This window comes from Serratia sp. TMDUHS_CL, assembly GCF_037137105.1.
GTDB lineage: Bacteria > Pseudomonadota > Gammaproteobacteria > Enterobacterales > Enterobacteriaceae > Serratia > Serratia nevei.
Genome location: NZ_JBBBDV010000002.1, coordinates 628852 through 686522 on the forward strand (window position 1 = coordinate 628852; position 57671 = coordinate 686522).

The following is a 57671-nucleotide window of genomic DNA, read 5'->3' on the forward strand; positions in this document are numbered from 1 at the left end:
CCGCGCTGGAAGAGTCGGTGAAAAGCCACCTGATGTCCGACGTGCCTTACGGCGTGCTGCTGTCGGGCGGGCTGGATTCCTCAGTCATCTCGGCGATCACCAAGAAGTACGCCGCGCGCCGCGTGGAAGATCAGGAACGCAGCGAAGCCTGGTGGCCGCAGCTGCACTCCTTCGCCGTCGGCCTGGAAGGCTCGCCGGATCTGCGCGCCGCGCAGGAGGTCGCCAACCATCTGGGCACCGTGCACCATGAGATCCACTTCACCGTCCAGGAAGGCCTGGACGCCATCCGCGACGTGATTTACCACATCGAAACCTATGACGTCACCACCATTCGCGCCTCGACGCCAATGTACCTGATGTCGCGCAAAATCAAGGCGATGGGCATCAAGATGGTGCTCTCCGGCGAAGGCGCGGACGAAGTGTTCGGCGGCTACCTTTACTTCCATAAGGCGCCGGACGCCCGCGAATTCCACGAAGAGACCGTGCGCAAGCTGCTGGCGCTGCATATGTTCGACTGCGCGCGCGCCAACAAGGCGATGTCCGCCTGGGGCGTTGAGGCCCGCGTGCCGTTCCTGGACAAGAAATTCCTCGACGTGGCGATGCGCATCAACCCGAAAGATAAAATGTGCGGCAACGGCAAAATGGAAAAACACATCGTCCGCGAATGTTTCGAGTCCTATTTGCCGGCCAGCGTGGCCTGGCGCCAAAAAGAGCAGTTCTCCGACGGCGTCGGCTACAGCTGGATCGACACGCTAAAAGAGGTCGCTGCGCAGCAAATCAGCGATCAACAGCTCGAAACCGCGCGTTTCCGCTTCCCGTACAACACGCCGACCTCGAAAGAAGGCTACCTGTACCGCGAGATCTTCGAGGAGCTGTTCCCGCTGCCGAGCGCCGCCGAATGCGTGCCGGGCGGCCCGTCCGTCGCCTGTTCGTCCGCCAAGGCCATCGAATGGGACGAATCGTTCAAGAAGATGGACGATCCTTCCGGCCGCGCCGTCGGCGTGCACCAGGCCGCCTATAAATAATCGCGCGGCGTTTTCCCCAAGGCGGGCCTTTTGGCCCGCCTTTTTGTTGCCTTTTCCCCCCGCCAACTGCCTGAATTGCCGATTTTATCGCCATAATGTTCACAACCCAGACAAACGGCGCTTCCCGGCACTTTTTCGGGAAAAAACTTGTTGACGCAAATCGGTCATATACGCATAATGCGCCCCGCAACGCCGATGAAGGCAAAGCAAAAAAAGAGGGCTACGTAGCTCAGCTGGTTAGAGCACATCACTCATAATGATGGGGTCACAGGTTCGAATCCCGTCGTAGCCACCATCTCTTTTTTGCATTGCGGGAGTGGCGAAATTGGTAGACGCACCAGATTTAGGTTCTGGCGCCGCAAGGTGTGCGAGTTCAAGTCTCGCCTCCCGCACCATTTCTCTTCATCGTCGGCGCAGTATGTTGATGGGGTATCGCCAAGCGGTAAGGCACCGGTTTTTGATACCGGCATTCCCTGGTTCGAATCCAGGTACCCCAGCCATATTCTTTCGGGAATGGGGTTTCAACATAAGATTTGTTTGCAGGTGGGGTATCGCCAAGCGGTAAGGCACCGGTTTTTGATACCGGCATTCCCTGGTTCGAATCCAGGTACCCCAGCCATAACAAACTGCTTGCAAATCAAAGAAGTAAAAAGTAACATCGGCTACGTAGCTCAGCTGGTTAGAGCACATCACTCATAATGATGGGGTCACAGGTTCAAATCCCGTCGTAGCCACCATAATTGGGGTGTCGCCAAGCGGTAAGGCTCTGGTTTCTGATACCAGCATACCCAGGTTCGAATCCTGGCACCCCAGCCATATTTAGAAAAGCCCGCTTCGGCGGGCTTTTTGCTGTCTGGCGTTCAGCCAATCCTAACGGGCCCAGCCGCAGCTGAGCCCTGTCGGTTACAATCCCAACGCGTACTTCAACGCATGCTCTTTCAGCTTGCCCGCCCGCTGCGCGGCCATCAGCGCCAGATTGCGCGCCACGTTCAGCGGCGCCAGGTTATTGCTGAAAGCCGTATAGAACAGATCCATCCCGCTCTGCATCAGCAGATTGTCGGTACGGCGGCGGCGCTGATAACGCAGCAGTACCGCCTCGCTGCTCCAGTCCTCTCCCTGCTCCCGCGCATCGCTCAATACGTTCAGCAAGGCATCCACGTCGCGATACCCCAGATTGACGCCCTGCCCCGCCAGCGGGTTGATGGTATGCGCCGCATCCCCCAGCAGTGCCAGCCCCGGCAGCACGTAGCGCTGCGCATGACGCCGCGTCAGCGGGAACGAACCGGCGGCGTGCACCTTGACCGGGCCCAGTCGCGCCGGGAAAGCGGCGGCGATCTCACGCTCCAGCTGCGCCGGCGGCATCGCCTGCAGCTGGCGAATGCGCTGCGGGCTGTCATACCACACCAGCGACGCCCAGCTGTCGTACAGCGGCAGGAAGGCGCGCGGCCCGGACGGGAAGAAACGCTGCCAGGTCACATCCTGCTGCGGCGCGCCGGTATCGACGGTGATCAACATGCACGCCTGACGATACTGCCAGCCGTTGGTGCCGATCGCCGCCAGCTTGCGCACCTGCGAGTTGGCGCCGTCGGCGCCGACAACCAGGCGCGCCTGCAGCGTCTCGCCGCCGTCCAGCGTCAGCTGCCAGGCATTGTCCGCCCGCTGCAGCGATTGCAGCCTGGCGGGGCACAGCAGCGTCAGATTGGCGCACTGCGCGAACTGCTGCCACAGCGCCAGCTGCAGAATGCGGTTTTCCACCATAAAGCCCAGCTCGGGCAACCCCAGGGACACCGCGTCGAACGCCACGCGCGACGACGCCCATTCCCAGGTCTCCAGCCGGCGATACGGCGCCGTGCGCATCGCCGTCACGGCCTGCCAGGCGCCGAGCTGTTTCAGCAGCCCCACCGAGGTGCAGCCGATCGCGGAAATGCGCAGATCCGGCGGGCTTTGCGCCTCGAACGCCTGCGGCGCCTGATGTTCCAGCAACGCCACCGACCAGCCCGCCTGCGCCAGCCCCAGGGCCGCCGCAGCGCCGACCATGCCGCCGCCCACCACCACCGCGTCATACCGATTTTGAGATGTCTTCATATTGGCTATGTTTTCTGTGTGAATGCTCGCCATCCCACCCGGCATGGCGTTTTGCGCAGTGTACCGGATTTTCGCTCCGGCTTCAGGTCGCGTGCCATTTTCCCCCGCGCTGGTCACAACGGCGGCAAATGATTACAATACGCGCCCTGCATGTCGCGTAACGCAACTTTCGCTCCGCACTGAGTAATGGCAAGTCAATGACGAAAAAACTACATATCAAAACCTGGGGCTGCCAGATGAATGAGTATGATTCATCGAAAATGGCCGACCTGTTGAACAGCACGCACGGCTTCGAGTGGACCGAAAACGCCGAAGAGGCGGACGTGCTGCTGCTGAACACCTGCTCGATCCGTGAAAAAGCGCAGGAGAAAGTTTTCGCCATGCTGGGGCGCTGGCGCTTGCTGAAAGAAAAGAACCCGTCTGTCATCATCGGCGTCGGCGGTTGCGTGGCCTCGCAAGAAGGCGAACTGATCCGCAGCCGCGCGCCCTGCGTCGACGTGGTCTTCGGCCCGCAGACCCTGCACCGCCTGCCGGAAATGATCAATCACGTTCAGGGCACCCGCAGCCCGGTGGTCGACATCAGCTTCCCGGAGATCGAAAAATTCGACCGTCTGCCGGAACCGCGCGCCGAAGGCCCGACCGCATTCGTGTCGATCATGGAAGGCTGCAACAAATACTGCACCTTCTGCGTGGTGCCTTACACCCGCGGCGAAGAGGTGAGCCGCCCGAGCGACGACGTGCTGTTCGAAATCGCCCAACTGGCGGCGCAGGGCGTGCGCGAGGTCAACCTGCTCGGCCAAAACGTCAACGCTTACCGCGGCGCCACGCATGACGGCGAGATCTGTTCGTTCGCCGAACTGCTGCGCCTGGTGGCGGCCATCGACGGCATCGATCGCATTCGCTTCACCACCAGCCACCCTATCGAGTTCACCGATGACATCATCGCGGTGTACGAAGACACGCCGGAGCTGGTCAGCTTCCTGCATCTGCCGGTGCAAAGCGGTTCGGATCGCATCCTGACCATGATGAAACGCGCGCACACCGCGCTGGAGTACAAGGCGATTATCCGCAAGCTGCGCAAGGCGCGGCCGGCCATTCAGCTCAGCTCCGATTTCATCGTCGGTTTCCCGGGCGAAAGCCAGGCCGACTTCGAACAGACCATGAACCTGATCGCCGACGTCAATTTCGACGTCAGCTTCAGCTTCATCTATTCGTCGCGCCCGGGCACCCCGGCGGCGGACATGGTCGACGACGTCAGCGAAGAAGAGAAAAAACAGCGGCTGTATATTCTGCAGGATCGCATCAACCAGCAGGCGCTGCAGTTCAGCCGCCGCATGCTCGGCACCGTCCAGCGCATTCTGGTGGAGGGCACCTCGCGCAAAAGCGTGATGGAACTGGCCGGGCGCACGGAGTGCAACCGTGTGGTAAACTTCGAGGGCACGCCCGACATGATCGGCCAGTTCGTCGACGTGGAAATTACCGAGGTGCTGACCAACACCCTGCGTGGCGCAGTGGTGCGCACCGAACAGCAGATGGATCTGCGCGTACATGAATCCCCGCAGTCGGTGATCGCCCGTACCCGCAAAGAAAACGCGCTGGGCGTCGGCATTTACCAGCCCTGACGCCGCGGCGGCCGCCTTATCGCCGCCCATTCGCGCTACTCCTTACCGTTTCTCCGCCGGGCGCCCGCGCCCGGTGATTTTCTTTTTTATTTTTTTATTGTTGAAGAGGCGACATAACATGCAACTCCCACACTGCCCGAAGTGCAATTCCGAATACACCTACCAGGACAATGCCCTGTTCATCTGCCCTGAGTGCGCCCACGAGTGGAGCGACAGCGCCCCGGCGGAAGATCAGGACGCGCTGATCGTCAAAGACGCCAACGGCAATCTGCTGGCGGACGGCGATGCGGTCACCGTGATCAAAGACCTGAAGGTCAAAGGCAGCTCCACGATGCTGAAGATCGGCACCAAGGTGAAAAACATTCGCCTGGTCGAAGGCGATCACAACATCGACTGCAAAATCGACGGCTTCGGCCCGATGAAGCTGAAATCCGAGTTCGTGAAAAAGAACTGATTCACGCCGGCCTTGTTCAGTGATGACGCGGCGGGCTTTTGCCCCGCCGCGTTTTTTCCTTATCTTCCCTTGAATTCCGCCGATGGCGCACAGATAGATCAGCGGTAAACTTGCGCCGTTGCGGCGCACCATGAATAATTCAAGAAAGAGAGTATTCAGGCTCGTCCTGAACGCGCGCGTCCCGAACGCGCTATGTGACATCAACCAGGCCCGATGTGACCTAGAGGAATAGTTTGAACGTCGCAACACAAGAAATTTTGTTAGAGCCCGCAGACAATAAGCGTTTGCTCAGCCTGTGCGGCCCGTTTGATGACAACATCAAGCAACTCGAGCGCCGATTGGGCATTGAAATCAATCGCCGCGACAACCGTTTCAAGCTGGTCGGCAAAAACCTGTGCGTGGTTGCCGCCGCCGATATCCTGCGCCATCTTTACGTGGATACCGCGCCGATTCGCGGCGTGATCCCGGATATCGACCCAGAGCAAATCCACCTGGCTATCAAAGAGAGCCGGGTGTTGGAACAGGTGGCCGACAGCGTGCCGGATTATGGCAAGGCGGTCACCATTAAAACCAAGCGCGGCATGGTGAAACCGCGTACGCCTAACCAGGCGCAGTACATCGCCAACATTCTCGATCACGACATCACCTTCGGCATCGGCCCGGCGGGCACCGGCAAAACCTACCTGGCGGTCGCCGCCGCGGTGGATGCGCTGGAGCGCCAGGAAATTCGCCGCATTTTGCTGACACGCCCTGCGGTCGAAGCCGGCGAAAAACTGGGCTTCCTGCCCGGCGATCTGAGCCAGAAGGTCGATCCTTACCTGCGCCCGCTGTACGACGCCCTGTTCGAGATGCTGGGCTTCGAGCGCGTGGAGAAGCTCATCGAACGCAACGTGATCGAAGTCGCGCCGCTGGCCTATATGCGCGGCCGTACGCTGAACGACGCCTTTATCATTCTGGATGAGAGCCAGAACACCACCATCGAACAGATGAAGATGTTCCTGACGCGCATCGGCTTCAACTCGAAGGCGGTCATCACCGGCGACGTCACCCAGATCGACCTGCCGCGCAACCAGAAATCCGGCCTGCGCCACGCGGTGGAAGTGCTGTCGGACGTGGAAGAACTGAGCTTCAACTTCTTCCACAGCGAAGACGTGGTGCGCCATCCGGTGGTGGCCCGCGTAGTCATCGCCTATGAGGCCTGGGAAGCGGCCGAACAGAAACGCAAAGACGCGATTGCCGAACAACGTAAGCGCGAGGCGCTCGCCGCCTCCGAGCAGGAGACACCATGAGTCAGGTGATTTTGGATCTGCAGATTGCCTGTGAAAGCGGCGACGGTCTGCCGGATGAGGCCACCTTCCAGCGCTGGCTGGAAGGCGTGCTGCCGCAATTTCAGGAAGAAGCCGAGGTGACCGTGCGTCTGGTGGACGAAGCGGAAAGCCACGAGCTGAACCTGACCTACCGCGGCAAAGACAAGCCGACCAACGTGCTCTCTTTCCCGTTCGAGGCCCCGCCGGGCATCGAGCTACCGCTGCTCGGCGACCTGATTATCTGCCGCCAGGTGGTTGAACAGGAAGCGATTGAGCAAGGCAAGGCGCTGGAGGCCCACTGGGCGCATATGGTTGTCCATGGCAGTCTTCATCTGCTAGGGTATGACCACATCGAAGACGATGAAGCCGAAGAAATGGAGTCTTTGGAAACCGAAATCATGCACGGACTGGGTTATCCTGATCCGTACCTGGCGGAAAAAGACCCCGTCTGACGTCAGCCGTTTACCCTACAGCCCCCATGCGGGGCTGTCGCTGACGCCCCTTAACTCTGACATGAGTGACAGTAACGAAAACGCCATGAGCGACGACCATTCACAAAGCAATGACAGCCCCAGTCCCAAGAAGGGGTTCTTTACTCTTATCCTTAACCAGCTGTTCCACGGCGAACCCAAAAACCGTGGCGATCTGGTCGAGCTGATCCGTGATTCCGAACAAAACGACCTGATCGATCCCGATACCCGCGACATGCTGGAAGGCGTGATGGATATCGCCGAACAGCGCGTGCGCGACATCATGATCCCCCGCTCCCAGATGGTGACGCTCAAGCGCAACCAGACGCTGGAAGAGTGCCTGGACGTGATTATCGACTCCGCCCACTCGCGCTTCCCGGTGATCAGCGAAGACAAAGATCACATCGAAGGCATCCTGATGGCCAAGGATCTGCTGCCGTTCATGCGCGCAGACTCCGAGCCGTTCAGCATCGACAAGGTGCTGCGCACCGCGGTGGTGGTGCCGGAAAGCAAGCGCGTCGACCGGATGCTGAAAGAGTTCCGCTCCCAGCGCTATCACATGGCGATTGTCATTGACGAATTTGGCGGCGTATCCGGCCTGGTCACCATCGAAGACATTCTGGAACTGATCGTCGGCGAGATCGAAGACGAATACGACGACGAAGACGATCTGGATATCCGCCAGCTCAGCCGCCACATGTACACCGTGCGCGCGCTGGCCCCGATCGAAGACTTCAACGACGCCTTCGGCACCCATTTCAGCGACGACGAGGTCGATACCATCGGCGGTCTGGTGATGCAGGCCTTCGGTCACCTGCCGGCGCGCGGGGAAACCATTGAAATCGAAGGTTACCTATTTAAAGTTGCCATGGCCGACAGTCGACGTATTATCCAGGTTCATGTAAAAATTCCGGACGATTCTCCACCACCGAAACTGGAAGATTAAATCCAACATGGCTAAAGCCTCATTACTTGAACGCCAGCGGGTTCGCGCCCTGCTGGCGCTGTTGTCAGGTGCCGGCGGGACGCTGGCGTTCTCGCCCTACGACTTCTGGCCCGCGGCCATCGTCTCCCTGTTCGGCCTGCTGGCCGTTACCCTCAATCGCACCACCAAACAGTCTGCCCTGCTCGGCTTTGTCTGGGGCTTCGGGCTGTTCGGCAGCGGCATCAACTGGGTGTATGTCAGCATCGCCGATTTCGGCGGCATGCCTTTCGCCGTCAACGTCTTCCTGGTGGTGCTGCTCGCCGCTTACCTGTCGCTGTATACCGGGCTGTTCGCCGGGCTGCTGACGCGCCTGTGGCCGGCCACCCGCTGGTGGCGGCTGGCCATCGCCGCGCCGGCGCTGTGGCAGGTGACCGAATTCCTGCGCGGCTGGGTGCTGACCGGCTTCCCGTGGCTGCAGTTCGGCTATAGCCAGATCAACGGCCCGCTGAAGGGCATCGCGCCGCTGCTGGGCGTCGACGCCATCACCTTTGTGCTGATGGCCATCGCCGGCCTGCTGGTGTACGCCGTCAATCAGCGCCGCCTGTCGGCTGCGGTCATCGCTGCCGCGCTGCTGCTGTTGCCGTGGCCGCTGCGCCAGCTGCAGTGGTTTACACCGCAGCCGGAGAAAGCGGTGAACGTCGCCATGGTGCAAGGCAACATCGCCCAGTCGATGAAATGGGATCCGAAAGCGCTGGTCAGCACGCTGCAAACCTATCTGGACGAAACCCGTCCGTACGTGGGCAAGGCGCCGATCGTCATCTGGCCGGAGTCCGCCATCCCGGATTATGAAGCCAACCAGAACGGCTTCCTGACCATGATGGACGACCTGATGCGGGCGAAGAACAGCAGCCTGATCACCGGCATCGTCGACGTGCGCGCCACGCCACAGGGCCAGCAGATCTACAACAGCGCCATCGTGCTCGGCGAACCGACGCCGTACAGCTACCCGGCCAAGGATCGCTACAACAAGCACCACCTGGTGCCGTTCGGCGAGTTCGTGCCGCTGGAAACCCTGCTGCGGCCGCTGGCGCCGTTCTTCGATCTGCCGATGTCCTCCTTCAGCCGCGGCGACTACGTGCAGCCGCAGCTCAGCGTACGCGGGTACAACCTGACGGCGGCCATCTGCTACGAAATCGTCCTGGGCCAGCAGGTACGCGATAACTTCCGCCCGGACACCAACTTCCTGCTGACCATCTCCAACGATGCCTGGTTCGGCCACTCCATCGGCCCGTGGCAGCACTTCCAGATGGCGCGCATGCGGGCGCTGGAGCTCGGCCGGCCGCTGCTGCGCAGCACCAATAACGGCGTTACCGCCGCGGTGGATGCGAACGGCGAGGTGATCGCCGAGATCCCGCAGTTTACCCGTCAGGTGCTCGAAGTGAAGGTCACGCCGACCACCGGCGTCACGCCTTACGCACGCTTCGGCGCCATGCCGCTGTGGGTGATAACCCTGCTGCTGGGTGGTTGGGCGCTGATGTTGGGCCTGCGCCGCAAATAGTCCTTCTCGCCGGGGCGCGCCCGCCGCGCCCCGCGTTCTCGTCACTGTCCCCTCCTTGGTCAGAAAACGCCGTTAAATCAACGCGGCTGGCACACTCCTTGCTTTAACTATGGTGACATCGCGCGCCGATTTACTTTTGCTGACGTTTTGTCGCACCTGTGCACATTTTGGGTGCATTGAGCGCACCACGCGGGGGCGCCAGGGTTTCGTTGCATTGATTTGGTGCGCGCGGCGTCTCAAAAAATGAAACATTTTAGTTTCAAGGTATTCACAATCGGTTATTTTTTAACGGCTATCCGTTCTAAGACTATCTTTATAACTTGAGCAATAAATAGTCGATTTAACCTGACGCTCTTTAGTCAGAGCCACCACAACAGCAAAGGAGTTGGACCATGCAAATGCGTAAATTGGCGTTATCGTTACTGCTGCTCGGTATGGCAGGTAGCGTGGCGCATGCGGAAGACCTGTCCGGTACGCTGAAGAAAATCAAAGACAACGGCGTGATCGTTGTCGGCCACCGCGAATCGTCAGTGCCCTTTTCCTACTACGACAACCAACAAAAAGTTGTGGGCTACTCTCAGGACTACTCCAACCAAATCGTTGAAGCTGTTAAGAAAAAACTTAATGCACCGAATCTGCAGGTGAAAATGCTGCCGATTACCTCGCAGAACCGCATCCCGCTGCTGCAAAACGGCACCTATGACTTCGAGTGCGGCTCCACCACCAATAACCTCGAGCGCCAAAAGCAGGCCGCCTTCTCCGACACCATTTTCGTGGTCGGCACCCGTCTGCTGGTGAAAAAAGGCTCCGACATCAAAGACTTTAAAGACCTGGCCGGTAAACCGGTGGTGGTCACCTCCGGCACCACCTCCGAAGTGCTGCTGAACAAGCTGAACGACAGCGACAAAATGAACATGCGCATCATCAGCGCCAAAGACCACGGTGACTCCTTCCGCACCCTGGAAAGCGGCCGCGCGGTGGCCTTCATGATGGACGATGCCCTGCTGGCGGGCGAGCGCGCCAAGGCCAAGAAGCCGGATCAGTGGGAAATCATCGGCACGCCGCAGTCGAAAGAAGCCTACGGCTGCATGCTGCGCAAAGACGATCCTGAGTTCAAAAAGCTGGTCGATGACACCATCGCCCAGGCGCAAACCTCCGGTGAAGCGGCCAAGTGGTTTGACAAATGGTTCAAGCAGCCTATTCCACCGAAAAACCTCAACATGAACTTCGAACTCTCGGACGACATGAAGCAGCTGTTCAAAGAGCCTAACGACAAAGCGTTGAACTAAATAGAACAAGAGCCGGGGCGGCCGCAGGCCAAACCGGCCCAGTTGATGACTGGGACAGACAGGTATGAGGGGGGCCGTTCCCCTCCCTCATTTTCCCCAACGCGCATCACCGATCTCCGCACACAACAAGCCAGCCAGACTGGCCGCACGGCGATCGGCGCTCATCAAGTCATCAATCTTCGGCGCCCTGCGCCCGTTTACCGGAGTTTGTTATGTCAATAGATTGGAACTGGGGTATCTTCCTGCAGCAGGCCCCGTTTGGGAACACCACTTACCTCGGCTGGATTTGGTCCGGCTTTCAGGTCACGGTGGCCCTCTCCGTCTGTGCATGGATTATCGCTTTCTTCGTCGGTTCGCTGTTCGGTATCTTGCGTACCGTGCCCAACCGCTTTCTTTCCGCCCTCGGCACCTGTTACGTCGAACTGTTCCGCAACGTGCCGCTGATCGTGCAATTCTTTACCTGGTATCTGGTGATCCCCGAGCTGTTGCCGGCCAATATCGGCACCTGGTTTAAAAGCGAGCTGGATCCCAACGTGCAGTTCTTCGTCTCCTCCATGCTCTGCCTGGGGCTGTTTACCGCCGCCCGCGTATGCGAGCAGGTGCGCGCCGCCATTCAGTCCCTGCCGCGCGGCCAGAAAGCCGCCGGGCTGGCGATGGGCCTGACGCTGCCGCAAACCTACCGCTACGTGCTGCTGCCGAACGCCTACCGGGTGATCGTGCCGCCGATGACCTCGGAAATGCTCAACCTGGTCAAAAACTCCGCCATCGCCTCCACCATCGGGCTGGTGGACATGGCCGCGCAGGCCGGCAAGCTGTTGGATTACTCCGCACACGCCTATGAATCCTTTACCGCCATCACGCTGGCTTATATCGGCATCAACGCCGTTATCATGCTGTTTATGCGTCTGGTCGAAAAGAAAGTGCAGTTGCCTGGCAACCTGGGGAGTAAATAATGTACGAATTTGACTGGGCGTCGATCGTCCCAAGCTTCCCTTATTTGCTGCAGGGCATGGTGATCACGCTGAAGATCACCGTGACCGCCATCGTGGTCGGCATTCTGTGGGGTACCGTGCTGGCGGTGATGCGTTTGTCGCCGTTCAAACCGATCAGCTGGTTCGCCACCCTGTACGTCAACCTGTTCCGCTCGGTGCCGCTGGTGATGGTGCTGCTGTGGTTCTATCTGGTGGTTCCAAGCTTATTACAACAGGTTCTAGGGTTATCGCCGAAAACCGATATTCGCCTGATCTCGGCTATGGTAGCCTTTTCCCTGTTTGAAGCGGCCTATTACTCGGAAATCATCCGCGCCGGCATTATCAGCATCTCGCGCGGCCAATCCTCCGCCGCGCTGGCGCTGGGCATGACCCATTGGCAATCCATGCGGCTGGTGATCCTGCCGCAGGCGTTTCGCGCCATGGTGCCGCTGCTGCTGACCCAGGGCATCGTACTGTTCCAGGATACCTCGCTGGTTTACGTACTGAGCCTGGCCGACTTCTTCCGCACCGCGTCGACCATCGGCGAACGCGACGGCACCCAGGTTGAAATGATCCTGTTCGCCGGCTTTGTCTATTTTGTTATCAGCCTCGCCGCCTCGGCGCTGGTAAGCTATTTGAAGAAAAGGACTGTTTGATGATATCCCTGAAAAATGTTTCTAAGTGGTACGGTCACTTTCAGGTGTTGACCGATTGCACCACCGAAGTGAAAAAAGGCGAAGTGGTCGTCGTCTGCGGTCCTTCAGGTTCCGGCAAGTCCACCCTGATCAAAACCGTCAACGGCCTCGAGCCGATCCAGCAGGGCGACATCCTGGTGAACGGCACGCCGGTCAACGACAAGAAAACCAACCTGGCGCAGCTGCGTGCCAAGGTCGGCATGGTGTTCCAACACTTCGAGCTGTTCCCGCACCTGTCTATCATCGACAACCTGACGCTGGCGCAGGTGAAAGTGCTCAAGCGCGACAAGACCGCCTCGCGCGAGAAGGGCCTGAAGCTGCTGGAGCGCGTCGGCCTCTCCGCCCATGCCAACAAGTTCCCCGGTCAGCTGTCCGGCGGCCAGCAGCAGCGCGTCGCCATCGCCCGCGCGCTGTGCATGGATCCTATCGCCATGCTGTTCGATGAACCGACCTCGGCGCTCGATCCGGAAATGATCAACGAAGTGCTGGACGTCATGGTCGAACTGGCGAACGAAGGCATGACCATGATGGTGGTGACCCACGAAATGGGCTTCGCCCGTAAGGTGGCGAATCGGGTGATCTTTATGGACGAAGGCAAAATCGTCGAAGACCGCAACAAAGACGATTTCTTCAACAACCCCGAGTCCGAGCGCGCCAAGGACTTCCTGGCCAAGATCCTGCACTGATCGCGCAGTCCCCTAAACCCAAGCGCCCCAAGGGGCGCTTGTTTTTCGGCGCCCATGCGCCTGAATGCCTCTCATTGCCGCCTCAACAAAGTTAGGATTTATCTTAAACTCCCCGTCGCGATGACCGTAAATAACGCGCGATCCTGCAGGCTGTCCTACCTTTGATGATTAACTCACCCACCAGAGAGGCTGGCATGATTCAACTGGTACAAGCGGAGTACAGCATCAAATCCGGTTATCCGATTGTTCGACGCACGTTGGAAGATAAAAAGAAACTGATTGAAAAACCGGGTTTCGGGCCTGAGTCCTGTTGCGCCACCATCGAATACCAGCTGCGCGGCAGCACTCGCTATGCCTTTGGCAATAGCCAGATGAAAATGGAGATGCCGCCGGATATCTACACCCATAACTGGGTCAAGCTACATGCCGAAATGGCCGCGCTGGTTGCGGCGATAAGGCGCATCGAACGCTTTGACGCCGATAAGGAGCAGGTGCCGATCACCAACGTGTATATCGAGCTGCGCCCCTGCGAGGCCAACTGCATGCAGGCACTGCAAAATATCTTGCCCGACGGCACTACCGTCTATTACTCCTTCTTGCACCCAACCGAGGTGGAAGAATGGAAACGCAGCGCTCATGAACTCTGCGGTGTCTGAACGCCTTATCCCGTCGCGCAAACGCCCGGCACTAAAAGCGCTTGTTTCTCCCCGGTTTTGATCCGATGCTCGCTGGATAACAAACAGAGGAGAAAGAACATGCCCCGCCCTATTATCATCGATTGCGATCCCGGCCTCGACGACGCCATCGCGCTGGCTATGGCGCTGCGTTCGCCGGAGCTGGACGTCAAAGCCATCACCACCTCCGCCGGCAACCAGACGCCGGAGAAAACCCTGCATAACGCGCTGGGTCTGTTGACCCTGATGCAGCGCGAGGACATACCGGTCGCCGCCGGTGCCGGCGGCCCGCTAATGCGCGAACTGGTGATCGCCGACTATGTCCACGGCAAAACCGGCATGGGCAACACCCACCTGCCGACGCCGACAATCAAGCCCGATCCCCGCGGCGCCGTCGAGCTGATCGCCGACCTGCTGCGCGCCAGCCCGCAGCCGATAACCCTGGTGGTGACCGGCCCAATGACCAACATCGCTCTGCTGTTGGCCCAGCATGCCGAGCTGAAAAACCGCATCGAGCGCATCGTATTTATGGGCGGCGGCATGAACGCCGGCAATACCACGCCGGTCGCGGAGTTCAACATCTTCGTCGATCCCGAAGCCGCCGAAATGGTGCTGAAATCCGGCGTGCCGCTGACCATGGCCGGGCTGAACGTCACCCATCAGGCGCTGGTGTTGCCGCAGGATATCGAGCGCATTCGCCAGATAGACAATCCGGTCGCGCAAGCGGTCGCGGAGATGCTCGATTTTTACCTGCCGCTGTACATCAGCCATCCGCGCGGCCTGCCCGGCGCGGCGATGCACGATCCCTGCACCATCGCCTGGCTGCTGGCGCCGCAGCTGTTTACCGGCGTAGAGCGCTGGGTGGGGGTGGAAACCAAAGGGGAATACACCGTCGGCATGACGGTGGTGGACTATTTCCAGCAAACCGGCAACGCGGCCAACGTGGAAGTGCTGACCGGCATCAACCGCGAAGGCTTTATCGAGCTGCTGGCCGAGCGCGTAGCGCGTTATTGATCCCATCGGGGCGCGCTCGCGCCCCTCATTCAAGTTTTTTGATTTAACTCAGCGAATTTTTGCGCTATCACTGTTCCTGGCTTGCCTCTACCATGCGTTTACACCGACTGACATCGTTACCGATTAGACTTCGCCTGGAGATAAGCCCATGAGCCGCGTACTGGTCCTGAAATCAAGCATTCTGGGTGAATATTCCCAGTCTGGAAAATTAGTCGATTTTTTTGTTGAACAATGGCGTGAAACTCACCCTGAAGACACATTCACCGTGCGCGATTTGGCCAACCCGACCCTGCCGGAGCTGGATGGCGAAGTGATGGCCGGTTTTACCGCCGGCGACAAGCCGCTGACGCCGCACCAGCAAAGCACCCTGGCGCTGTCCGATGAGCTGATTGCCGAACTGAAGTCGCACGACACGCTGATCATCAGCGCCCCAATGTACAACTTCAACATCCCGACGCAGCTGAAGATCTACTTCGATCTGATCGCCCGCGCCGGCCAGACGTTCCGCTATACCTCCGCCGGCGCCGAAGGGCTGGTGACGGGCAAGAAAGCGATCGTCATCTCCAGCCGCGGCGGCATCCACGCCGACACGCCGACGGATCTGATCACGCCGTACGTGAAGCTGTTCCTGGGCTTTATCGGCATCACCGACGTTGAGTTCGTGCTGGCGGAAGGCTTCGCCTACGGCCCGGAAGCGGCAGAGAAAGCCGCCCAGGACAGCCGCATCGCGGTCGCGCAGAAAATCCCGGCTGGCGTTGCCATAGCGGCCAGCGCACCGGCGCAGGCGCAAGCCGCCCCGGCAGCCGTCAGCGGCGGTTTCCTGAGCAACCTGCTGAAGAAACTGTTCCGTTAAATGCCGGCCTTAGCGTTCCCCGCCGCAGCGGGGAACGTCATCAAGGTTCAAACGGCCGGCGCTGGAACTGGTCGTGACCGCATTTCGGGCAGAGCGGCAACACCTCCGGCGTGTAGAACGCCAGGTGGTAATGGCACTGCTCGCACACCAGATTGCCCAGCCCCACCACTTCACCGCTGTGGTAAACGCCGTGGTGGCTGACATCCTTGAACACTTCGCGCCACTCCAGCTGGGTTTTGTCGGTGATATCCGCCAGTTCCTGCCACAGGCTCTCTTTGATCACCCGCATAAACACGCTGTCGGTAAACTCATCCCGGCTTTCCTGATAGCTGCGGGCGAACTCTTCCAGATCGCGTCGCACCGCCTGCGTCACCTGCCGCACTTCGTCGCGGGTCAGATCTTCGGCCTCGTTCAACCGCCGCTCCGCGCTGGCCACCAGTTCGTCGATATCGCGTTCACCGTTTTTCAGGCGTTCGGTCAGCGATGCCACCAATTCGCGGTAATACTGAGCAACCTTGTTCATAGACTCTCCTCGATAAACGCTGCGCCGGACTTGGCTGTAGGGATACCCCTAAGCTACTTGTTCTTATTTTAGCCGTAAATGACTGATGTCACTTGGCAAGACGCGGGATCCGCAGGTTGTGAGCCGCGTCATGGCGGCGTTTTTTTTAAATGCGCCGAGTCAGGCGCTTGGAGTTGTTGCCGGGAGGTCTTATCAGCTATGCTATGCGGATCTACGAATACTAAATGTTCATTGCGTTGCCTCTGACCGGGGCAACGGTTTACACCTACAGGACCACCGGCCGCCATGCAAGAGCAATACCGTCCAGAAGACATAGAATCGAACGTACAGCTTCACTGGCAAGAGAAGCAGACTTTCAAAGTTACCGAAGACGACAGCAAGGAAAAGTACTACTGCCTATCCATGCTGCCTTACCCGTCCGGCCGACTGCACATGGGCCACGTTCGTAACTACACTATCGGCGACGTGATCTCGCGCTATCAGCGCATGCTGGGCAAAAACGTACTGCAGCCGATCGGCTGGGATGCGTTCGGCCTGCCGGCGGAAGGCGCGGCGGTGAAAAACAACACCGCACCAGCCCCGTGGACCTACGACAACATCGAATACATGAAGAACCAGCTGAAACTGCTGGGCTTCGGCTACGACTGGGATCGCGAAATCGCCACCTGCCAGCCGGAATACTACCGCTGGGAACAGTGGTTCTTCACCAAGCTGTATGAAAAAGGCCTGGTCTACAAGAAGACCTCGGCGGTGAACTGGTGCCCGCACGATCTGACCGTGCTGGCCAACGAACAGGTTATCGACGGCTGCTGCTGGCGCTGCGACACCAAGGTCGAGCGTAAAGAGATCCCGCAGTGGTTCATCAAAATCACCGCCTACGCCGATCAGCTGCTGAACGATCTGGACACGCTTGAAAGCTGGCCAGAGCAGGTGAAAACCATGCAGCGCAACTGGATTGGCCGCTCCGAAGGCGTGGAAATCACCTTCGACGTGGCGGACAGCGAAGAGAAGCTGACGGTTTACACTACCCGTCCCGACACCTTCATGGGCGCTACCTACGTGGCGGTCGCCGCGGGCCACCCGCTGGCGCAACAGGGCGCGCGCAATAACCCGGCGCTGACCGACTTCATCGACGAATGCCGCAACACCAAAGTTGCCGAAGCCGAAATGGCGACGATGGAGAAGAAAGGCATGCCGACCGGCCTGTTCGTTGTCCACCCGTTGAGCGGCGAGAAGCTGCCGGTGTGGGTCGCCAACTTCGTGCTGATGGAATACGGCACCGGCGCCGTGATGGCGGTACCGGCGCACGACCAGCGCGACTGGGAATTCGCCACCAAATACGATTTGCCGATCAAACCGGTGATCCTGAACCTCGACGGCAGCCGACCTGACGTGAGCGCCGAAGCGATGACCGACAAAGGCGCGCTGTTCAACTCCGGCGAATTCGACGGCCTGGACAACGAAGCGGGCTTCAACGCCATCGCCGACAAACTGGTCGCCAAGGGCGTAGGCCAGCGCAAGGTCAACTACCGCCTGCGCGATTGGGGCGTCTCCCGTCAGCGTTACTGGGGCGCGCCAATCCCGATGGTGACGCTGGAAGACGGCACCGTGATGCCGACGCCTGAAGATCAGCTGCCGGTGATCCTGCCGGAAGACGTGGTTATGGACGGCATCACCAGCCCGATCAAGGCCGATCCTGAGTGGGCGAAGACCACCGTCGACGGCCAACCTGCGCTGCGTGAAACCGACACCTTCGACACCTTTATGGAGTCTTCCTGGTACTACGCGCGCTACACCTGCCCGCAGTATGATCAGGGTATGCTGGATCCGGCCGCCGCCAACTACTGGCTGCCGGTCGATCAATATATCGGCGGTATCGAACACGCCATCATGCACCTGATGTACTTCCGCTTCTTCCACAAGCTGATGCGCGATGCAGGCCTGGTGGATTCCGACGAGCCGGCCAAGCGTCTGCTGTGTCAGGGCATGGTGCTGGCCGACGCCTTCTACTACACCGGCAACAGCGGCGAGCGCGTCTGGGTATCTCCGGTTGACGCCACCGTCGAACGTGACGACAAGGGCCGCATCATCAAGGCCACCGATCCGCAAGGCCGTGAACTGGTCTATGCTGGCATGAGCAAAATGTCGAAGTCGAAGAACAACGGCATCGACCCACAGGAAATGGTGGAAAAATACGGCGCGGACACCGTGCGTCTGTTCATGATGTTCGCTTCACCGGCAGAAATGACGCTGGAGTGGCAGGAATCCGGCGTGGAAGGGGCTAACCGCTTCCTGAAACGCGTGTGGAAACTGGCCTACGATCACGTGGAAAAAGGCGCGGTACAGCCGCTCGACGTAGCGGCGCTGAACGAAGATCAGAAAGCACTGCGCCGCGATCTGCACAAAACCATCGCCAAGGTAACCGACGATATCGGCCGCCGTCAGACCTTTAACACCGCGATCGCCGCCGTGATGGAGCTGATGAACAAGCTGGCCCGCGCGCCGCAGGAGAGCGAGCAGGATCGCGCACTGCTGCAGGAAGCGCTGCTGGCCGTGGTTCGCATGCTGTACCCGTTCACCCCGCACGTGTGCTTCACCCTGTGGCAGGCGCTGGGCGGCGAAGGCGACGTGGACACCGCGCCATGGCCGGTTGCCGACGAACAGGCGATGGTCGAAGACTCCAAGCTGGTGGTGGTGCAGGTGAACGGCAAGGTTCGCGCTAAAATCACCGTATCTGCCGATGCGACCGAAGAGCAGGTGCGCGCGCGCGCTGCCGAAGAGCATCTGGTGGCTAAATATCTGGACGGCGTCACGATTCGCAAAGTGATCTACGTTCCGGGCAAACTGCTTAACCTGGTTGTGGGTTAACACAAGGAGGAGTTGTGCGACAACGTATTCTGACGCTGTTGCTGGGGTTGGCGGTGCTGGTCACCGCCGGCTGCGGTTTTCACCTGCGTGGCACCACGCAGGTGCCGAATGAAATGAAAACGCTGATCCTGGACAGTTCGGATCCTTACGGCCCGTTGACGCGCGCGGTGCGTGAGCAGCTGCGTCTTAACGAAGTGACTATCGTCAGCGATCCGAAACGTAAAGACGTGCCTTCCCTGCGCATCGTCGGCGCAACGGAAAGCCAGGATACCGCTTCTATCTTCCAGGACGGTAAAACCGCCGAGTACCAGCTGGTGCTGACCGTGCAGGCGCAAGTGCTGATCCCGGGCCATGACCTGTATCCGCTGTCGGTGAAAGTGTTCCGTTCCTTCTTCGATAACCCGCTGACCGCGCTGGCCAAGGACTCCGAACAGGAGATCATTCGCCAGGAAATGCGTGAGCAGGCGGCGCAACAGCTGGTGCGCAAACTGCTGACCGTGCATGCGGCGGAAGAAGAGAACCGGCAGAAAGCCGCTGCCGCCGGCGAACGAGCGGCAAGCCAAACCGCACAATGATCCGCATTTATCCGGAACAACTTGCCGCGCAGCTCCGAGAGGGGCTGCGCGCTTGTTATTTATTGAGCGGCAATGAACCGCTGTTGCTGCAGGAAAGCCAGGATTTGCTCCGGCAGGCCGCGCAACAGCAGCAGTTCAGTGAGCACTACAGCATTTCCCTTGACGCCCATACCGACTGGGACGCCATCTTCGGCATCTGCCAGGCGATGAGCCTGTTCGCCAGTCGCCAGACGCTGCTGCTGATCTTCCCGGAAAACGGCCCGACGGCGCCGATCGGCGAACAGCTGACCAAACTCGCCACGCTGCTGCACGAGGATATTCTGCTGATCCTGCGCGGCCCGCGCCTCACCAAAGCGCAGGAAAACAGCGCCTGGTTCAAGGCGCTCAGCCCGCACGGTGCCCTCGTCAGTTGCCAGACGCCGGAACAGGCGCAACTGCCGCGCTGGGTCGCCACGCGCGCCAAGGCGATGAAGCTGGAGCTGGACGATGCCGCCAATCAGCTGCTGTGCTACTGCTACGAAGGCAACCTGCTGGCGCTGTCGCAGGCGCTGGAGCGGCTGTCGCTGCTGCACCCGGACGGCAAGCTCACGCTGCCGCGCGTCGAACAGGCGGTGAACGACGCCGCCCACTTCACGCCGTTCCACTGGCTGGATGCCCTGCTGGCCGGCAAAAGCAAGCGCGCCTGGCATATCTTGCAGCAGCTGCAGCAAGAGGACGTGGAGCCGGTGATCCTGCTGCGCACTCTGCAGCGCGAACTGCTGCTGCTGCTGACGCTGCAGCGCCGCATGGCTTCCGCGCCGCTGCGCACGCTGTTCGATCAGCACAAGGTCTGGCAGAATCGCCGCCCGCTGGTGACCCAGGCGTTGCAACGCCTGTCCGGCCCCCAGCTACAGCAGGCGGTACAGCTGCTGACGCAAATCGAGCTGACCCTCAAGCAGGACTATGGCCAGTCGGTCTGGCCGGAACTGGAAACCCTGTCGATGCTGCTGTGCGGCAAACCCCTGGCCACGAGTTTTAGCGATGCCCACTAATCCGGAACACCCCACCGTTTTGCACGCGCTGTTCGGCGGCACCTTTGACCCGATCCACTACGGCCACCTGCGGCCGGTCGAAGCGTTGGCCGCCGAAGTGGGCCTGAATCGCGTCACGCTGCTGCCTAACCACGTGCCGCCGCACCGCCCGCAGCCGGAGGCCAATGCGCAGCAGCGCCTGAAGATGGTGGAGCTGGCGATCGCCGGCAACCCGCTGTTTGCGGTCGACGATCGCGAACTGCACCGCACTACTCCCTCCTACACCATCGAGACGTTGGAAACGATTCGTAAAGAGCGTGGCGCCGCCCAGCCGCTGGCGTTTATTATTGGCCAGGACTCGCTGCTGACGCTGCATAAGTGGCACCGCTGGCAGGCGCTATTAGACGTCTGCCATCTGCTGGTGCTGGCGCGCCCGGGCTATAACGATCGCATGGACACGCCGGAGCTGCAGCAGTGGCTGGAACGCCATCGCACCGCCGACCCGGCGCTGCTCAGCCGTCGCCCACACGGCCATATCTATTTGGCCGATACGCCGGAGCTGGAAATTTCCGCCACCGAGATCCGCCAGCGCCGCCATCAGGGCCTCAACTGCGACGACCTGCTGCCACGCCCGGTGCAGCGCTACATCGAGTTGCAGGGTTTATATCACTAGCGAAAGGTGCGTGATATACTGCGCCGCTATTTTTCAGGTATCCGCTGAAAACCCCGGAAACCTTAGCTGGCCGGGCAGTCACCAGTTAGCTGGCTTTCAGCGGCAGCCTGCCGAAACCATTATCCGGTTACGCCGCGGCGCGCGCATTTTGCCCGCCGCAGCCGACTGAACAGAACACACCCGAGGGGGAACCTTTGCAAGGTAAAGCGCTCCAAGATTTCGTCATCGATAAAATCGATGACCTGAAAGGCCAAGACATTATCGCTCTGGACGTCCAGGGCAAATCCAGCATCACCGATTGCATGATCATCTGCACCGGCACCTCGACTCGCCACGTAATGTCGATCGCCAGCCACGTGGTGCAGGAATCCCGTGCTGCAGGCATGGAGCTGTACGGCATGAAAGGCCAGGAAGCCTCCGACTGGATCGTGGTCGATCTGGGCGAAGTGATCGTGCACGTGATGCAGGAAGAGAGCCGTCGCCTGTACGAGCTGGAAAAACTCTGGAGCTAAGCGGTGAAACTGCAATTGGTGGCGGTCGGCACCAAAATGCCAGACTGGGTGCAAACCGGCTTTATGGATTACCTGCACCGCTTTCCCAAAGATATGCCGTTTGAGCTGACCGAGATCCCGGCGGGCAAACGCGGCAAAAACGCCGACATCAAGCGCATTCTGGACAAAGAAGGCGAACAGATGCTGGCGGCGGTGGGCAAAGGCAACCGCATCGTTACGCTGGATATCCCAGGCACGCCGTGGGAAACGCCGCAGCTGGCGCAGCAGCTTGAGCGCTGGAAGCAGGATGGCCGTAACGTCAGCTTGCTGATCGGCGGCCCGGAAGGGTTGGCGCCCGCCTGCAAAGCCGCTGCCGAGCAGAGCTGGTCACTTTCTCCGTTGACATTGCCGCATCCTTTGGTGCGCGTCCTGGTGGCCGAAAGCCTCTACCGCGCCTGGAGTATTACTACAAATCATCCTTACCACCGGGAATAGCCGGTGGTGACCGTGACAGAGTGAAATAAAGCAGCGGGATGAAAATAGAACGTAACCCTTTTCGCGACTATACGGCTGAATCCGCCCTGTTTGTACGCCGCGCCCTGGTGGCGTTCTTGGTCATCCTGGTGCTGTCCGGCATCCTGATCGCCAACCTGTATAATCTGCAAGTGGTCCGCGTCGAGGATTACCGCACCCGCTCCAACGAAAACCGCATCAAGCTGGTGCCTATCGCGCCCAGCCGCGGCATTATCTACGATCGCAACGGCACCCCGCTGGCACTCAACCGCACCATTTATCAGCTGGAGCTGATGCCGGAGAAGGTTGACGATCTCAAAGCCACGCTGCAGGCGCTGCGCACGGTGGTCGACCTGACCGACGACGACATCACCAATTTCGAAAAAGAGCGCAAGCGTTCGCGCCGTTTCGTCTCCATTCCGGTGAAAACCGCGCTGACCGAAGTGCAGGTCGCCCGCTTTGCGGTCAATCAGTTCCGCTTCCCCGGCGTGGAAGTGAAAGGCTACCAGCGCCGCTACTACCCTTACGGTTCCGCCCTCACCCACGTCACCGGCTACGTGTCGAAAATCAACGACCGCGACGTCGAACGCCTGGACAAAGACGGCAAGCTGGCCAACTACGCAGCGACCCACGACATTGGCAAGCTGGGCATCGAACGTTATTACGAAGACACGCTGCACGGCAAAACCGGCTACGAAGAGGTCGAGGTCAACAACCGCGGCCGGGTGATCCGCCAATTGCACGAGCAGCCGCCTTCCGCCGGTCAGGACGTCTACCTGACGCTCGATCTCAACCTGCAGCGCTATATCGAGCAGCTGCTGGTCGGCAGCCGCGCCGCGGTGGTGGTGAGCGATCCGCGCACCGGCGCCATTCTGGCGATGGTGTCCAACCCGAGTTACGATCCGAACCTGTTCGTGGACGGCATTTCCAGCAAGGACTATCAGGGGCTGCTGAACGATCCGAATCGCCCACTGATCAACCGCGCCACGCAGGGGGTTTACCCGCCCGCGTCGACGGTGAAGCCTTACATCGCGGTGTCGGCGCTCAGCGCCGGGGTGATCACCAAGAACACCGTGGTGTTCGATCCCGGCTGGTGGCAGCTGCCCGGCTCGGAAAAACGCTTCCGCGACTGGAAAAAATGGGGCCACGGCCGGCTGAACGTCACCAAGGCGCTGGAAGAGTCCGCAGATACCTATTTCTATCAGGTCGCCTATGACATGGGGATCGACCGGCTGTCGACCTGGCTGACCAAATTCGGTTACGGCCAGTACACCGGCATCGATCTGTCCGAAGAGCGCTCCGGCCTGATGCCGACGCGCGAATGGAAGCTGAAGCGCTATAAAAAGCCGTGGTATCAGGGCGACACCATTCCGGTGGGCATTGGCCAGGGTTACTGGACCGCCACGCCGATCCAGATGGCCAAGGCGCTGAACACCCTGATCAACGACGGCACCGTCAAAACGCCGCACCTGCTGCAGAGCACCCGCGTCAACGGCGCGCTGGTGCCGTTCAAACAGGAAGAAGACACGCAGATCGGCGATATTCACTCCGGCTTCTGGGAAATCGCCAAAGACGGCATGTACGGGGTGGCCAACCGTCCGAACGGGACGGCGCGCAAATACTTTGCGGACGCCCCTTACAAAGCCGCGGCGAAATCGGGTACCGCACAGGTATTCGGCTACGAAACCTACAACGCCCATAAACTGGCGGAGCACCTGCGCGATCACAAGCTGATGACCGCCTTCGCGCCGTTCAACAATCCGACGGTGTCGGTCGCCATCATTCTGGAAAACGGCGGCGCCGGTCCGGCGGTGGGCACCATCACCCGCCAGATCCTCGACCATATTCTGCTGGGCGACAACAATACGCAATTGCCAAGCGAGGCCCCACTGCCGCCTGGCGTAGAAGGTGACTAAGGTAGAACATGACTGAAAGCCAACAAAAAGGCTCGATCTGGACCAAAATCCACATCGACCCGACGTTCCTGCTGCTGATCCTGGCCCTGCTGGTCTACAGCGCCTTCGTGATGTGGAGCGCCAGCGGCCAGGACATCGGCATGATGGAGCGCAAGATCGGGCAGATCGTCATGGGGCTGATCGTGATGGCCGTCATGGCGCAAATCCCGCCGCGCGTATACGAAAGCTGGGCGCCCTATCTGTATATCTTCTGCGTGATTTTGCTGATCCTGGTGGACGCCTTCGGGCAGATCAGTAAAGGCGCGCAGCGCTGGCTGGATCTCGGCGTGGTGCGCTTCCAGCCGTCGGAAATCGCCAAGATCGCCGTGCCGCTGATGGTAGCGCGCTTTATGAACCGCGACGTCTGCCCGCCTTCGCTGAAAAACACCGCCATCGCCCTGGTGCTGATCTTCCTGCCGACGCTGCTGGTGGCCGCGCAGCCAGATCTGGGCACCTCGATCCTGATCGCCGCCTCCGGCCTGTTCGTGCTGTTCCTGTCGGGCATGAGCTGGAAACTGATCGCCGTCGCCGCCGTCGCGCTGGCGGCCTTTATCCCGGTGCTGTGGTTCTTCCTGATGCACGGTTATCAACGCGACCGCGTGATGATGCTGCTCGATCCGGAAAGCGACCCGCTCGGCGCCGGCTACCACATCATTCAGTCGAAGATTGCCATCGGCTCCGGCGGCCTGTCCGGCAAGGGCTGGCTGCACGGCACCCAGTCGCAGCTGGAGTTCCTGCCGGAACGCCATACCGACTTTATCTTCGCCGTGTTGGCCGAAGAGCTGGGGCTGATCGGGGTGTTGGTGCTGCTGGCGCTTTACCTGCTGGTGATCATTCGCGGGCTGATGATCGCCGCCAAGGCGCAAACCACCTTCGGCCGCGTGATGGTCGGCGGCTTGATGCTGATTTTGTTCGTTTATGTCTTTGTTAACATCGGTATGGTCAGTGGCATTTTGCCGGTAGTTGGCGTACCTTTGCCTCTGGTCAGTTACGGGGGTTCGGCGCTGATAGTGTTGATGGCCGGTTTCGGCATCATCATGTCGATCCACACGCATCGGAAAATGCTGTCTAAAAGTTTATAAGAGGTGAGTAATGCGTAAGGAATGGCTTTGGATCGGCGTCGCGGCGGTGTTGCTCTCCGCCTGTACCGCCCCGACCACGGAACAGCAGGCGCCACAGCAGCCGTACAACGGCCCGGTGGTGGAAATCGGTGGCGTCGAGCCTCAATATGAACCCTATAACCCTAATAACATGCAGGATTATAAGGTTAATGGCGATACTTACCGCATCGTAAAAGATCCGCAGAACTTCTCGCAGACCGGCCTGGCGGCCTGGTATGGCGAAGAAGCCAACGGCAACACCACCGCGCTGGGCGAGCAGTTCGATCCGAACGGCCTGACCGCGGCGCACCCGACCTTGCCGATCCCTAGCTATGTACGTGTCACCAACCTGGCCAACGGCCGTCAGTTGGTGGTGCGCGTCAACGATCGCGGGCCTTACACCAAGGGCCGCATCATCGATCTGTCGAAAGCCGCCGCCGATCGCCTCAACCTGTCCAACAACACCAAGGTCAAAGTCGATTTCATCAACGTGGCGCCGGACGGTACGCTGAGCGGCCCGGGCACCATCGGCACCATCGTGGCGAAACAGAGCTACGCCCTGCCGGCACGCCCGGATCTCGGCTCCAGCGGCATGGGCACCCCGATCCAACAGGACGTGCCGGTCGCCAGCGGCGCGGCGGTGCGCCCGATCGATAACAGCACCCTGCGCACCGACGACAACAACGCGCCAGCCGCCGGCGGCAACGCAACCGGCGGCCGCAGCGGTTTCCTCGGCGCGCCAAGCGCTGTACCGGCCGGCGTGCTGGAAGGATCAGAACCTGAAGCCGTGGCCGCACCGGTCGCGGCCGGCGCCGCGGCTGCCGGCATGGCTGCCGCGTCTTCCTCCGGCGGCTATGTGGTGCAGGTCGGTGCGCTGAGCAGCGCCGAGCGCGCCCAGAGCTGGCAGCAAAGCCTGAGCCAGCAGTTTGGCGTGCCGGGCAAAGTGGCGGCTAACGGCAACGTTTATCGCGTCCAGCTCGGCCCGTTCAGCAGCCGTCAGCAGGCGGCCCAGCTGCAGCAACGCCTGGCCAGCGAAGCGCAACAACAGTCTTTCGTTACTGCTGCACCCTAAGCGTTAAGCCCGGCAGGCATTCGCGGCTGATAAGCGGTTATTTAGCTGAAACATTTTCTTGCAGCTAAAAGTTCTCTAACCGCAATTAGTCAGATGAATGGGTAATGCCTGCCGGGATCGCATCTGCTATAGTGTGGCTCGTTTTTTAACTTTACTTTCACGGATGTTGTAGTCCCGATCATGAAACAAGTAACTTCTTTTCGCTTAATCAAAAGCATCGCACTCGGCACCGTTATCGCAATGAGCGCAGCCTCCGTTGCACATGCCGATGACGTTAACATCAAAACCATGATCCCAGGTGTCCCGCAGATCGATGCGGAAGCGTACATCCTGATTGATTACAACTCCGGCAAGGTGCTGGCCGAGATGAACGCCGACGCGCGTCGCGATCCGGCCAGTCTGACCAAAATGATGACCAGCTACGTCATCGGCCAGGCGCTGAAAGCGGGCAAAATCGGCCAGGACGATCTGGTGACCGTCGGTCAGGACGCTTGGGCGACCGGCAACCCGGTGTTCAAAGGCTCCTCGCTGATGTTCCTGAAGCCGGGCGATCGCGTGCCGGTCTCCAAACTGACCCGCGGCATCAACCTGCAATCCGGTAACGACGCCTGCGTGGCGATGGCCGACTACGTCGCCGGCAGCCAGGACGCGTTCGTTAACCTGATGAACACCTACGTCAGCAAGCTGGGCCTGCAGAACACCCACTTCCAGACGGTACACGGCCTGGATGCCCAGGGCCAGTACAGCTCGGCGCGCGACATGGCGCTGATCGGCCAGGCGCTGATCCGCGACGTGCCGGAAGAGTACGCGATTTACAAAGAAAAAGAGTTCACCTTCAACAACATCCGCCAGATGAACCGCAACGGTCTGCTGTGGGATAACAGCCTGAACGTCGACGGCATCAAAACCGGCCACACCGATGCGGCGGGTTACAACCTGGTGGCTTCGGCGACCGAAGGCCAGATGCGTCTGATCTCCGCCGTGATGGGCGGCCGCACTTACAAAGGCCGCGAAGCCGAGAGCAAGAAACTGCTGACCTGGGGCTTCCGCTTCTTCGAAACCGTAGCGCCGCTGAAGGTCGGTAAAGAGTTCGCCTCCGAGCCGGTCTGGTTCGGCGATGCCGACCGCGTTGAGCTGGGCGTGGACAAAGACGTCTACCTGACCATCCCGCGCGGCCGCATGAAAGATCTGAAGGCCAGCTACGTGCTGAACACCCCTGAAATTCACGCGCCGCTGGCGAAAAACCAGGTGGTCGGCAGCATCAACTTCCAGCTGGACGGCAAAACCATCGACCAGCGTCCGCTGGTGGTGATGAACGAAGTGAAAGAAGGCGGTTTCTTCAGCCGCATCGTGGACTACATCAAACTGATGTTCCACCACTGGTTCGGTTAACGGTTGAATCGGGCGAAATTGCCCCCATATACTGAATAACATTAACTCCCGCCCCGGCGGGAGTTATAATTTATAGATTAGCTAGCACTCTGGAGCGCACGCACATGCAAAAAACTAAACTGAACGAACTGCTCGAATTCCCTTGCTCGTTTACCTACAAGGTGATGGGCCTGGCGCAGCCTGAGCTGGTTGACCAGGTAGTTGAAGTGGTGCAGCGCCATGCACCGGGCGATTACAACCCGCAGGTTAAGCCAAGCAGCAAAGGCAACTACCACTCCGTTTCCATCACCATTAACGCCACTCACATTGAGCAGGTCGAAACCCTGTACGAAGAGTTGGGCAACATTGAAATTGTTCGCATGGTGCTGTAATTCCAGCATAAACCCCTGCTTATCAACCCGGGATGGCGCAGCGTCTTCCCGGGTTGCGCATTTTTGGTCAGCGAAAGGCTGGTCGCAGGCCGGAGCGCCCGGTATAATGGCTTTACCACTTCTGTAACCTGACGATGACTCTTTTGCAACCAGACAAGATCATTTTGCGTCAGCTGGGGTTGCAGCCCTACGCGCCTGTATCCCAAGCCATGCATAACTTCACCGACAGTCGTACCGAGACTACGCCGGACGAACTGTGGCTGGTGCAGCATCACCCGGTCTTCACCCAGGGCCAGGCCGGCAAAGCCGAACACGTGCTGATGCCCGGCGATATCCCGGTGGTCCAGAGCGATCGCGGCGGCCAGGTGACCTACCACGGGCCGGGCCAGCAGGTGATGTACGTGATGGTCAATCTGAAGCGCAACAAGGTCGGCGTACGCCAATTGGTTACGGCGATAGAAGATACGGTTATCAACACCCTCGCCCACTTCCGCCTCGAATCGCGCGCCCGTCCCGATGCGCCTGGCGTGTACGTGGGGGAGCAAAAAATCTGTTCGTTGGGTTTGCGGATCCGCAAAGGCAGCTCATTCCACGGCCTGGCCCTGAATGTGGCGATGGATCTCAGCCCCTTCCAACGCATCAACCCTTGCGGTTACGCCGGCATGCAAATGACGCAGGTCAGCGCGCTGGCGCCCGGCGTTGGCATTGAAGACATACACCCAATCCTGGTACAGGAATTTGTTCATTTACTCGGCTACCAGACGGTCGAGCTTCGTAACTGGAACCTGCACGATTATGAGTAAACCAATTCAGATGGAACGCGGCGTCAAATACCGCGATGCTGACAAAATGGCGCTGATCCCGGTCAAAACGGTGGTCACCGAACGGCAGGAGCTGTTGCGTAAACCCGAGTGGATGAAGATCAAACTGCCTGCCGACTCAACGCGCATTCAGGGCATCAAAGCCGCCATGCGTAAAAACGGCCTGCACTCCGTCTGTGAAGAAGCCTCGTGCCCTAACCTGTCCGAGTGTTTCAACCACGGTACCGCTACCTTTATGATCCTCGGCGCCATCTGCACCCGTCGCTGCCCGTTCTGCGACGTGGCCCACGGCCGCCCGATCGCGCCGGACGCCAACGAGCCGGAAAAGCTGGCGCAAACCATCGCCGACATGGCGCTGCGTTACGTGGTGATCACCTCGGTTGACCGCGACGATCTGCGCGACGGCGGAGCTCAACACTTTGCCGACTGCATTTCGGCCATCCGCGCCAAGAGCCCGAACATCAAGATTGAAACGCTGGTGCCGGACTTCCGCGGCCGTATGGACCGCGCGCTGGAGATCCTCACCGCCACGCCGCCGGACGTGTTCAACCACAACCTGGAAAACGTGCCGCGCGTTTATCGCCAGGTGCGCCCGGGCGCCAACTACGAGTGGTCGCTGAAGCTGCTGGAGCGCTTTAAAGAAGCGCACCCGGATATCCCGACCAAATCCGGCCTGATGGTCGGCCTGGGCGAAACCAACGCGGAAATCGTCGAAGTGATGCGCGATCTGCGCCGCCACGGCGTGACCATGCTGACGCTGGGCCAGTACCTGCAGCCGAGCCGCCACCACCTGCCGGTGCAGCGCTACGTCAGCCCGGCCGAGTTCGACGAGATGAAAGAAGAAGCGATGGCGATGGGCTTCACCCACGCCGCCTGCGGCCCGTTCGTGCGTTCGTCTTATCACGCCGATCTGCAGGCCAAAGGGATGGAAGTGAAATAACGCGTAATAGTTTGTTACGCTAAAGACGGCGGAAACGCCAAAAAACGGATGTCCGCCAGGCATCCGTTTTTTATTGCTCGCCCTCAGACGGGATTAAACGTCTTTCTTCTCGACGCTCTGCTGAGCGGACTGGCTCTCGGCGGTGTTGCTGCCAGCGGCCGGCGGCGTGCTGTCGTCACCCACGGCTTTTTTAAAGCCTTTCAGCGCCGCGCCAAGATCGGCACCGAGCGTGCGCAGTTTGCTGGTGCCGAACAGTAAAATCACCAATACCGCAATCACCAGAAGTTTGGTAATACTGATACCTTCCATACTCACCTTCTTATCATATAGCGCTGCGTGAACAGCGAGAAAAACTGACCTTGCCTGCGAATATTTAGCGACTTTCCCCCCGCTCGCACAACCGCAACATGTAACAGAGTGAGATCCGTCGCAGGAATGCCACACCGCCTCACGACGTGAATCCCAGACTATTCTTAGTTTATCACCCGCATGATACGCTGCCGTGATACTTATCAGGGAGATGCCGGATGTATATTGCCCCACCCATTTTCGATGCCCGAAAATCCGGCCTCAGCTTCGCCAAACGCACCTATCTGCCCCGCGTCGCCGGTCTGGGGCTCGGCTTTATCTGCGTTTGCGCCGCACTCTATCCCTTGGCTCCGCCCACGGCGGTCTGGCTATTGCTGGCCTTTCACGGTTTTCTCTGGCCGCATCTCGCCTACCGCCTGGCCTGCCGCGCCAAAGATCCGTTCAAAGCCGAGATCCGCAACCTGCTGATCGACTCCGCCTTCGGCGGTTTCTGGGCGGCGATGATGGCGTTCAACGCGCTGCCGGCGATCGTCATCCTGTCGATGATGAGCATGAACAACATCGCTTCGGCCGGTAAGGCACTGTTTGTCAAAGGGTTGGCGATTCAATTGGCCGCGGCGGCGCTGACCGGCGCGCTGCTCGGTTTCCCGTTCCACCCGCACAGCACGCCGCTGCAAATCTATCTGTGCCTGCCGATGATCTACCTTTACCCGACGCTACTCGGCCTGGTGACCTACCGCACCGCCAAACGGCTGGCGGAAAAAAAACAGGAGCTGCAACGCATCAGCACCCGCGATGGGCTGACCGGCTTGTACAACCGCCGCCATTGGGAGCATCTGCTGCATCGTCAGTTCGACAGCTGCCGCCGCTACCAGGACAACGCCACGCTGATCCTGATGGATATCGATCGTTTCAAAACCATCAACGATACTTTCGGCCATGCGCTGGGGGATGAGGCCCTGGCGGCGCTGGCGGAAGAGCTGCTGATTGGCTTGCGCAACGTGGATATCGTCGGGCGCTACGGCGGCGACGAGTTTGGCGCGGTGCTGCCGAACACCAGCGCCGAACAGGCGGAAACCGTCCTGCGGCGCATCCAGCAGCGGTTGGATGCCGTTATCTTCAAAGAGGCGCCACAGCTGCGGCTGCAGATCAGCGCCGGCATCGCCAACTACCACCCCGCGCTGGGCGGTTATCTGGACTGGCTGAAAGCGGCCGACGGCGCGCTTTACCGGGCGAAGCAAAATGGCCGCAACCGCCTGGAAACGGCGGTGCCGACGGGCGACTAACTTACTGGTTTAATAACTTGGCAAAATACTTCGGCGCTTCGACAAAGCCTTCTCGCCGGTAAAACGCATGCGCCCGCTCGCGGCGGCTGTGGCAATGGACTTCAAGCCGATCGCAGCCGCGACGGCGCGCCAGCGCCTCGCCCTCTGCCAACAGCCGACGCCCTACGCCCGCGCCGCGCGCTCGGTCGTCGACGCAAAAATAACTGATGCGGCCAATGTCGCCGGCCAACGCCAGCTGCGGCAGAAAATGCAGCGACAGCACGCCCAGCACCCGCTCGCCCTCCAGGGCCACCAGCAGCGCCTCGTCCGGATGCGCCAGCAGCTGGCGCATTCGCTGCGTCAGAAACGCCTCGGTGCCGGGATAATCCAACGCCGTCATTAATTCGGCGATAGCCTGGCGATCGCTCAGGCGCGCCGTTCTGATTTCCATAGGGTGACCTCGCAGATTGTCGATACTACAAAATAGGCAGCGTTAGGTGTAACATCCACCGGGTACGGCAAAAAAGGCCGTGCGGCACGCTGGAGATGACATTCCTCCCTAACCGCCTTCACAGGCTGATGATGTCTACGTAACCTCTCGGAGAGAGGCTCGTAGCGTTACGCCTGTCTCTTTCCGAGTCCCGTGAATTTCTCTGATTGAAAGGTAGTTGCCCCATGTTGAGCTCTTTACTGGCCGTTTTTATCGGCGGCGGCGTCGGCAGCGTTTTGCGCTGGGCGGTAAGCATGAAAATGAATCCGCTGAACGCCCACATTCCGCTCGGTACGCTGATGGTCAATCTGATCGGCGGTTTTATCATCGGCCTGGCGATGGCGATTTTCACCCGCATGACGCATCTGGACCCCACCTGGAAATTACTGATCACCACCGGGTTCTGCGGCGGCCTGACCACCTTCTCCACCTTTTCGCTGGAGGTGGTGTACCTGATGCAGGATGGCCGCTTCGGCTGGGCGCTGGCCAACATGCTGCTCAACCTGGCCGGCTCGCTGGCGATGACGCTGCTGGCTTTCATGCTGGTGATGTGGGTCAACGGGCGCTAAGCCCTTAATGTTTCCTTAATCTTGCATGCGCATAATCTCATCCAGTACTCCTGACTGGATGAGAAACCGCTATGTTTAGCCTGCCGAAAACCGCCACCGAAGCGATTGCCGTTGCGCTGTGCGTGCTGATCGTCGCCGCCTTTATCAAATCCTACCTGTTCGCTTAAGCGCCTTTTCCCCACCGCACGCGTTCATCTTGCGCCTTTCCGGCCGATTGCACTACAATTGAGAATGAACGTTCACACCCAAAAATGTGAACCCGGCTCACGCGTAGCAAAGGATCGGGCAAATGCTCCCCCCCAACGACAGTAAACAGGCCAAGGTGCAGGCCCGCCGCGATCAGATCGTCGAAGCGGCGAAAACCAGCTTCCGCCGCCACGGCTTCCACGCCGCCAGCATGGCGGAAATCGCCCAGGGCTCGCAGCTCAGCGTCGGGCAAATCTATCGCTATTTCGCCAACAAAGACGCGATTATCGAGGAAATCGTCAACCGCATCATCGCCAGCAAGATGCAGCGGCTGGAAAACCTTGGCGATCACATCAACCTGATCGCCGGCACGCTGGCGGCGCGCACGCTGTTTCAGCAGCCGGGCGAGAGCGAAACCGATCACATGCTGATGCTTGAAGTGACCGCCGAGGCCACGCGCAACCCGGTGGTGGCCAAAATGCTCAGCGATGCGGAAGCGCGGCTGTTTCGCCACGTGTGCCACAACCTGCAGCGGCTGTATCCCCATTTCAGCGCGGAAGAGATCGCCGCGCGGGTGGAGTTTATCGCCGTCATGAGCGAAGGCACCGGTTACCGCATCCTTACCACGCAAAAAGCCGATGCGTCCCTGCTGCGCGATCTGTATCAGCAGGCCATTTCTCACCTGTTCAGGAAACTCTAATCTCCCATGACCAAACACTTAGCCAGACAACGTCTGGTGTACGCCGTCGTGCTTGGCCTGTTGGCCGCGCTAGGGCCGCTGTGCACCGATCTCTATCTGCCCGCCCTGCCGGAAATGGCGGGCGAACTGAATACCTCTACCGCCGCCGCGCAGCTCAGCCTGACCGCCGGGCTGCTCGGCCTGGGCGTCGGCCAGCTGATTTTCGGCCCTTACAGCGACAAGCTGGGCCGCATGCGCCCGCTGTTGCTGTCGCTGATCCTGCTGCTGGGCGCTTCGCTGTGGTGCGCGCTGGCGCCCACCATCGACCAGTTGCTGATCGCCCGCCTGCTGCAGGGCATCGCCGGCGCCGGTGGCGCGGTGATTTCCCGCGCCATTGCCCGCGATCTGTATGCCGGTCATGAGCTGACCCGCTTCTTCGCCCTGCTGATGCTGGTCAACGGTCTGGCGCCGATCGTCGCGCCGGTGCTGGGCGGCGTTATGCTGCAGGTGATGAACTGGCGCGGCATCTTCGGCGTGCTGGCGGCCATCGCCGTGCTGCTGTTCAGCCTGTCGGCGCTGAAGCTGCGCGAGTCCCTGCCGGCCGAGCGCCGCAGCCAGGGCGGCATTCTGGCGATGCTGATGTCGCTGGGCAGTCTGTTGACCCAACGCTATTTCATGGGCCTGTGTCTGACGCAGGGCTTCGTGATGGCCGGCATGTTCGCCTATATCGGCGCCTCGCCTTTCGTCCTGCAGCAGATCTACGGCCTCAGCCCGCAGATGTTCAGCCTGTGCTTCGCCATTAACGGCGTCGGGCTGATCATTGCGGCGCAGCTGGCCAGCCGCCTCAGTTCGCGTTGGGGGGAGCGTCGCGTGTTGAAGAGCGGGCTAACGCTGGCGGCCGTCGCATCGCTGTTGCTGCTGTTGGCCGCCGCGCTGCATGCGCCACTGGTGTTGTTGCTGGTGCCGCTGTTCTTTTCGGTGGCGGTGATCGGCATCGTCGGCCCAACCGCCTCTTCGCTGGCCATGCAAAGCCAGGGTGACAAAGCGGGCAGCGCGTCGGCCTTGATCGGCGTGTGCATGTTCGCGCTCGGTGCCTGCGCCGTGCCGCTCACCGGGCTGGGCGGCACGTCCAGCCTGTCGATGGCGCTGACCATCGTCGGCTGCTACGCCGTCGCCATCCTGCTGTTCAGCCTGTTAGGCCGCCGCAGCGAGGCATAACGCGCCCAATAAAAAACCCGCTCAATGAGCGGGTTTTAAGAAATTCAGCTACGCAGCTTAGATAGCAGTAACGTTAGCGGCAGATGGGCCTTTGGCACCGTTCGTGATTTCAAATTCTACACGCTGGCCTTCAGCAAGCGTTTTGAAACCGTTGCTAACGATGGCAGAGAAGTGAACGAAAACGTCCTTGCTACCATCTTCCGGAGTAATGAAACCGAAGCCTTTGGATTCATTAAACCACTTAACGCTACCTTTAATCTTAGACATCAAACTTACCTTTAACGTGAATGAAAGACACAAAACCTGTGTCTATTACAGTACAGCAAGCAGGCAGGATTTTGTCCACCACCGCGATCACAGAAATCCGATAAAGAGTGAAAAAATCCGTGTTGTCCGGTGTAAATTGATTGCACCGGTTGCGATAAGTTACCGTGCCAGGTCAATCCTCTCCACCCGCCGGCGAACAACGAGCGAACGCCCAAACTCGCCCGCTTCCCCCAGCGTTGACGCTCCCGTGCAGACGCAATCGCTATGAAATATAACCAGATGGTCTTTTTGCTTCGGCGGCCGCTGCACTAGGGTTAGGGTTTATTTCCCACTGTGAGCCAAGCCTATGACCAGCCAGTTGGCAGACAAAATCATCGCCTATCGGCGTGAGCTGCACCAAAACCCGGAGCTTTCCAATCACGAATTCGCCACCACCGCCCGGCTGACGCGCTGGCTGCAAGAAGCGGGCATTCGCCTGCTGCCGCTGGCGCTGAAAACCGGCGTCGTGGCGGAGATCGGCAGCGGCAAGGGGCCGATCATCGCGCTGCGCGGCGACATTGACGCTCTCCCGATCGACGAAATCGCCGACGTGCCCTTCAGCTCGCAAAACCGCGGCGTGATGCACGCCTGCGGCCACGACTTTCATACCTCGGTGATGCTCGGCGCCGCACACCTGTTGAAAGCGCGTGAGGCCGACCTGCCCGGCACGGTACGCCTCTTCTTCCAGCCGGCGGAAGAGACCTTCAACGGCGCCCGACACCTGATCGACGCCGGCGCGCTGGATAACGTCGCCGCGGTGTTTGGCCTGCATAATGCGCCGGAGCTGCCCACCGGCACCTTCGCCACCCGCGCCGGGCCGTTCTACGCCAACGTCGATCGCTTCCAGATCCTCATCACCGGCAAGGGCGCGCACGCCGCCAAACCGGAACAGGGCGTCGACACCATCGTCACCGCCAGCCAGATCGTCGGCGCGCTGCAGACGCTGCCCAGCCGCAGCTTCAGCTCGCTGGAATCGCTGGTGGTAAGCGTAACGCGCATCGAAGGCGGCAATACCTGGAACGTGCTGCCGCAAACCGTGGAGCTGGAAGGCACGGTGCGCACCCACAGCGACGCGGTGCGCCGCCAGGTGCCGGACAAGATTCGCCAGGTGATCGACGGCATAGCCGCCGCGCTGGGTGCGCAGGCCGAACTGCGCTGGCAACCGGGGCCGCCGGCGGTGATCAATGACCCGCATTGGGCGGCGTTCAGCAAAACCGTTGCCGCCGAGGCCGGCTACCGGGTCGAAGAAGCGGAGTTGCAGATGGGGGGCGAAGATTTCGCGCTATATCTGCATCACGTACCGGGGGTATTTGTCAGCATCGGCTCCGCCAGCGAGTTCGGCCTGCATCATCCGCGTTTCAATCCCGATGAACGGGCCCTGTTCCCGGCGGCGCAATATTTCACGCTGCTGGCGGAACGCACCCTGCAACAATTAACCACCGCGCCAGAAAAAGCCCTCAGCAACGCCTGAATAACGGAACATATTATTTCCCCGACGCCGCACATGCCGCGTCGGGCCCTATTATTTTTACCCGCCGTGATATTTGCAGTTTTCAACATTTGAATATGCTGTTTTGTTGTTTTACATCCCGCCGCCGCTCATCAATAGTGAACCCATCAGACACCGCGCGCCTCTGCGGCGCATGACAGGATAATCACGATGAGCGACAACGCGAATAATCAACGGCAATTGCGCCTGGGTGCCATTCTGCATGGCGCATCGGGAAATATGTCCGCCTGGCGCCACCCGGACGCCACCGCCGACGCCAGCATTAACCTCGAATTTAATATCGCCTCGGCGAAAAAAGCCGAACAGGGGAAATTCGATTTCGTCTTCGTCGCCGATGGGTTATATATCAACGAAAAATCCATTCCGCATTTTCTTAATCGTTTCGAGCCGCTCACCCTGCTGGCCGCGCTGTCCGCCGCCACCGACAAAATCGGCCTGGTGGGCACCCTCTCCACCTCCTACAGCGATCCGTTCACCGTCGCCCGCCAGTTCGCCAGCCTCGATCACCTGAGCAACGGCCGCGCCGGCTGGAACGTGGTGACGTCGCCGCTGGAAGGCTCGGCCAAAAACTTCTCGCGCACAGAACACCCGGAACACAGCCTGCGTTACCGCATCGCCGGCGAATTTCTCGACGTCGCCAAAGGGCTGTGGGACTCCTGGGAAGACGATGCCTTCGTGCGTAATAAGGCCAGCGGCGAATTCTTCCGCACCGGCAAACTGCACACTCTCAATCACCAGGGGGAGTTCTTCTCGGTACAGGGGCCGCTGAACATCGGCCGCACGCCGCAGGGGCGCCCGATCCTGTTCCAGGCCGGCGCCTCCGAAGACGGCAAACGGCTGGCGGCCCAACACGCCGATGCGATCTTCACCCATCACGACACGCTGGAACAGGCGCAGGATTTCTATCAGGACGTGAAGCGGCAGCTGGTGGAACAGGGGCGCGAACCGGACGATCTGCGCATCTTCCAGGGCGTCAGCGTGATCGTCGGCGACGACGACGCGGACGTCGAGCGCCAGTACCAGGAGACCGCCCGCCTGGTCAGCATCGAGAACGCCCTCAACTACCTCGGCCGCTACTTCGAGCATTACGACTTCGCCCGTCATCCGCTGGACGCGCCCTTCCCGGACATCGGCGATCTGGGGCAAAACAGCTTCCGCAGCACCACCGACGCCATCAAGCGCAGCGCCCGCGAGCGCAACCTCACGCTGCGCCAGGTGGCGCTGGAAGCCGCCTCGCCGCGCCCAGTGTTCAGCGGCACGCCGGAAGCGGTGGCGGACGGTCTGCAACGCTGGTTCGACGGCGAAGCCGCCGACGGTTTCATCATCAGCGGCGGTACGCCCAACGCCTTCGGCCACTTCGTCGATCGGGTGGTGCCCGTCCTGCAACAACGTGGCCTGTTCCGCCAGGCGTACCACGGCGACACGCTGCGCGAGCACCTGGGCCTGAAGCGCCCGTTGAACAGATTCACCCAATAATAAGATCGCTTTCAGGGATACCCGCTATGCAGAAAACCGTTACCGCCGCCCTCGTGGCGGCCTTGCTGAGCCTGACCGGCGCCGCACTGGCGGGCACCGGCATCGATTTGCAGGCCAATGAAACCCCGATCCACGCGCCGAAAAACCCGCAGGCGATCGCCAAACTGCCGGCCGATTTCCACTTCGTGAAGCCGGGCCAATTCACCGTCGCGATCGCCGCACTCAACACGCCGCCGCTGGCGCTGTTCGCCGCCGACAACCGGCGACTGATCGGCAGCGAAGTGGATATCGCACAGCTGGTGGCCGACAGCCTAGGCCTAACGCTTAACGTGGTGCAAACCTCGTGGGAAGACTGGCCGCTGGGGGTGGTTTCCGGCAAGTATGACGCGGCCATCACTAACGTCACCGTGACCAAAGAGCGCAAAACCCGCTTCGACTTCGCCACCTACCGCATCGACTCGCTCGGCTTTTATGTCAAAACCGGCGGCAAGATCGCGACGATCAAACAGCCTGCCGATATCGCCGGATTAAAAATTATCGTCGGCTCCGGCACCAATCAGGAAGCCATCTTGCTGGCATGGGACAAGCAGAATCGGCAGCAGGGGCTTAAACCCTTCCAGCCGATCTACGTGACCGACGATGCGGCCGCCACGCTGGCGATCCAATCCGGCCGGGCCGACGCCTACTTCGGGCCGAACGTGCTGGGCGCCTATAAAGCGGCGCTGAACGGCCGCACCCGGCTGGCGGGCACGGTGGAAGGCGGTTGGCCCAAGGCGGCGCACATCGCCGTCACCACCCGTAAAGGCAACGGCCTGGTGCAGGCGGTGAACGAAGCGCTGAACGGCGCGATCCGCGGCGGGCAGTACGATCAGGTGCTCAACCGCTGGGGCGAGAGCGTCGAACGCCTTGCGCAGTCGGAAATCAACCCGCCCGGCCTGGGCGACTAGGAGCGCGCGATGACGCAAGACACCTTCATTCAGACGCTGCCGACCGACCCGCTGATCGCCCCGGTAATCGAGGGGCTGTTCGGCGAATATCGCCAGCGTTACGGCGACTATTTTGGTGACCAGGAACCGGAACCGCTGGATCTGTACGCGCCGCCGCAGGGGGCCTTCATCGTGCTGCTGCGCGCCGGTGCACCGATCGCCATGGGCGCCTTCAAACGCTATGACGCACAAACCGCCGAGCTGAAGCGCATCTGGACGCGGGGCGATCTGCGGCGCCAGGGCCTGGCGCAGCGGGTGTTGCAGCAGCTCGAAACGCTGGCGCTGGCGCAGGGATATCGCCGGCTCTATCTGACCACCGGTTTTCGCCAGCCCGAAGCGGTGGGCCTGTATCTGAGCAACGGGTATCAGCCGCAGTTCGATCCCACCGTCGACAGCGAGGTTTACAGCCGCCCACCCTACGATGGCCGCCTGCCGTTCCGCAAAAGCCTGATTGCAGAGGACGCATGTTGTTGCGCGTCGGAAAGGAAAATCGCCTAAGGCCCCTTTATCTGTATCAGGAGACATGACATGTCCAAACAAGACGTCTTGAAAGTGGTGCCCGCCCGCTATCCGCTGCGGCTGATCGGCGCGCTGTTTTCGCTGTTTATTCTGGCCGCCATCGTGCAATCGGTGGCGGGCAACGCGCGCTGGGAATGGGGCGTGTTCGCCGAGTGGTTCTTCGCGCCGGCGGTGCTGGCGGGGCTGGGGCAAACCCTGCTGCTGACGCTGCTCGGCACGCTGTTCAGCATCCTGTTCGGCACCTTGCTGGCGCTGGTGCGACTGTCGCGCTCTTACCTGTTGGCGTCGCTGGCCTGGGGTTATATCTGGCTGTTTCGCTCGCTGCCGCTGATTCTGGTGCTGATCATCCTGTACAACTTTTCCTACCTGTACGACGCCATCTCGCTGGGCATTCCCTTCACCTCCGTGGTGTTCGCCAGCTTTCCCACCATCGACATTCTCGGCCAGTTCGCCGTGGCGGTGCTGGGCCTGACGCTGGTGCAGTCTGCCTACACCGCCGAGATCATCCGCGGCGGCATTTTGGGCGTGGATTACGGCCAGCACGAAGCGGCGGCGGCGCTGGGCCTGCCGGGCTATCGCCGCACCTTCCGCATCATTCTGCCGCAGGCGCTGCGCTCCATCATTCCGACCGGCTTCAACGAGATCATCAGCCTGGCGAAAGGCACCTCGATCGTTTACGTGCTGGCGCTGCCGGAGCTGTTTTATACCATTCAGGTTATCTATAACCGCACCCAGCAGGTGATACCGCTGCTGATGGTCGCCACCGTCTGGTATCTGTTCATCACCACCGCGCTGTCGGTGATCCAATACTACATCGAGCGCTATTTCGCCCGAGGCGCGGTGCGCGAACTGCCGCCGACGCCCTGGCAGAAACTGGCCGGCTGGCTAAAACGTTAGGAGACCCGCATGTCTGAAGCCATTGATTATTACGCCTTGCCCGAGCAGCCGGCGCGCAACCTCACCCCGGTGCCGGCGCGCGGCCTGATCGAAATCAGCAACGTCAGCAAGTTCTTCGGCAAACACAAGGCGCTGGACGACGTCAGCCTGACGCTGCAGCCGGGCACCGTCACCGTGATCCTCGGCCCTTCCGGCTCCGGCAAATCGACGCTGCTGCGGGCGATCAACCACCTGGAGCGCGTGGACGAAGGCTTTATCCGCATCGACGGCGACTACGTCGGCTACCGCCGCAAGGGCAACCGGCTGTATGAGCTGAAGGAAAAGGCCATCCTTCGGCAACGCATCAACGTCGGCTACGTGTTCCAAAATTTCAACCTGTTCCCGCACCTGACGGTGCTGGAAAACATCATCGAAGCGCCGGTGGTGCACAAGATCCACTCCCGCGAACGGGCGAAAGCGGTAGCCTATGAGCTGCTGGATACCGTCGGGCTGCGCCATAAGGCGGACGCCTACCCGCGCCGCCTCTCCGGCGGCCAACAGCAGCGCATCGCCATCGCGCGTGCGCTGGCGCTGAACCCTAAGGTGATCCTATTCGATGAACCGACCTCCGCGCTCGATCCCGAGCTGGTCGGCGAAGTGCTGGACGTGATAAAGGGGTTGGCGGATCTGGGCGTCACGCTGGTGGTGGTCACCCATGAAATCGGCTTTGCGCGCGAAGCGGCGGATCGGGTGGTATTTATGGTCGACGGGCAGATCGTCGAGCAGGGCGACGCCAGGCAAGTGCTGGCTCAGCCGCAGCATCCGCGCACCGTCAACTTTCTCAACAAAGTGCTGTGATCGTCGGGGCGCCGCGGCGCCCCGTACCCGAGCCGCTTACCGGCCGGCGAAACGCCGTTTCTCGGCGGCGAAATCCAGCGGGCGGATCCCCTGCTGGTTTTTGTCCTCTTCGGTCAGCAACGCCGGCGGAATAAACCAGGTCACCTCGAACAGCAGCCCGTCCGGATCGTGGCCATAAATGCTTTTGTGCACGCCGTGATCCTCTTCCAGCCCGAGAATGCCGCGTTCGGCCAGCTGGTGACGAATGCGCTCCAGCTCCTCCAGGCTGTCCACTTCCCAGGCCAGATGGTACAGCCCGGCCGGTGGCTCATGCTCCGCCGGCGGCTCGTTGTTGGCACGAAATACCCCGGCACGCTGCTGGCCCAGGTTCTTGCTGAACAGCGCCAAATCGTGATCGTTGTCCGAATCGGCGGCCTGGGTAAACACCGCCCGATCGGGGCTGTCGGACGGCTTGAGCTTGAACCCCAACACCTGATGATAAAAGTCGGCGCTCTGCCGCACGTCGCTGACATACAGCACGGCGTGATTGAGACGTTTGATGCCCATCGCTATTCCTTTTTCGCATTGAATGAAGTCAGCATGAACATAGCATGTGGGGAGAAAGCCGCTAAATGCCGTTATCGCATGACTAAATGCCGCCCGCGCAATCTGTCGCTGCAAGGCATTCCGCGCTATCATAGGCGCTGTATTGAACCTTTTTGTGAGAATAGCGATGAACGGCAAGATAACGACTTTTTTTGAAGACAAAGGCTTCGGCTTTATTACCGACGAGAACGGAGAAAATCGTTATTTTCACGTGATTAAAGTACAAAACCCGGAGCTGATTAAGAAAAACGCGGCGGTGACCTTCGAACCGACCAACAACACCAAAGGCCCGTCGGCTTATGCGGTCAAAGTGTTGGCGCCGAGCAAATACATCATCATCGCCAACGAAAGAATCAAGATCGCCAGCATCAAGTCTTTCAATACTTTCACCAAGGAAGTGCCGGTCAAAGCCGACGTGGATAAAGAGAACACCGTGCTGTCGGTCGGCCTGCTGATGAACCGCATTCGCCCGCAGTCAGAAGACCAGGCGCAGACCATGCAAACGCTGCGCATGCTGACCATTACCACTTTCCAGAACACCTCCCATACCTTCTCCGAGCACGAGATCGATATGGATGAGACTATCAAGGCACTGAAAAGCCTGTAAGCCTCTGCGTACAGAAAATAACCAACGAAATTTGTCGTCGCCTGTGTTAGCGTGAGTTTTCACCTGACTCAGGCTATTGATATGTCCGATTCCAGCAGCGTCAAAGGTTTTATCAACCGCTCCACCCAAATCGTCTGCCCTAAATGCGGCTATGTTACCCGGCAAAAATGCGCGGCAATGCTGCAAGACGTGATACTGATTTGCCCTAATTGCGAAACCCGCTTCGAGCCCAGACAAGGCTGAAAACGGTTAGCGGAACAGGATATGCTCGACGCTGTTGCCGTTCACCACGTTGAACGACTCCACCCGATTACGCCCCTGCGATTTGGCGCGATACAGCGCGATATCCGCCATATTCATCAGCTGCTCCAGCGACTTCACCTCGTTCATCGCCAGGCTGGCGACGCCGACGCTGATGGTGATTTTCAACGTTTGTTTGCCTTCCGCCTGCAGTTCCGCCTGCTCCACCAGCCGGCGCAGATGTTCCCCCAGCGCCACGCCCTGCGCCGCCAGCGCGCGCGGCAGCATAATGGCGAACTCTTCCCCGCCCAAGCGGCCGAATAGCTGATCGTGCCGCAGCTCGCGCCGCACGATGTGCGCGAACGACGCCAAAACCTGATCGCCGGCGCTGTGGCCGTGCGTATCGTTGATCTGCTTGAAATGATCGATGTCGATCAGCAGGAGCGACACCGCCTCTTTGGAGCGGTGCTTGTGCTCCAGCAGCTCACCCGCTTTGCGCGTCATCGCGCTGCGCGCCAGCACCCCGGTCAGAAAATCGTGGTTGGCGCTGTGCTCCAGACGCCGCATCAGCTTGCGGTTGGCGGCGATAGAGCTGGCGAGGATCAGCGGCCCCATCACCAGCATGGCGATGCCTAATCGGGCGGACATCAGCGTGTCGAGGAAGGCGTTGTGGTTGTTCGGCGTTTCGTACAGCACCAGGTTGGCGGAAATACTGCTGATCTCGGTCATGCCGGTCAACAGCGTCAGCAACGTCACGGGGAACAGCTGGTAGCGCACCGCGCACCACAGCAGCGCCGGGATCGGGAAGGCGATAGCGCCCGGCCCGCCGATATAGACGCTGAATATCAGCGACAGCAGCAGCGCCAGCAGCGGCAGACAGCCTTTCAAACGCCAACGCACCTGTATGCGCAACAGCTGCTTCAGCCGCGGCGCCGCCATCAGCACCGGCAACAGCAGCAAGGTCGTCGAGAACTGCTCGCTGAACCAGGCCAGCCACGCGACCACCACCGTGTTGTTGTACAGGCTGTCGTTACGCAGCACCGACAGCGTCGACGCCACCGCCGCACCGGCCAGACTGGCGCTGAACATATAGAGTATCGCCTGGGGTTTGCCCATGCGCCGTTGAGACTGGGGCAGCATCAGCATGATGCCGTAACCGACGGCGATCAGCGACATGTTGCAGGCGTTCAGCCACAGCGCCAGGGACCAGCCTTCGCCGGTGCTGAGATCGGCGGCGACCATACCCAGATAGGTGGTAAGCCAGCCAAGTGGCGTGGCGTAAACGGGTTTGCGCAGCAGCAGACCGAGCAGAATCGCATTCACTGGCCAAAATAAAGAAAGCGAACCAATCGGCCGGCTAAGAATACCCACCAGAGAAAGTAAAAAGGCCAGCATGAAAAGATTGATCAGCTGAACCGTCAGAGGCAGGCCATGCCTGGCGTTTATTCTGACGTTCATCGCCTCGCCCATATTTCGCTAATAACCAGAATAATAATGTGCATACTCTCTCGCCCGGCCAGTGAGGGATAGTCAACTCGGATTTCAACCAAAAAAGCCAGACAAATCAATAATAAAAAACGTTAACATTTAATTAACAGACTTTTCTTAGCCTGATGCGACCGCGGCGGACTCACCCGCATAGCGTCAGCAAATAATGCCGACTCTGCTGTCAGCATAGCGCATAGCGTAATAGGCCGCCGACGGCGTTAATTACATTAATAAGTTTGTGGTTATTGGTCGTTGAATGATGTTTGAATAACTACGCGATTATTTTCCTGCAACTGGGCCGCCCGTGCAATAACAACCCAAAAAAAGCCCGCATAGCGCGGGCTTGCTTGAACAACAGCAAATCGACAGTTACGACACAGCCATACGTTGCATGCCTGTGCTGTCGCGCAGTATAGCGGTGAAAGCTTAAGCAGACCTTAGCAACAAAAAACCCGGCCTAGGAACCGGGAATATTAGTACGAAATGCAGTGTTAGCCCAAGCAGGCTAATAACATTTCGCAGCTTACACGCCAATTGTGCAGAGAAAATGAACGCGGCGTCCGTTCAGTCGCGTCACTGCCCTCTCCGCACGGAAGACCTTACGCCAGTTTGGCGGCAAAACCCGCTACGCGCTGGCCATAGAGCTTGGCGGTCGCCAGATCGCCCGACAGCATCTCATCCACGCCGGCATCCGCCGGGGTCTGCACCAGCAGCCCCACCGAACCGCCCAGGTTATTGACGTCGGTGCGCTGCGCCGATTTGGTGTTGGCCGGCAGCAGCCCCAGGCTGACCCACAGGCCGCCATGTTGCGAAGCCAGCGTCTGCAGCGCGATCAACGTGACCTGCTTGTCGCCGTTCAGGCTGGCGCTGTTGGTAAAGCCGCCAAACACTTTGTCCTGCCACTTGCGGCCGAACCAGGCCTTGGAGCTGGCGTCGGCGAATTTCTTGAACTGCCAGGATGGGCCGCCCATATAGGTCGGCGAACCAAAGATGATGGCGTCCGCCTCATCCAGCGTCTGCCAGGCTTCGTCGCTGATATCACCGTTCTGGTCGATGGCGATCAGTGCCGCCCCGGCGCCTTCCGCCACCACTTTCGCCAAACGCTCGGTATGGCCGTAGCCGGAATGAAACACCACTACTGTCTTCGCCATAGAAATTCTCCACTCATTGCACAAAGGCGCCGACGGCGCCCCTCTCGCGTTCAATCTAATCAAGCGCGCAGCGGCTGAATACCGAATAAAACTGACGGTGTTATTCAAAAAAATCGCGTTATGCGCCCTGCTCTGCCTGTTGACGGGCGAAGTCGATAAAAGCACGCAGCGGGCGCGGCATTTGGCGGTTTGCCGGATAGTACAGATAGAAACCGGGGAACGGCGGCGTCCAGGCATCGAGCAGCGGCAACAACCGGCCATCGGCCAAACCGGCGGCAATTTGTTGCTCAAACAGGTAGGCAATGCCAGCCCCATCCATCGCAACCCGCACCAAGACTTCCGGCTCATCGACTATCACCGGCCCTTCCACGGCGATCTCCTGCTTTTCACCGTCGCACTCAAACTCCCAGCGATACAAACTGCCGTTGGTCGGCCAGCGGTAATTCAAACAGCGATGTCGATGCAGATCGCCCGGTGTTGACGGCCGGCCGTGACGCGCCAAATACGCCGGTGAAGCAACGACGCGCATCCGCACCTCCCCGCCCAGCTTGACCGCCACCATATCTTTCGCCAGTTTCTCGTGCAGCCGCACGCCGGCGTCAAAACCGCCGGCAACGATATCCACCAACCGCTCCTCAACATTGAGATCGAGCGTAATATCAGGATATTGATGATGAAACGGCGCGATCAAAGGCGCCAGAAAATGTAACGCCGCCACGCGGGTTACATTAAGCCGCAAAAGACCCGAGGGGTTCTGGCGTTGCTCGACCGCCTGTGCCACCGCCGCGTCAATCTCGGCCATCGCGGGCGTCAGGCGCGCAAACATCTGTCTTCCGGCTTCAGTCAGCGCCACACTGCGAGTGGTGCGATTCAGTAAACGCACACCCAAACGCTCCTCCAGGTTGCGCAGCGTTTGGCTGAGCGCCGAAGCGGACATGCCCAAATGTGCAGCGGCGCGAGCGAAACCGCCGTGCTCAACAATCGCGGCAAAGGCGCGCAACTCGGCGAAATCACTGCCCCTCATTATGCTCTCCCTCCTTAATAATTCATGAAGATTATAGCGCATTCCTTAAACAACCTGCGGGCGCTACTGTAGACGCTACCTACACGGGAGAATGCCTATGAACACGTCACTATCGCTGGATCACTATCGTTTATTGGGCCGTTCCGGCCTGCGCGTTTCACCGCTGGCGCTGGGCACCATGACCTTCGGTGCCGACTGGGGCTGGGGCGCCGAACTGGCCGAAGCCCGCCGTCTGTTTGACGTTTATGTCGAACGCGGCGGCAACTTTATCGATACCGCCAACCGCTATACCGAGGGCAGCGCCGAACGTTTCGTGGGGGAATTCGCCGCCGGGCGCCGCGATCGGTTGGTGATCGCCACCAAATACACCCTGCCGATGCAGCCGGACGATCCCAATTCCGGCGGCAATCACCGCAAAAGCATGCTGCGATCGGTGGAGGGAAGCCTGCAACGGCTCAATACCGATTACATCGACCTGCTCTATCTGCACGCCTGGGATTTCACCACGTCGGTGGAAGAGATCATGCGCGCCATGGACGATTTGGTACGCGCCGGAAAAGTGCTGTATGTGGCAGTATCGGACCTTCCCGCCTGGCAGGCGTCGAGAATGCAAATGCTGGCGGACCTGCGTGGCTGGTCGCCGCTGATCGCTCTGCAAATCGAGTACAGTCTGCTGGAGCGCACCGTCGAACGCGAGCTGATGCCGATGGCGCAAGAATTGGGGATGGGCGTGATCCCTTGGTCGCCGCTGGCCGGCGGCGTATTAAGCGGCAAATACCGGCGGCAGGATCTGCAACCGTCGCCCGATGAAGCGGGCTCTCGGCGTGAAGCCGTGCGCGCCAAGGGGACATTGAACGCACACAATCTTGATATCGCCGACGCCGTCAACCAGATAGCTGATGAGACTGGATATTCCCCATCACAAATCGCTCTGGCCTGGACACTGCGTCACCCGATGGTCACCGCGCCGATCGTCGGCGCCCGAACCCTGGCGCAATTGGAAGATAACCTCGGCGCCTTGAAGGTGGCGCTGGCGGAAGATCATTGGCGACGATTGGACGATCTCAGCGCCATCGAGCTGGGATTTCCGCACGATTTTCTCGCCCTGCCAGCCACCCGCAACATCATGACCGGCGGCGTGCATCTCGCCCGGCGCAGATAAAAAAAATCCCGCACAAGGCGGGATAAACTTAACAGGGATGGGGTAATACACTACAGGGAATGGATAACACACAACATCATCGGGTAGAGCTACAGTACCAATCCCAATGTATAGAACTGTCATCCCCGCGTAAGTTTGCTCGGCCAGATGTAACGCCGAATGGGGAGATGAAACAACCGATAAACTCATCCACGGCCATATAGCCGAGAGTGACGCGCCCCCTTAAACCCGTTTGAATGTGAAGATGTCACTAAGCCCTCGTCATACCATGCAAACATTTACTGAATTCGTTGTTCAATCATTCATCCTTGCGCAAACAATAGCATTAAACATCAGCACAAATAATTAACAACCATAATAATCACAAAAAGTATTAATCACCCAATTCGTGAACCAGAGTCCGCCCTATCAGACCGCCATTTTTTCTTTCGCCCCCGGAAACATGGACGACAGGAAGGGCTCGGGAGAGAAACCCCATTATCGCAGTCGATTAAAATCGCCAAATAGCAACAACAAGGCAGTTTTTAAAACCAACACTATGCGAATTTAACAATACAAAAAACCAAAACATCAATTTTTTCTATTTTCATAAGCTATAAAAATAGCTCTTTTTTTCATCCTTTTTATTCTGTGACCGCCCACTCATTATTAAAAAATCAAGGAATACTCAACGACAGCCTGATTGCAGACTTATCAAGGCCTGCAGCGACACTCACCTTAAATCAGCAGAAAAAACATTAAAATAAATTAACCTTACTGATTGACTTGGATATAGCTTATAGATAAATAATATTTGCATATATTTACCTTTGATTAACAAAAGAGGACTTAACCTTACATAACATCACAATCCCTACCAGCAGCAGCGTGATGATAAAAGTCTTTTAAAAACAACAAAAAAAACCTAATCACTTCGCCAAACACAGGCACAAATGGTTAGCAAGGTAATTAAATAGATTCTAATAATTTGTTTTTGGCAGTGAATGCCCATTGCGGTATGTCGCGGGTATTTAGCTGTCTCTCACATTCAATACAGGAAGAAGCAATGAACGGAAGACAGATGTCCTCTGATAACGCCAGCGAGCAAACGCACGTCAATCACGCCCTATTGCAATTCATTCTCATCCTATTGTCAGGTTTGGGGCCAACCTCATTCCAAATTTTCCTGCCTTCAGTGCCTAGCCTGGTTAAATACTTTGAAACAACACCTGCGACCGCCAACCTGACAGTCTCTCTATCGATGATCAGTTTTGCCCTTGCTTGTCTGGTATATGGAAGATTGGCTGATCGACTGGGACGCAGAACAATATTACTGTTAGGCATGGCGATCCTGATTATTGGTAGCTTCATTTGTTTATCGGCGCAGTCCATTGAAGCCGTAATTTTGGGCCGTATTATTCAACCGGCGGGCGGGGCGGCCGGCGTTATTGCGGCGCGAATTATCGTCATGGATATCTATCACAGCGAAAAAGCGGCAAATGTCATGTCGAAACTGGTCGCTTCTATGATGATATCGCCTCTACTGGGCGTGCCATTGGGTGGTTTATTAACGGATAACTTTGGTTGGCGTTCCAATTTCATTCTGATCGGCGCTATTGCAGTCATCGTGTTTATTATCATCTTCTTCAGTCTCCCCGAAACCCGCAAAGCGCAAACTGGCGTAGAAGCAGGCAAAAGCAATCTGTTCCATGACTATGGGCAGTTGGCGAAAAACGCCACCTTTCTCGGCAATGCCTTTCAATTTGGTTTCGCTCAGTCGGCCTTTATGGCCTTTATGGCTGCCGCACCCATCGTGCTGACGCAGACCTTCCAACTTTCCGCCTCTGGCGCCAGTTTACTGCTATTGATGGTGTCTGGCAGCGCCATTATCGGTAACTTGTCGGCCAGCCGTTTACCGCAAAGTCTGTCGCTACGGCGCCGTTTGCTGTTGGGCAGCATCATCGGCTTTATTTTCAGCTTGCTCGCTCTGACGCTAAGCCTGATAAACATCTGGTCGATTCCCGCACTGGTCATCCCAACGATGGTATTCAGTATTTTCTACGGCATCACCAGCCCGGCAGCGCAGGCCGGTGCCATTGGTGCGATCAAGCCTCTGGCGGGCACCGCGGCAGGATTGAGCATGTTCATCAGTATGCTTCTCGCAAGCGTTGCCACGCAGTTTATTGCCGAGTTTAATAGCGGAACTCCCCTGGTTATTACTTTTAGCCTGGCCTTATTGGCGTTGCTCTCGTTAATTGCCGCAATTGTCACGCTAAAAAAATCTGAATAAAAATAGGAAAAATGGCATCACGGCGGGAATACAGCCCGCCAGCTATTTCCCCTTTTCACATAAAATAATTAAGGACTTAGCATGGGTAATCATTTTATCCGTGAGCTGTCTGCATCACGGCCGTCGGCCATAAATTTAATTTGCTTTGCTCATGCCGGTGGGGGTACCAGCCGATATCGTACCTGGCATGCCGAATTACAGGAATATGCCAATATTCTTATTCCCGTTATTCCCGGCAGAGAAGAACGTTTTATTGAACCTGCCTTTTCCACGCTGGAGCAAGTGGTCGATGACGTATTCGCTCGTATTAAACCCTATCTCGATGCGCCGCTGGTGTTGGCTGGCATCAGCTACGGCGGCCTGCTGGCCTATGAGATGGCAACGCGGCTGGAACAGCATGGTGCCTACGTTCACGCGCTATTGATCGCCAGCCAGAGGTCTCCCCACTATCACAAAACTCGACAAAACTGGCATCAGATGTCGGCGGAAAAGCTGATCGATTGCCTGGTCAAACTGGGTGGCATCAACGCACAGGATGCCGCGACACCGGAATTTTATGAGCTTTTTCTGTCAACCATCCGCGCAGATTTGGAGGCGAGTGACGGCTATGCACCAACGGGTAAAGCCCCGTTGACATGTCCAATACACGTTTGCCACGGCTTGCACGACCAGGTGATCGATCGCCAGGCAACTCGCGGCTGGCTAGACGTTACCGCCAATACCGTCGAATGGCGCGAATTTAATGCTGGCCATTTCTTATTTGACGAACAAAAAGATATTTGGTTGCAAGACGTGAAAAACGTACTCGCCAGATTATCTCGGCACATGCCGCCGACATCCCAGGGGAATCATGCTCATGCCTGAATTAGAAAAAACTCTCGACAATGAATTTACCGGCATCGAACTGGCCGTCATAGGAATGGCCGGGCGTTTTCCCGGGGCAGGAGACATCGACGCTTACTGGAATAATCTCTGTCAGGAGATCGATTCCGTTACTTGGCACGCTGATTTTGCGCCGCAAGCCTCCACGGACGGTTCCTGGCACGTCCCCGCAGGCTACCTGCTAACCGATGTCGATCAATTCGACGCAAAATTTTTCGCTATGTCGCCAAAAGAGGCGGCGATCACTGACCCACAGCAACGCCTGCTACTTGAGTGCGCGTGGGAAGCGTTGGAAAACGCCGGCTATGCCGCCACATGTCACCAACAAAACGTCGGTGTCTATGTCAGCAGCGGTCCCAGCGGGTATTGGTTGCATAATCTCGCGAACAATAGGCAGCTTTGCGCCACCACCAGCAAAATGCAATTGCTGATTGGCAATGACAAGGATTACGCGGCCAACCGCATCTCCTACAAACTCGATTTGAAAGGCCCAAGCATCGTCGTTCAATCTGCCTGTTCCAGTTCATTGCTGGCCGTACACACTGCAGGCCAGTCCCTGCTGGCAGGAGAGTGTGATATCGCCCTGGCCGGTGGTATCTCACTGGAATACCCGGCTGAAGAAGGCTATCGGTATGAACCGGGCAGCATTCTCTCACAGGACGGGCATTGCAAACCGTTCAGCGAACATGCCAGCGGCACAGTGCGCGGGAATGGCGGAGGGATCGTGGTATTAAAACGCCTGGATGATGCGATCAACGATCGGGATCATATTTATGCCATCGTCCGCGGCTCTGCAACCAACAATGACGGCGCACAAAAAGTGGGATATGCCGCCCCCAGCGTCGAAGGCCAAACCCGTGTTATCCAAATGGCGCACGCTGTTGCTAACGTGACGCCCGACGCTATCGGATACGTTGAAACCCATGGCACGGCCACCAGCTTGGGCGATCCGATAGAAATCGCCGCGCTGGCGGCCGCTTTTGGCGACGACTGTCCAGCCGCAAGCTGTAAGATCGGTTCGGTCAAATCCAATATAGGCCATCTTGACGCCGGTGCCGGTATTGCCGGATTTATCAAGACCGCGCTAAGCCTTTATCACGATTATATTCCCGCTACGCTGCATTACCGGACGCCCAACCCCGCCATCCATTTCGCCGGTACCCCGTTTACCGTGACGAGTAAAGGAACTTCCTGGGAAGGAAGCTCGCCACGCAGGGCGGGAGTCAGCGCCTTCGGCATCGGCGGCTCTAATGTCCATGTCGTCATGGAGCAACCCCCGATTTCCACCGTCTCCCCTGCCGCAGAACCCGCCACCTGCGCATTACGCTTCTCGGCCAAAAACCAGGTCGCCTTGCGCGCGACAATGCAGCAACTAGCCCATTATTTACGCAACCATACCGAGGCATCTCTCGCCGATGTCGCCTATTCGTTGGCGACAGGTCGAAAAGCGTTTCCCGTGCGCGCCGCCATAACGGCCGACAGTGTGGAAGAGGCCATCGCGCAGCTGGAAACCGAGCGAGCCAAAACCATGTGCTTCGGAGAAGCCTGCGACGCGCCGATGAAAATAGCGTTTATGTTTCCTGGCCAGGGAACACAATATCAGGGTATGGGAGCCAACCTGTATCACACCGGCGACATCTTCACCCAAGAGTTCGATCGGCTGGCGCAGCTGTTCCAACCGTTTATCGACCACGACTTACGCTCACTGTTGTTCAACAAGGCGCAGGACAATGACGAATTGCTGGCGCAAACCCGGCTTTCGCAACCGGCGATTTTCGCCGTCGAATATGCGCTGGCGAAACATTGGCTGGCTTCCGGCCTGATCCCCGAAGGCATGATAGGACACAGCATCGGCGAATATGTCGCAGCCTGCCTCGCCGGCGTTTTTACGCTTGAAGATGCCGTCAAGGTCGTTTCGGCACGCGGCCGCTTGATGCAAAGCATGGATCACGGCGAGATGTTGGCCGTCATGTCTGACGAGGCAAGCCTGCACTCTCGGCTACCCTCCGCCCTATCCATCGCGGCCGTCAATCGGCCGGCGTTGACCGTCATCTCTGGCCCCGCCCATGTTATGGACACGTTTCGCCGGTCATTGGAGCGCGAGGGCATCAGTTGCCGAGCCCTTGAAACCTCTCATGCTTTCCATTCGGCCATGATGGAACCTTGCTTGCAGGCTTTTGGTGACGTGCTGGCTCAGGTCACCCTGACACCGCCGCGTCAGCGCTTTATCTCCAATCTCAGCGGAACATGGATCACTGATGAAGAGGCGACGGCCCCTGATTATTGGGTGCGTCATCTGCGTGGCACCGTGCGTTTTGCCGATGGGTTGGCAACGCTTATCGATCAACACGCCTTCCTGTTGTTCGAGTGCGGGCCAGGCACCTCATTGAGCCAAGCTGCGCGCGCCATTGGCGCCGGCCGCAAAGATGTCAACGCCATCCCGTTGCTATCGCCCGAGCACACGGGATTAAGTGGCCCGGCGTCACTTCTGCGCATCCAGGAGCAGCGCTGGTGTTACGGCCAGACGATACCCCACTCATCGCGGGGCAACAAAATTCCGCTGCCGACTTACCGCTTTGATCGCGCCCGTCACTGGGTCGACCCTGAACCGCAAACCACTAACGCGGTGCCGGCCATCAGCGCCGTCGACAACGAAAATGCGCCTGAACAGGCGAAACCGGCGAACACCCTGGCGGAAAAACTGACGCAGCTGTGGAGCGAAGCGCTGGGAGTCGCGCATATTGAGCCGAAAGAAAACTTCTTCGACCTCGGTGGCGATTCCATTCTCAGCATCCAGATTGCTAACCGCGCGCGTACGCTGGGGTTGCATTTTGGCCCCGGAGACATCCTCGAATTTCCGACGGTGGAAAGCTTGCTCGCCGCTTTGGAGAGCCGTGCAGGGCAACGCGACGCAGCGGCGCAACCGGAAGAAGATCTGGCCAGCATTTATGCAAGCGCCTTGGAAATCCGTCCGGACGAGGCGTTCTTGCCGTTCCCACTTACCGATATTCAACACGCATATTGGGTTGGACGTAACGCGGGCAATAACTCGGGCAATGTTGCAGCGCATGCCTATGAAGAGTTTGAATGCGCCGATCTGGATCTTGCACGTCTAGAACAGGCACTCAACGCCTTGATCGCTCAACACGATATGCTTAGAGCCGTCATGACGCACGACGGCATGCAGCGCGTTCTCCCCCACGTCCCCCGATATATCATTGACACTAACGATTTTAGTCAGTTGAAACCTAAGGACGCCGTGGCTCAGTTAACGGCGCTCAGGGAGCAGAAATCTCATCAGCTGATGCCCTGTGATCAATGGCCGCTGTTTGATATTTCCGCCTCGCGATTGCCCGATGGCACCGTACGGCTGCACGTCAGCTTCGATCTGCTGATTATGGACGCCTGGAGCATTACGTTATTCTGGCGCGAACTGGAGGAGCGTTATTACCACGCCGATTACCAGCCCGAATCGGTGGCCATCACATTCAGAGATTACGTGCTGGCCGAACAGCGCCTGGAGCAGAGCGCCGCCTATCAGCGCGCTCGCGACTATTGGCTTAAACGCGTCGACACTTTCCCTTCTGCCCCGTCCCTGCCGCAGCGAATCGCTCCGCAAAGCCTGGAGCATCGCCGCTTCATTCGCCGGGAAACGACGATACCTAACGCCGTCTGGCGCAAACTGAAAGACGCCGCCGCACGCCAGGGCCTCACGCCGTCCACCATATTGCTCACCGCCTATACGGAGATATTGGCTAACTGGAGCGAAACACCACATTTTTGCCTGAATCTGCCGGCTTTCAATCGTCTGGAGGTGCATCCACAGGTCGATCAGGTGATGGGGGATTTCACCTCGGTTCTGCTGTTCGAAGCCGATCTGCGGCAGGAGGAGACCTTTACTCAACGCGCAAAAAAAACGCAAAAACGCCTCTGGGACGATCTTTCTGCCTTGCAGTACAGCGGCGTAAAAATGTTGCGAGACATTGCGGAAAAAAGCGCCGAACGGCCAACCATGCCCTATGTCTTTACCAGCCTGATCTTCCCGTCCGCCGATGATAAACCGATTGTGAGCCGGCTCGGTAAATTGGTGGAAGGGATATCGCAAACGCCACACGTATGGCTCGACTGCCAGGTTTACGAAGAAAAAGGCAATCTCCTCATCAACTGGGATGCGGTCGACGGCCTTTTCGATCCTGACATGCTTGACACCATGTTTATGGACTATCGCGCATTGCTGATGCGTTTGCCCAAAGAAGAAGCCATCTGGCATGAAAACAATTGGCGCGATGCTCTGGCTCAACGCGTCAACAGCGGCGCCATCGCCGAAGCCAATCGTACGGCCGTCGCCTTTGACGAAAGTTGCTTGCATCAGGGTTTCTTGGCCTATGCAAACAAGAAGCCGTCGGCGCCCGCTATCCTGGGGGAAACCGTCCTCACCTATGCGGATTTGGCGAATATCTCCGCCCATGTGGCGCTGTCGCTGACCAAGCAGGCGCTCCAGCCCGGTGCACGCGTAGCCGTAGTCGCAGAAAAAGGCTGGCAGCAAGTCGCCGCTGTGTTAGGTATTTTGCGCGCCGGTTGCGTCTATGTTCCACTTGATCCAACCCTACCGAAGGGGCGTATGCAGGCGCTTTTGAGCGAGGCCGACATTCGAGTCGCACTAACGACGCCCGCCAGCGACGGGCGCGTTGAGTGGCCGGCAACCGTCGCGCATCTGCCCATCACTGAAGCGATGAATGCATTCACGGACGAATGGCGCGATGGCGAGATCGACGCGGCATCGCCGGCTTACATTATCTTTACTTCAGGCACGACCGGTAAGCCCAAAGGGGTCATTGTCACCCATGCCGCCGCCGCTAACACCGTTATCGATATCAATTCGCGTTTCGCTATCGGCGAGGACGATCGCGTGTTGGCACTTTCCTCACTCTCTTTCGATCTGTCGGTTTACGACATTTTCGGGCCACTGACGCGCGGCGCGGCCATCGTGATGCCGAAAGATGAGCTTGCCAAAGATCCTGCGCACTGGGAAACCTGCGTGCAGAAATACCGGGTCACCGTCTGGAACTCGGTGCCGGCCTTGGTTGAACTCTTGGTCAATCATCTGTCCGCCAATCAAAGCGAAACGCTGAGGAGCATCAGGCTGGTCATGATGAGCGGCGATTGGATCAACGTTGCTTTACCGGAGAAAATTCACCGCGCAATGCCAAACGCCCTGCGCGTCAGCCTTGGCGGCGCCACCGAAGCCGCCATTTGGTCCATTTTCCACCTCATCCAGGATATCGATCCGACGATGACCAGCATTCCTTATGGCAAGGCTTTGGCAAACCAACGTTTCTATGTTTTGGACACCCATCTTCGCCACCGGCCCGAAGGCGTTGCGGGCGAGCTTTATATCGCCGGCAAAGGGCTGGCCGCCGGCTACCTGAACAATCCCGCAGAAACGGCAGCGCGCTTTATCACCCACCCGCAAAGTGACGAGCGATTATACAAAACCGGCGATCTGGGACGCTGGTTGCCTGACGGCACCATCGAATTTTTGGGGCGCAGAGACAATCAACTAAAGATCAATGGATTCCGTATTGAAACCGGTGAAATAGAGCGCGCCGCCGGTAAACACCCGGGAGTCGATCGCTGTGTGGTTCGTCTTCACCGCCAGGACGGCTCAGCGCTGCTACTCGCCTATCTTTGCCCGAGGCAAGATGCCACGCTCGACGAAATGCAGCTTCATCGTCATTTTGCCGAACAACTGCCGGACTACATGGTGCCAAGCGTCATTATAATCCTGCCGACGTTGCCGCTGTCAGCCAATGGCAAAGTCGATATTTCACAGCTGCCGACGCCGCAACTGTCACGCCATAGCGGTGAATTTATCGCTCCGGCGGACGATATCGAGCGTCGTCTCTGCCGGCTTGGCCAGAATATTTTGGGTGGCGAGGCGTTGAGCGTTACCCAAGATCTGTTTAAATCCGGGATTGACTCACGCCGTCTCACCGATTTGGTGACCCAAATTCGCCGAGAATTTACCCCGGCATTCCCGCTTCGCGCCGCCTTTGAAACGCCCAACATGCGGGGCATTGCTGAAGCCGTCAGGAATGCGCTGGATGTGGAGCGCACCGAGGACGAACTGCCGCCTATCGTCAAGGTACCGGCCATGTCCCGCTGGCCGCTTTCCTCCGCCCAACAGCGGCTGTGGTTCCATGATCAGCTTCATCCGGGAAACTGCACCTACAACCTGGTGGAACCTTTCGAACTGAACGGCTTGCTTAATGTGGATGCCTTGTCCCAGGCCCTGCGAATCTTTGTCGCCAGACATTCGGTGCTGACATGCCGCATTCTCGACGATAGGGCTGACGCCTATATGTCCCCGTCGCTGGAGACCTCATTTCAGCTGCAGTTGGAAGAGGCGTTCGACATCCCCTCTCACGAGCGAGAGGGCTACATGCAGCGCGCACTTGCGGCCGCGGCGACACGCCCGTTCGATACCCGTTGCGGCGATATGTTCAGAGCCAGCCTCATCGCATTCTCCGCACAGTGTCACCTCCTGATCATCGCCGTGCATCACATCGTATGGGATGGCTGGTCCACTGCCATTATGGCGGGTGAGATCAGCGAGATATATAACGCTCTCGTCGCAGGGAGGACACCTGCCGAATCGTCCGACAGGCTCAATTTCCTTGACGTCGCGCAATGGGAGCAAACGCAATGCGCATCCCGGACCTTTAACACCCAATTGGATTACTGGGTCAATCAGCTCGGCGATAATCTGCCGGTGCTGGCTTTGCCGACAACGCCTGTCGATACCGGCCGTCTGACCGCTACCGGCGCGCGTCATCCTTTCCATTTAAGCGCGACGCTCACCGCACGCTTCGATGCACTCTGCGCCAAACTGGGTGTCACGCCTTTCATGGGGTATATGACCGCCTGGCAGTTGCTGCTGCATTGGTGGTGTCAACAAGACGACATCGTGGTGGGAACGGCGGCAGGCCATCGTTCCCGTCCCGAACTCGCCGGCGTCATCGGATTTATGGTGAACAGCATCGCCATCCGCACTCGCTTCCAACGCCATGACGTCTTTGCAGAT

52 protein-coding genes, 6 tRNA genes and 1 riboswitch (2 of these 59 only partly in view) are annotated in these 57671 nt (G+C 58.9%); of the genes, 49 read left to right on the plus strand and 9 right to left on the minus strand.

The genetic code is table 11. The features are described from left to right. The 7 genes from asnB to WCL58_RS06805 all read left to right on the plus strand — a co-directional run. Window positions 1–1025, plus strand: the 3' portion of a protein-coding gene (gene asnB, locus WCL58_RS06775; protein ID WP_336850763.1) for an asparagine synthase B. Its footprint begins 640 nt before the window's first position; only the last 1025 of its 1665 coding nucleotides appear in the window; its start codon lies off the left edge, out of view; the stop codon is at window positions 1023–1025. A gap of 218 nt (window positions 1026–1243) precedes the next feature. Further along, window positions 1244–1320, plus strand: a tRNA-Met gene (locus tag WCL58_RS06780). A 15-nt stretch (window positions 1321–1335) separates the two neighbouring features. After that, a tRNA-Leu gene (locus tag WCL58_RS06785) sits at window positions 1336–1420 on the plus strand. A gap of 30 nt (window positions 1421–1450) precedes the next feature. After that, window positions 1451–1525 (plus strand) — tRNA-Gln (locus tag WCL58_RS06790). Between the two features lie 44 nt (window positions 1526–1569). Then, window positions 1570–1644: transfer RNA gene (locus WCL58_RS06795), tRNA-Gln, on the plus strand. A gap of 41 nt (window positions 1645–1685) precedes the next feature. Beyond that, window positions 1686–1762, plus strand: a tRNA-Met gene (locus WCL58_RS06800). 4 nt (window positions 1763–1766) lie between these two features. Beyond that, window positions 1767–1841 (plus strand) — tRNA-Gln (locus WCL58_RS06805). An 87-nt stretch (window positions 1842–1928) separates the two neighbouring features. Here the strand turns inward: WCL58_RS06805 and ubiF are convergent. Continuing rightward, complete coding sequence (gene ubiF / locus WCL58_RS06810; RefSeq protein WP_055316092.1) at window positions 1929–3110, minus strand: 3-demethoxyubiquinol 3-hydroxylase; 1182 nt, start codon at window positions 3108–3110, stop codon at window positions 1929–1931. 197 nt (window positions 3111–3307) lie between these two features. Between ubiF and miaB the strand changes: the two genes are divergently transcribed. The 13 genes from miaB (at window position 3308) to WCL58_RS06875 (ending at window position 15628) form a co-directional block, all read left to right on the plus strand. Further along, the gene (miaB, locus tag WCL58_RS06815) at window positions 3308–4732 is read left to right on the plus strand and encodes a tRNA (N6-isopentenyl adenosine(37)-C2)-methylthiotransferase MiaB (protein WP_038877474.1); all 1425 of its coding nucleotides are present in this window, start codon (window positions 3308–3310) and stop codon (window positions 4730–4732) included. A 118-nt stretch (window positions 4733–4850) separates the two neighbouring features. Beyond that, window positions 4851–5186, plus strand: coding sequence for a zinc ribbon domain-containing protein YjdM (locus tag WCL58_RS06820; protein ID WP_197757344.1), 336 nt, complete (start codon window positions 4851–4853; stop codon window positions 5184–5186). 233 nt (window positions 5187–5419) lie between these two features. Next, window positions 5420–6475 carry a PhoH family protein gene (locus WCL58_RS06825; RefSeq protein ID WP_025301852.1) on the plus strand — a complete coding sequence of 352 codons (1056 nt, stop codon included), beginning with the start codon at window positions 5420–5422 and terminating at the stop codon, window positions 6473–6475. Beyond that, window positions 6472–6945: an rRNA maturation RNase YbeY gene (gene ybeY, locus WCL58_RS06830; protein WP_033637441.1), complete on the plus strand. Its 474-nt coding sequence runs from the start codon at window positions 6472–6474 to the stop codon at window positions 6943–6945. The genes WCL58_RS06825 and ybeY overlap by 4 nt, the downstream gene beginning before the upstream one ends. Before the next feature lie 85 nt (window positions 6946–7030). Next, entirely contained in the window at window positions 7031–7909 is an 879-nt protein-coding gene (gene corC, locus WCL58_RS06835) for a CNNM family magnesium/cobalt transport protein CorC (RefSeq protein ID WP_025301851.1), read from the plus strand. Window positions 7910–7916: 7 nt separating this feature from the next. Continuing rightward, window positions 7917–9446 (plus strand): apolipoprotein N-acyltransferase, encoded by a 1530-nt coding sequence (gene lnt / locus WCL58_RS06840; protein WP_336850764.1) that lies wholly within the window; start codon window positions 7917–7919, stop codon window positions 9444–9446. A 392-nt stretch (window positions 9447–9838) separates the two neighbouring features. Continuing rightward, entirely contained in the window at window positions 9839–10735 is an 897-nt protein-coding gene (locus WCL58_RS06845; RefSeq protein WP_038877465.1) for an amino acid ABC transporter substrate-binding protein, read from the plus strand. A gap of 212 nt (window positions 10736–10947) precedes the next feature. Then, window positions 10948–11688: an amino acid ABC transporter permease gene (locus WCL58_RS06850; protein ID WP_019454074.1), complete on the plus strand. Its 741-nt coding sequence runs from the start codon at window positions 10948–10950 to the stop codon at window positions 11686–11688. After that, the gene (gene gltK, locus WCL58_RS06855; RefSeq protein WP_004939982.1) at window positions 11688–12362 is read left to right on the plus strand and encodes a glutamate/aspartate ABC transporter permease GltK; all 675 of its coding nucleotides are present in this window, start codon (window positions 11688–11690) and stop codon (window positions 12360–12362) included. The genes WCL58_RS06850 and gltK overlap by 1 nt, the downstream gene beginning before the upstream one ends. Further along, window positions 12362–13087, plus strand: coding sequence for an amino acid ABC transporter ATP-binding protein (locus tag WCL58_RS06860; RefSeq protein ID WP_019454076.1), 726 nt, complete (start codon window positions 12362–12364; stop codon window positions 13085–13087). Before gltK ends, WCL58_RS06860 begins: the two co-directional genes overlap by 1 nt. Window positions 13088–13281: 194 nt before the next feature. After that, on the plus strand, window positions 13282–13743 hold the full coding sequence (locus tag WCL58_RS06865; protein WP_060423582.1) for a hypothetical protein: 462 nt from the start codon (window positions 13282–13284) through the stop codon (window positions 13741–13743). A gap of 99 nt (window positions 13744–13842) precedes the next feature. After that, window positions 13843–14775: a pyrimidine-specific ribonucleoside hydrolase RihA gene (gene rihA / locus WCL58_RS06870; RefSeq protein ID WP_197658173.1), complete on the plus strand. Its 933-nt coding sequence runs from the start codon at window positions 13843–13845 to the stop codon at window positions 14773–14775. Between the two features lie 148 nt (window positions 14776–14923). Further along, the gene (locus tag WCL58_RS06875) at window positions 14924–15628 is read left to right on the plus strand and encodes an FMN-dependent NADH-azoreductase (RefSeq protein ID WP_060423577.1); all 705 of its coding nucleotides are present in this window, start codon (window positions 14924–14926) and stop codon (window positions 15626–15628) included. Window positions 15629–15668: 40 nt separating this feature from the next. Here the strand turns inward: WCL58_RS06875 and WCL58_RS06880 are convergent, their stop codons facing one another. Further along, complete coding sequence (locus tag WCL58_RS06880; protein WP_025301844.1) at window positions 15669–16151, minus strand: zinc ribbon-containing protein; 483 nt, start codon at window positions 16149–16151, stop codon at window positions 15669–15671. 285 nt (window positions 16152–16436) lie between these two features. On the opposite strand from WCL58_RS06880, the gene leuS reads away from it, so the two are divergent. The 13 genes from leuS to lipA all read left to right on the plus strand — a co-directional run bounded on the left by leuS (window position 16437) and on the right by lipA (window position 29932). After that, window positions 16437–19019, plus strand: a complete 2583-nt coding sequence (gene leuS, locus WCL58_RS06885) for a leucine--tRNA ligase (protein ID WP_038877455.1) — start codon at window positions 16437–16439, stop codon at window positions 19017–19019. 14 nt (window positions 19020–19033) lie between these two features. Further along, window positions 19034–19594 carry an LPS assembly lipoprotein LptE gene (lptE, locus tag WCL58_RS06890; protein WP_126171400.1) on the plus strand — a complete coding sequence of 187 codons (561 nt, stop codon included), beginning with the start codon at window positions 19034–19036 and terminating at the stop codon, window positions 19592–19594. Beyond that, window positions 19591–20625: a DNA polymerase III subunit delta gene (holA, locus tag WCL58_RS06895; protein WP_055316089.1), complete on the plus strand. Its 1035-nt coding sequence runs from the start codon at window positions 19591–19593 to the stop codon at window positions 20623–20625. The genes lptE and holA overlap by 4 nt, the downstream gene beginning before the upstream one ends. Further along, window positions 20615–21277, plus strand: coding sequence for a nicotinate-nucleotide adenylyltransferase (gene nadD / locus WCL58_RS06900; protein ID WP_336850766.1), 663 nt, complete (start codon window positions 20615–20617; stop codon window positions 21275–21277). Before holA ends, nadD begins: the two co-directional genes overlap by 11 nt. 194 nt (window positions 21278–21471) lie before the next feature. Then, on the plus strand, window positions 21472–21789 hold the full coding sequence (gene rsfS, locus WCL58_RS06905) for a ribosome silencing factor (protein ID WP_016928774.1): 318 nt from the start codon (window positions 21472–21474) through the stop codon (window positions 21787–21789). Between the two features lie 3 nt (window positions 21790–21792). Beyond that, window positions 21793–22263, plus strand: coding sequence for a 23S rRNA (pseudouridine(1915)-N(3))-methyltransferase RlmH (gene rlmH, locus WCL58_RS06910; RefSeq protein ID WP_004940002.1), 471 nt, complete (start codon window positions 21793–21795; stop codon window positions 22261–22263). A gap of 38 nt (window positions 22264–22301) precedes the next feature. Continuing rightward, entirely contained in the window at window positions 22302–24197 is a 1896-nt protein-coding gene (gene mrdA, locus WCL58_RS06915; RefSeq protein ID WP_060423566.1) for a peptidoglycan DD-transpeptidase MrdA, read from the plus strand. Window positions 24198–24205: 8 nt separating this feature from the next. After that, complete coding sequence (gene mrdB, locus WCL58_RS06920; RefSeq protein WP_004940006.1) at window positions 24206–25318, plus strand: peptidoglycan glycosyltransferase MrdB; 1113 nt, start codon at window positions 24206–24208, stop codon at window positions 25316–25318. A gap of 10 nt (window positions 25319–25328) precedes the next feature. Beyond that, complete coding sequence (gene rlpA / locus WCL58_RS06925; protein ID WP_060423563.1) at window positions 25329–26408, plus strand: endolytic peptidoglycan transglycosylase RlpA; 1080 nt, start codon at window positions 25329–25331, stop codon at window positions 26406–26408. 180 nt (window positions 26409–26588) lie between these two features. Continuing rightward, window positions 26589–27800 carry a D-alanyl-D-alanine carboxypeptidase DacA gene (gene dacA, locus WCL58_RS06930; protein WP_004940010.1) on the plus strand — a complete coding sequence of 404 codons (1212 nt, stop codon included), beginning with the start codon at window positions 26589–26591 and terminating at the stop codon, window positions 27798–27800. Between the two features lie 104 nt (window positions 27801–27904). After that, the gene (gene ybeD, locus WCL58_RS06935; protein WP_004940012.1) at window positions 27905–28171 is read left to right on the plus strand and encodes a DUF493 family protein YbeD; all 267 of its coding nucleotides are present in this window, start codon (window positions 27905–27907) and stop codon (window positions 28169–28171) included. A gap of 134 nt (window positions 28172–28305) precedes the next feature. Beyond that, window positions 28306–28974, plus strand: a complete 669-nt coding sequence (gene lipB, locus WCL58_RS06940; RefSeq protein ID WP_336850767.1) for a lipoyl(octanoyl) transferase LipB — start codon at window positions 28306–28308, stop codon at window positions 28972–28974. After that, window positions 28967–29932, plus strand: a complete 966-nt coding sequence (gene lipA, locus WCL58_RS06945) for a lipoyl synthase (RefSeq protein ID WP_025301835.1) — start codon at window positions 28967–28969, stop codon at window positions 29930–29932. The genes lipB and lipA overlap by 8 nt, the downstream gene beginning before the upstream one ends. A 93-nt stretch (window positions 29933–30025) precedes the next feature. On the opposite strand, the gene tatA is transcribed toward lipA, so the two are convergent. After that, window positions 30026–30241, minus strand: coding sequence for a Sec-independent protein translocase subunit TatA (tatA, locus tag WCL58_RS06950; protein ID WP_038877431.1), 216 nt, complete (start codon window positions 30239–30241; stop codon window positions 30026–30028). Between the two features lie 218 nt (window positions 30242–30459). Between tatA and WCL58_RS06955 the strand changes: the two genes are divergently transcribed. Further along, a complete protein-coding gene (locus WCL58_RS06955; protein WP_060423560.1) occupies window positions 30460–31527 on the plus strand; it encodes a diguanylate cyclase in 1068 nt (355 codons plus the stop codon). A 1-nt stretch (window position 31528) separates the two neighbouring features. Here WCL58_RS06955 and WCL58_RS06960 read toward each other — a convergent pair whose 3' ends face one another. Continuing rightward, complete coding sequence (locus WCL58_RS06960) at window positions 31529–31957, minus strand: GNAT family N-acetyltransferase (RefSeq protein ID WP_060440525.1); 429 nt, start codon at window positions 31955–31957, stop codon at window positions 31529–31531. Between the two features lie 82 nt (window positions 31958–32039). Next, a riboswitch (Fluoride riboswitch) is annotated at window positions 32040–32102 on the plus strand. A gap of 79 nt (window positions 32103–32181) precedes the next feature. On the opposite strand from WCL58_RS06960, the gene crcB reads away from it, so the two are divergent. From crcB to WCL58_RS06975, 3 genes are all read left to right on the plus strand, one after another. Continuing rightward, complete coding sequence (gene crcB / locus WCL58_RS06965; RefSeq protein WP_004940022.1) at window positions 32182–32565, plus strand: fluoride efflux transporter CrcB; 384 nt, start codon at window positions 32182–32184, stop codon at window positions 32563–32565. Window positions 32566–32854: 289 nt separating this feature from the next. Beyond that, window positions 32855–33451, plus strand: a complete 597-nt coding sequence (locus WCL58_RS06970) for a TetR/AcrR family transcriptional regulator (RefSeq protein WP_060423553.1) — start codon at window positions 32855–32857, stop codon at window positions 33449–33451. Window positions 33452–33457: 6 nt separating this feature from the next. Next, window positions 33458–34648 carry a multidrug effflux MFS transporter gene (locus tag WCL58_RS06975; protein ID WP_060440526.1) on the plus strand — a complete coding sequence of 397 codons (1191 nt, stop codon included), beginning with the start codon at window positions 33458–33460 and terminating at the stop codon, window positions 34646–34648. 57 nt (window positions 34649–34705) lie between these two features. On the opposite strand, the gene cspE is transcribed toward WCL58_RS06975, so the two are convergent. After that, complete coding sequence (gene cspE / locus WCL58_RS06980) at window positions 34706–34915, minus strand: transcription antiterminator/RNA stability regulator CspE (RefSeq protein WP_004940030.1); 210 nt, start codon at window positions 34913–34915, stop codon at window positions 34706–34708. Between the two features lie 346 nt (window positions 34916–35261). Between cspE and WCL58_RS06985 the strand changes: the two genes are divergently transcribed. The 6 genes from WCL58_RS06985 (at window position 35262) to WCL58_RS07010 (ending at window position 41179) form a co-directional block, all read left to right on the plus strand. Next, window positions 35262–36425 carry a M20 peptidase aminoacylase family protein gene (locus tag WCL58_RS06985; protein WP_060440527.1) on the plus strand — a complete coding sequence of 388 codons (1164 nt, stop codon included), beginning with the start codon at window positions 35262–35264 and terminating at the stop codon, window positions 36423–36425. A gap of 189 nt (window positions 36426–36614) precedes the next feature. After that, window positions 36615–37940 carry an LLM class flavin-dependent oxidoreductase gene (locus WCL58_RS06990; protein ID WP_049199977.1) on the plus strand — a complete coding sequence of 442 codons (1326 nt, stop codon included), beginning with the start codon at window positions 36615–36617 and terminating at the stop codon, window positions 37938–37940. A gap of 26 nt (window positions 37941–37966) precedes the next feature. Next, the gene (locus WCL58_RS06995) at window positions 37967–38887 is read left to right on the plus strand and encodes an ABC transporter substrate-binding protein (protein ID WP_070914120.1); all 921 of its coding nucleotides are present in this window, start codon (window positions 37967–37969) and stop codon (window positions 38885–38887) included. 9 nt (window positions 38888–38896) lie between these two features. Then, window positions 38897–39424, plus strand: coding sequence for a GNAT family N-acetyltransferase (locus WCL58_RS07000; protein WP_015376925.1), 528 nt, complete (start codon window positions 38897–38899; stop codon window positions 39422–39424). A gap of 30 nt (window positions 39425–39454) precedes the next feature. Continuing rightward, window positions 39455–40342: an amino acid ABC transporter permease gene (locus WCL58_RS07005; protein WP_336850769.1), complete on the plus strand. Its 888-nt coding sequence runs from the start codon at window positions 39455–39457 to the stop codon at window positions 40340–40342. A 9-nt stretch (window positions 40343–40351) separates the two neighbouring features. Next, on the plus strand, window positions 40352–41179 hold the full coding sequence (locus WCL58_RS07010; protein ID WP_336850770.1) for an amino acid ABC transporter ATP-binding protein: 828 nt from the start codon (window positions 40352–40354) through the stop codon (window positions 41177–41179). A 36-nt stretch (window positions 41180–41215) separates the two neighbouring features. On the opposite strand, the gene WCL58_RS07015 is transcribed toward WCL58_RS07010, so the two are convergent. Further along, window positions 41216–41725, minus strand: a complete 510-nt coding sequence (locus WCL58_RS07015; protein ID WP_049199972.1) for a VOC family protein — start codon at window positions 41723–41725, stop codon at window positions 41216–41218. Window positions 41726–41891: 166 nt separating this feature from the next. Between WCL58_RS07015 and WCL58_RS07020 the strand changes: the two genes are divergently transcribed. Further along, window positions 41892–42371 carry a cold-shock protein gene (locus WCL58_RS07020; RefSeq protein ID WP_141958317.1) on the plus strand — a complete coding sequence of 160 codons (480 nt, stop codon included), beginning with the start codon at window positions 41892–41894 and terminating at the stop codon, window positions 42369–42371. Between the two features lie 81 nt (window positions 42372–42452). Then, a complete protein-coding gene (locus WCL58_RS07025; RefSeq protein WP_015376921.1) occupies window positions 42453–42614 on the plus strand; it encodes a YnfU family zinc-binding protein in 162 nt (53 codons plus the stop codon). A 6-nt stretch (window positions 42615–42620) separates the two neighbouring features. On the opposite strand, the gene WCL58_RS07030 is transcribed toward WCL58_RS07025, so the two are convergent. From WCL58_RS07030 to WCL58_RS07040, 3 genes are all read right to left on the minus strand, one after another. Continuing rightward, on the minus strand, window positions 42621–44069 hold the full coding sequence (locus tag WCL58_RS07030; RefSeq protein ID WP_038877558.1) for a GGDEF domain-containing protein: 1449 nt from the start codon (window positions 44067–44069) through the stop codon (window positions 42621–42623). A 629-nt stretch (window positions 44070–44698) separates the two neighbouring features. Then, window positions 44699–45250: a flavodoxin family protein gene (locus WCL58_RS07035; RefSeq protein ID WP_041033835.1), complete on the minus strand. Its 552-nt coding sequence runs from the start codon at window positions 45248–45250 to the stop codon at window positions 44699–44701. Between the two features lie 118 nt (window positions 45251–45368). Further along, on the minus strand, window positions 45369–46274 hold the full coding sequence (locus WCL58_RS07040; RefSeq protein ID WP_336850782.1) for a LysR family transcriptional regulator: 906 nt from the start codon (window positions 46272–46274) through the stop codon (window positions 45369–45371). Between the two features lie 97 nt (window positions 46275–46371). Between WCL58_RS07040 and WCL58_RS07045 the strand changes: the two genes are divergently transcribed. The 4 genes from WCL58_RS07045 to WCL58_RS07060 all read left to right on the plus strand — a co-directional run. Next, window positions 46372–47436, plus strand: a complete 1065-nt coding sequence (locus WCL58_RS07045) for an aldo/keto reductase (RefSeq protein WP_048322375.1) — start codon at window positions 46372–46374, stop codon at window positions 47434–47436. 1045 nt (window positions 47437–48481) lie between these two features. Then, on the plus strand, window positions 48482–49705 hold the full coding sequence (locus WCL58_RS07050; RefSeq protein WP_336850773.1) for a Bcr/CflA family efflux MFS transporter: 1224 nt from the start codon (window positions 48482–48484) through the stop codon (window positions 49703–49705). Window positions 49706–49786: 81 nt separating this feature from the next. Next, a complete protein-coding gene (locus tag WCL58_RS07055; RefSeq protein WP_336850774.1) occupies window positions 49787–50569 on the plus strand; it encodes a thioesterase II family protein in 783 nt (260 codons plus the stop codon). Beyond that, window positions 50562–57671: the 5' portion of a non-ribosomal peptide synthetase/type I polyketide synthase gene (locus WCL58_RS07060; protein WP_336850775.1), read on the plus strand. It continues 480 nt past the right edge of the window; only the first 7110 of its 7590 coding nucleotides appear in the window; the start codon lies at window positions 50562–50564; its stop codon lies beyond the right edge, outside the window. The genes WCL58_RS07055 and WCL58_RS07060 overlap by 8 nt, the downstream gene beginning before the upstream one ends.

Coding starts and splice junctions, on each gene's coding strand:
- nadD (WP_336850766.1), top strand. CDS start 20,615: ATGCCCACTAATCCGGAACACCCCACCGTTTTGCACGCGCTGTTCGGC.
- holA (WP_055316089.1), top strand. CDS start 19,591: ATGATCCGCATTTATCCGGAACAACTTGCCGCGCAGCTCCGAGAGGGG.
- WCL58_RS07005 (WP_336850769.1), top strand. CDS start 39,455: ATGTCCAAACAAGACGTCTTGAAAGTGGTGCCCGCCCGCTATCCGCTG.
- WCL58_RS06970 (WP_060423553.1), top strand. CDS start 32,855: ATGCTCCCCCCCAACGACAGTAAACAGGCCAAGGTGCAGGCCCGCCGC.
- cspE (WP_004940030.1), bottom strand. CDS start 34,915: ATGTCTAAGATTAAAGGTAGCGTTAAGTGGTTTAATGAATCCAAAGGC.
- WCL58_RS07015 (WP_049199972.1), bottom strand. CDS start 41,725: ATGGGCATCAAACGTCTCAATCACGCCGTGCTGTATGTCAGCGACGTG.
- lipB (WP_336850767.1), top strand. CDS start 28,306: ATGACTCTTTTGCAACCAGACAAGATCATTTTGCGTCAGCTGGGGTTG.
- crcB (WP_004940022.1), top strand. CDS start 32,182: ATGTTGAGCTCTTTACTGGCCGTTTTTATCGGCGGCGGCGTCGGCAGC.
- WCL58_RS07030 (WP_038877558.1), bottom strand. CDS start 44,069: ATGAACGTCAGAATAAACGCCAGGCATGGCCTGCCTCTGACGGTTCAG.
- miaB (WP_038877474.1), top strand. CDS start 3,308: ATGACGAAAAAACTACATATCAAAACCTGGGGCTGCCAGATGAATGAG.
- WCL58_RS07045 (WP_048322375.1), top strand. CDS start 46,372: ATGAACACGTCACTATCGCTGGATCACTATCGTTTATTGGGCCGTTCC.
- WCL58_RS06960 (WP_060440525.1), bottom strand. CDS start 31,957: ATGGAAATCAGAACGGCGCGCCTGAGCGATCGCCAGGCTATCGCCGAA.
- WCL58_RS07020 (WP_141958317.1), top strand. CDS start 41,892: ATGAACGGCAAGATAACGACTTTTTTTGAAGACAAAGGCTTCGGCTTT.
- lnt (WP_336850764.1), top strand. CDS start 7,917: ATGGCTAAAGCCTCATTACTTGAACGCCAGCGGGTTCGCGCCCTGCTG.
- WCL58_RS06875 (WP_060423577.1), top strand. CDS start 14,924: ATGAGCCGCGTACTGGTCCTGAAATCAAGCATTCTGGGTGAATATTCC.
- mrdA (WP_060423566.1), top strand. CDS start 22,302: ATGAAAATAGAACGTAACCCTTTTCGCGACTATACGGCTGAATCCGCC.
- WCL58_RS07040 (WP_336850782.1), bottom strand. CDS start 46,274: ATGAGGGGCAGTGATTTCGCCGAGTTGCGCGCCTTTGCCGCGATTGTT.
- WCL58_RS07010 (WP_336850770.1), top strand. CDS start 40,352: ATGTCTGAAGCCATTGATTATTACGCCTTGCCCGAGCAGCCGGCGCGC.
- lipA (WP_025301835.1), top strand. CDS start 28,967: ATGAGTAAACCAATTCAGATGGAACGCGGCGTCAAATACCGCGATGCT.
- corC (WP_025301851.1), top strand. CDS start 7,031: ATGAGCGACGACCATTCACAAAGCAATGACAGCCCCAGTCCCAAGAAG.
- WCL58_RS06995 (WP_070914120.1), top strand. CDS start 37,967: ATGCAGAAAACCGTTACCGCCGCCCTCGTGGCGGCCTTGCTGAGCCTG.
- WCL58_RS07025 (WP_015376921.1), top strand. CDS start 42,453: ATGTCCGATTCCAGCAGCGTCAAAGGTTTTATCAACCGCTCCACCCAA.
- WCL58_RS06880 (WP_025301844.1), bottom strand. CDS start 16,151: ATGAACAAGGTTGCTCAGTATTACCGCGAATTGGTGGCATCGCTGACC.
- rlpA (WP_060423563.1), top strand. CDS start 25,329: ATGCGTAAGGAATGGCTTTGGATCGGCGTCGCGGCGGTGTTGCTCTCC.
- WCL58_RS07035 (WP_041033835.1), bottom strand. CDS start 45,250: ATGGCGAAGACAGTAGTGGTGTTTCATTCCGGCTACGGCCATACCGAG.
- gltK (WP_004939982.1), top strand. CDS start 11,688: ATGTACGAATTTGACTGGGCGTCGATCGTCCCAAGCTTCCCTTATTTG.
- WCL58_RS06955 (WP_060423560.1), top strand. CDS start 30,460: ATGTATATTGCCCCACCCATTTTCGATGCCCGAAAATCCGGCCTCAGC.
- WCL58_RS06865 (WP_060423582.1), top strand. CDS start 13,282: ATGATTCAACTGGTACAAGCGGAGTACAGCATCAAATCCGGTTATCCG.
- WCL58_RS06990 (WP_049199977.1), top strand. CDS start 36,615: ATGAGCGACAACGCGAATAATCAACGGCAATTGCGCCTGGGTGCCATT.
- ybeY (WP_033637441.1), top strand. CDS start 6,472: ATGAGTCAGGTGATTTTGGATCTGCAGATTGCCTGTGAAAGCGGCGAC.
- WCL58_RS06860 (WP_019454076.1), top strand. CDS start 12,362: ATGATATCCCTGAAAAATGTTTCTAAGTGGTACGGTCACTTTCAGGTG.
- WCL58_RS06845 (WP_038877465.1), top strand. CDS start 9,839: ATGCAAATGCGTAAATTGGCGTTATCGTTACTGCTGCTCGGTATGGCA.
- ybeD (WP_004940012.1), top strand. CDS start 27,905: ATGCAAAAAACTAAACTGAACGAACTGCTCGAATTCCCTTGCTCGTTT.
- leuS (WP_038877455.1), top strand. CDS start 16,437: ATGCAAGAGCAATACCGTCCAGAAGACATAGAATCGAACGTACAGCTT.
- dacA (WP_004940010.1), top strand. CDS start 26,589: ATGAAACAAGTAACTTCTTTTCGCTTAATCAAAAGCATCGCACTCGGC.
- tatA (WP_038877431.1), bottom strand. CDS start 30,241: ATGGAAGGTATCAGTATTACCAAACTTCTGGTGATTGCGGTATTGGTG.
- WCL58_RS06985 (WP_060440527.1), top strand. CDS start 35,262: ATGACCAGCCAGTTGGCAGACAAAATCATCGCCTATCGGCGTGAGCTG.
- WCL58_RS07055 (WP_336850774.1), top strand. CDS start 49,787: ATGGGTAATCATTTTATCCGTGAGCTGTCTGCATCACGGCCGTCGGCC.
- WCL58_RS06820 (WP_197757344.1), top strand. CDS start 4,851: ATGCAACTCCCACACTGCCCGAAGTGCAATTCCGAATACACCTACCAG.
- rihA (WP_197658173.1), top strand. CDS start 13,843: ATGCCCCGCCCTATTATCATCGATTGCGATCCCGGCCTCGACGACGCC.
- WCL58_RS07050 (WP_336850773.1), top strand. CDS start 48,482: ATGAACGGAAGACAGATGTCCTCTGATAACGCCAGCGAGCAAACGCAC.
- WCL58_RS07000 (WP_015376925.1), top strand. CDS start 38,897: ATGACGCAAGACACCTTCATTCAGACGCTGCCGACCGACCCGCTGATC.
- WCL58_RS06850 (WP_019454074.1), top strand. CDS start 10,948: ATGTCAATAGATTGGAACTGGGGTATCTTCCTGCAGCAGGCCCCGTTT.
- ubiF (WP_055316092.1), bottom strand. CDS start 3,110: ATGAAGACATCTCAAAATCGGTATGACGCGGTGGTGGTGGGCGGCGGC.
- WCL58_RS06975 (WP_060440526.1), top strand. CDS start 33,458: ATGACCAAACACTTAGCCAGACAACGTCTGGTGTACGCCGTCGTGCTT.
- mrdB (WP_004940006.1), top strand. CDS start 24,206: ATGACTGAAAGCCAACAAAAAGGCTCGATCTGGACCAAAATCCACATC.